Raw genomic sequence first — 55977 nt, forward strand, 5'->3', positions numbered from 1 at the left:
TCGCCAAACGCCGATCTTCGGTATCCAAAGCCGCCCTCCCAGGGCGGCTTTTTTGTTGCCCGCACCCCGCCGCCAGATCGATCATGCTCGCGATCTCGCTGATCAGCTCGATCTCGTAGCTGCACTCGATACGATCGATAACGACAGCCTCGATCAGCGATCGAAGAATGCCCAGCGCTTCCGTGCGTGTCTCGTCAGCCGCCAATGACTCTCGGAGGGTGTCGAATTTCCGACGGTGCAGCCGGCATATCGCGAGACAGCCTTGAGATGAGTGGCCAGCTTCGCGGCGTCGGCGCGGAGCATGCCCGACCATTTTTAATTTCATTGGCCTCCAACGTCACCAGCCATTCGCCGTTGCGCGGGACAAGCTGGCGGCTAAGCTCGAGGCTTGCGAGGTTGCCACGTCTGATCGGCATGTGGGCCAAGAAGTAGCGGATCCGGCCAAAAGGGACGCTCAATGGCCTGATGGTCGATGCGCCTTCATTTCCAGGCTGGGAAGGCATCGGAGCGCTCATCTCCCATCTGGAGTTCGCGAGGGGCCACCATCGCACAATCGAGCGCGTTGCGGTTGTTTCAGACGGTGAAGTTTTGAAGCTCGTTCCCCACATTGCGAAGCACTTCGTGGCGGACGAGATCAGGCTGTTTCCAGCAAACGAGAAAGCGCTCGCGCTGGCCTGGTTGGAGGCAAGCTCGACCAGGGGGCTTGGCAGGCGGTCGATGACCTCCGTGAGCGATGCGGCTTGACGGCTCTTTGTTCATGGCAAGCTGTCCCTAGGGACAATACGCTGAAACCGCCCGATGTGGTGGTGTGGGCGTCGTACGCAGTGGACATGCCCGATAGAGGCAGCACCACGCCGTCGGGGAAACGCGCGCTGGGCTACGAATGAACAGCGACGCGGCGTTGGGCCATGCTCAAGCATCGTGTTTGATGGATCGCAGTATCCCCCGTGGCGACGTCGAAGCCCTTTCAAGCGTGAAGCAGCCCCCGGAGTGCGGCCATGGCCAAAGACCCCGCTGACGCCTTCGCCGACGCGCTCTCCTATGCGACCGACGCTTCGCAGCGTCTCGTATTGTTCCTGGATGCCTTGAGACAGCGCGGCCTCCAGTATGAGGAGCATCTGGCGCAGCTCGCTCCCCATGTCCTCGACTATGACACCGAGTTGGTCTGCGACGGACGCAGCCTGCCCCGGCCCGTCAACTACGTCGTGGTGCGGATCGCTCCTCCTCCAGGCATGGTCGTCGACAAGGTCAAGCGCCCCTTCGTCATCGTCGATCCACGCGCGGGCCACGGACCGGGCATCGGCGGGTTCAAGGCCGACAGCGAGATCGGCGTCGCGATGAGGGCCGGGCATCCCTGCTACTTCGTCGGTTTCCTGCCTGACGCTGTTCCGGGGCAGACGATAGAAGACGTCGCGCTCGCCGAGGCGGTATTTCTCGAAGCGGTCATTGCGCGGCATCCGGAGGCCGACGGCAAACCATGTGTGGTCGGTAACTGCCAGGCGGGCTGGGCCGTCATGATCCTGGCCGCGCTGAGGCCGGAACTCTTCGGCCCCATCATCCTGGCCGGCTCGCCCCTGTCGTACTGGGCGGGTGTGAAAGGCCAGAACCCGATGCGATACGCCGGCGGCCTGCTGGGCGGGAGCTGGTTGACCGCCCTCACCAGCGATCTCGGTGCGGGTACCTTCGACGGCGCATGGCTCGTCCAGAACTTCGAGAGCCAGAACCCGGCCAATACGCTCTGGAGCAAGCAGTACAACCTGTATTCCAAGATCGACACGGAGGTGGAACGCTATCTCGGCTTCGAAAAGTGGTGGGGCGGCCACGTCACCCTGAATGCCGAGGAAATCCAGTTCATCGTCGACGAGCTCTTCATCGGTAACCGGCTGGCCTGCGGCGAAATCAGAACCTCCGACGGCACGGCCATCGACCTCCGCAACATCCGCTCGCCGATCGTCGTCTTCTGCTCGAAGGGCGACAATATCACTCCGCCTCAGCAGGCGCTCGACTGGATCCTCGATCTCTACGGCAGCGTCGACGAGATCCGTTCCTATGGGCAGACGATCGTCTACGCCATCCACGACAAGATCGGACATCTCGGTATCTTCGTGTCGGCCGGGGTCGCCCGGAAGGAGCATGACGAGTTCGCGTCCAACATCGACTTCATCGACGTCCTGCCGCCGGGTCTCTACGAAGCGATCTTCGAACCGAAGACCGGAACCGAGGCCAACCCGGATCTGGTGAGCGGCGAATGGGTGATGCGCTGCGAAGCGCGAACCCTCGACGACATCCGAGCGCTCGGGGGGAACGAGCTTGAGGACGAGCGCCGCTTCGCCACCGTCGCCCGCGTATCGGAGATAAATCTCTCGCTCTACCGCGCGCTGGTTCAGCCCTGGATCCAGATGAACGCCAATCCTGCCGTTGCCGGGGCAATGCGGGCGATGCACCCGCTGCGCCTGCAATATGAGATATTCGGCTCGCGGAACCCGTTTTTTTCCTGGCTCGACGTAGCGGCTCCCAAGATGCGCCAGGAGCGCCAGCAGGTTGCAGACGACAACGTCTTCCTCAAGGCACAGGAAGCCGCCTCGGCCCAGATCGTCGGCGCTCTCGACAATTGGCGCCAGATCGTGGAGCGGATATCTGAGCAGACCTTCCGTACCGTCTATGGCTCGCCGCTGCTCCAATCGGCGGCGGGCATCGACACGCATTCGCAACGCCGACCTCGAGACGCCCCCAAGAGCAAGTTGCACGCCGAGCTCCTCGCGAAGCGTATCGAGGAACTACGCGCGAGCATGGCATCCGGTGACATGCTCAACGCTTGCGTACGGGCGCTTCTCTATGTCGGCATGGCGCGGGAAAGCGCGGACGAACGCAGTTTCGAAGCGATCCGGCGATTGCGCAGGCAGGGCCAGCATCTCCGCCGCCTGACATTGAGCGAATTCAAAGCGCTGACGCGCGAACAGTTCTTCATGCTGCTGATCGATCAGGCCGAGGCGTTGCGGACACTGCCCGGCCTGTTGCCCCCTGATCACGAGGGCCGAACCGCTGCATTCAAGCTTATTGAGCAAGTGGCGACGGCGCGAGGTTCACTTTCGGGGGAGGCTGCAGACCGGCTCGAAGAGATCCGACGTCTTTTCGAGGTTGCTTCACCGATGGGTTCGAATCCTCCCGGCAAGCTGCACGTCGCCACCCGACAGAGGGCCTAGGCATGCGCGTCGACGACAGCACTTTGGATGCGGACACCGCGAAACCGGGCTCCAAATACGACAGGCTGATTGCGGCGGCGCGCAGCGACACGCCGGCGCTGACGGTCGTCGCCCACCCCTGCGACGCCACCTCCCTTCGAGGTGCGCTGGAAGCGCGCGACGAGGGTCTTATAGTGCCAATTCTGGTGGGGCCGCGGCCAAGAATCCTTGAAGTCGCCGAGGCCGAGGGGCTGGATCTCGATGGTATCGAGATCGTCGACGCGCCGCACAGTCACGCCTCAGCGGCCGAAGCCGTCAAGCTCATCCGGGAAGGGCGCGGCGAGCTGCTGATGAAGGGCAGCCTTCATACCGACGAGCTGATGCGGGAGGTTGCAGCCTCGGCCACCGGTCTGCGCACGGAGAGGCGCATCAGCCATGTCTTTATCATGGACGTGCCCGGCCATGCCGAGACGCTCTTCATCACCGACGCGGCGATCAATATCTTCCCCGATGTCGACGCAAAGCGCGATATCGTTCAGAACGCGGTCGATCTTTGGACCGGGATCGGCCTCGGCGTGCCGCGCGTCGCGATCCTGTCGGCCGTCGAAACCGTGACGACCAAGATCCCTTCCACAATGGAGGCCGCGGCGCTGTGCAAGATGGCCGATCGCGGCCAGATCACGGGCGCATTGGTCGACGGCCCGCTTGCCTTCGACAATGCCATTTCCCCGGAAGCCGCCAGCATCAAGGGCATCAAATCGCCGGTGGCCGGGCGCGCGCAGATCCTCGTCGTTCCCGATCTCGAGGCCGGCAACATGCTGGCCAAGAATCTGACCTTTCTCTCCCATGCCGATGCGGCCGGAATCGTCCTGGGCGCGCGCGTGCCGATCATTCTGACATCGCGGGCCGATACGGTCCGCACGCGATTGGCATCATGCGCCGTCGCCGCACTCTATGCCGTCGCCCGGCGGGGAGTCGCCTCCGTGGCGGCGGTCTGAGCCCATGGATGCGATCCTTGTGGTGAACGCCGGCTCGTCGAGCCTCAAATTCCAGATCTTCACGGTCTCCCAGGCGACGCTGACACGCCAGGTGCGGGGGCAGCTCGACGGCATCGGCCAGCGGCCACGCCTGCGCGCGTCCGATGCCGGGGGCATGCCTCTGATCGATCTGATCCTGCAGCGCGAGGAGGTGCCAGATCTTCCTGCGGCGATCGACAAGACCCGAACGTGGCTGCGCAGCCTGGAGGGGTACAGCCTCCTGGCGATCGGTCACCGTGTCGTGCACGGGGGACCCGACTACTCTGCTCCGACCATCATCGATCACGCGCTCCTCGACAAGCTCGCGACCTATGCCGAGCTGGCGCCGCTGCACCAGCCCAACAATCTGTTGCCGATCCGGCTCGCGATGGACATCAATCCGGACGTGCCGCAGATCGCCTGCTTCGACACCGCCTTCCATCGCAACCATCCGGATCTGGCCGATTTCTATGCTTTGCCCCTGGCGCTTCACCGCGAGGGAATCAGGCGCTACGGCTTCCACGGGCTGTCATACGAGTATATCGCCGGGCGCCTCCGCGAGATCATTCCGCAGCTTGCCGTCGGGCGGATCATTATCGCTCATCTGGGCAGCGGCGCCTCGATGTGCGCCTTGCTGGACGGGCGCAGCGTCGAGAGCACGATGGGGTTCACCGCGCTCGACGGGCTGCCGATGGGAACGCGTCCGGGGCAGCTCGACCCCGGTGTCGTGCTGCACCTGATCATGCAGAAGGGGATGGCGGCCGAGGCCGTTTCGAAACTGCTTTACCATGAAGCCGGACTCAAGGGATTGTCCGGCATCTCCAACGATATGCGCGATCTGCTCGCAAGCGAGGATCCGCGCGCCGCTTTCGCGATCGACCACTTCGTCTATCGCTGCGCTCTCAACATCGGCTCGCTGACAGCGGCGCTGGGCGGGCTCGATGCCTTCGTTTTCACAGCGGGCATCGGAGAAAATGCGCCCGAGCTGCGGGAACGCATCGTCAGCCGCATGGCGTGGCTGGGAGCAGAGCTCGATCCGGAGGCCAACCGAGCCGGTTCATCGCTGATCTCGACGCCCGCCAGCCGTATCGGGGTCTACGTCGTTCCGACCGATGAGGAACTGATGATCGCCGGCCATACCTTGAGACTGATCACTGCCACCCATTGAGTCGAGGCCGTCATGACCATTCCAACCGCGAAAGCAAAGCTGCTCGAGGGAAAGCGGGGCCTGATCGTCGGGATCGCCAATGAGAGCTCCATCGCCTGGGGTTGCGCCCGGGCCTTCCGTGCATTCGGAGCCGAACTGGCCGTGACCTATCTCAACGAGAAGGCGCGCCCCCATGTCGAACCACTTGCCCGGCAGTTGGAAGCTCCCATCGTCCTGCCGCTGGACGTGGCCGTGCCGGGGCAGATCGAGGCGGTCTTCGAACAGATCGCCGAAAGCTGGGGCGAGCTCGACTTCGTGGTCCATTCCATCGCCTTCGCGCCGCGCGATACGCTGGCCGGCCGGGTCACCGATGCCCCGCTCGACGGCTTCCTGAAAACGATGGAGATTTCCTGCTGGTCGTTCCTCCGCATGGCGCAGTTGGCGGAGCCGCTCATGAAGAATGGCGGCACGCTCTTCACCATGACCTATTACGGCTCGCAGATGGTCGTGGAGAACTACAATATCATGGGCGTGGCCAAGGCAGCCCTTGAATCCGCCGTCCGCTACATGGCCGCCGAACTGGGCCCGAAGGGAATTCGCGTGCACGCGATTTCGCCCGGCCCGCTGGCTACACGCGCCGCTTCCGGCATCCCCGAATTCGACACCCTGCTGGAAAAGGCCAAGCGAAAGTCGCCGGCCCGCGAGCTCGTTTCCATCGACGATGTCGGCGCCGCGACCGCATTTCTTGCGCATGACGCCGCCCGGCTCATGACCGGTCAGGTTCTCTATATCGACGGGGGTTATCACATTATCGATTGAGTTGGCGCAGGCAGCGCCACATTGCGCGCATGGCCGCTCAATGAGCCAAAAATAGAGGCACCGGGGTGTTTTGAAGTAGCGAGCTTGTCACGCCGCCTAGAATGGCCTGGCGGAACCGCGAGTGAACGAAGGCGCCCATGATGATCAACTCGGTCGCGCTATCACGAACGTGCTGTCGCAGAGCCTCGGCGACGTCGCCGCCGGCCGCATCGAGCCTCACGAACTCGCTCTTCACGCGATGGCGCTCGAGAAAGCTGATCAAGCCGCTGGCGGGGGCTGCGCGGCTCAGATCTTTTTCTCCGGAGACGACTACGACCGAGACGGATTGTGCACTCTGTAACAGCGGCATCGCATCGCCGACGGCGCGGGCTGAACGGGCGCTGCCATCCCAAGCGATAGCAAGCCGCTGCGGCGCAGGATTGCCTCCCAGCTTCGGCACGACGATTACCGGTCGTCCACTATTGAACAGCGCCTCCTCGACCGCATAGCGGTTGCTTTCGAAAAGATCGTTGTTCCCATCGAGAACAGCCACATCATGGAGACGTGACTGTTGGTTGAAGCGCTCAGTCAGATCGTCGAGGGCGAGATCGGGCAGGTCAAACACACAGCTCAGGCCGGCTTCGTCGACAATAGCGCGAGCCGCTGCGGCACACGTCTCGACCAAGGCTCGCCGGCGCTTGTTCTCCTCCGCGACGATTCCGGCGGCGAAACCGCCGATCGGGCTGTAAGGCAAGGATGCACGCGGGACGAAGGCCTGGAAGGTCAGGCTCGATCCGAAACGACGTGCGAGGCCGACGCCAAAGCGCACGGCGGAGGTTGCCCCGCCATCGCCATCGTCGGTTGGCACCAGGCAGACCAGGATGCTTTTGAACTCTTGCGCCATCTGCCTCGCCTCCGGCCGTGATATCGACGTTCCGATCCCGTATGTCCGGCGTCCGCATCGCGCCTGTCTGCCGTCCGGTCCGGGCAAGCCTGCAGCAGAACCGAATTGTGCGAAGTCCTGTTGGCCTGGATAATGTAGTCAGATGCGAGCAGGCCCCTTAACAAGGTGCCGTGCAAGCCCGTGGTGCGGCAGACCAGCGTCATGCGGGTGGGCTCCGGCAATTCATCCCCCACATGCCGCGTAAATGGTCGTCTCAGCGCGTGTCGCGATCAAGAGGATCGACGAAGCCGCTGCTCCCGTATCCTTTCGGCACCATCCCGCCGGCGCCGGCGACCCTGAAATATTTCGAGATGATGGGATGCGTGGCGACCTCGCGCCGGTTGTCGAGCGCGACATCGGTGGCGTTGATCTCGACGGCTTTATCGGAGGGATTTCATCACAAGCCGGGTCGGCAACGTATTGTCCTTGAGAACAGGTTCGCGCGAGCCACTTTCGTCTAAAATCGGAGGTCGGAAGGCCAATCCGGGCCGGGCAAATTGATCATGTATTCGAGCAGAAGCCTTCCGCGCGCTGCAGGCAGCGCAGCAAAATGGTTACGCCAGAAAGTGAGGGGGTTTTGCGCCGGAGCGCCCATCGCCCCGGACGTCTTTGTCGGGAGAATGCCATGCCTGTCCGGATCCTGCTGGCCTGCATCATCGCGGGCGGCCTTACCTCCCAGACATTCGCGCAGACGCCGCAGGTTCAGCCACCCGGGCAACCGCAGCCATCGGCAGGCACTCCCGTCCAAGCCGACCAACTCCTGAACAAGGCGCAACTCGACGCGCTCGTTGCGCCGATCGCGCTCTATCCGGATACGCTGCTGGCGCAGGTTCTGATGGCCTCGACCTATCCGCTCGAAGTCGTGCAGGCGGATCGTTGGCTCGCCACGAACAACAAGCTCAAGGGTGACGCCCTGAAGGTGGAGGCCGAAAAGCAGGCCTGGGACGTCAGCGTCAAGTCGCTCGTCGCCACGCCTTCGGTGCTGGAGATGATGAGCAAGAATCTCGACTGGACGCAAAAGCTCGGCGACGCGGTGCTGGCCCAGCAGCCCGACGTGATGGACGGCGTCCAGCGGATGCGGACGCGAGCCTATGACAACAAGAAGCTGTCCTCGGGCCCCCAGCAGGTGGTTGCGGTCCGGCAGGAGAGCGGGCGGCAGACGATCGCGATCGAGCCGGCCGTGGCCGACACCGTCTACGTGCCCTATTACGATCCAGGCGTGGTCTACGGCGCCTGGCCCGAACCCGCTTACCCGCCCTATTACTTCCCCTACACCGGCTATGTCGCCGCCGGCGTCGTGGCGACGGGTCTCGCTTTCGGAGCCGGCTATGCGCTCGGGCGCTGGAACAACGGCAATTACTGGGGCGGCAACGTCAACTGGAACAACAACAACATCAATATCAACCGCGACCGGGTAACGCATTGGCAGCACAACCCGCAGCATCGCCATGGCGTGCAGTATCGCAACAACGCGGTCCAGCAGCGTTTCGCGGGCAACAACAATATCCGGGCCGGGGCGGATGGACGGATGGATTTCCGCGGACGCGGCGGGGACCAGGTGCTGCGCCCCGAAGGCGGCCGCGGCGGGGCGGGAGCAGGTGCCCGCCCGGAACAAAGGCCGGGCGACCGCCCCGGCGCGGGCGCCAGGCCCGACCGCCCGGGCGGCGACCGCGCGCGGCCCGATGGTGGACGCGGCGGTCAGCCACGGGCGGCGACGCAGCAGCGGCGGCCGGAAGCCGGACGCGGCGGTCAGGCCCGGGCGTCCCAGCAGGCCCGGCGTCCGTCCAGCGGCGCGAACCGCGCCGCGGCATCGCGCGAGAGCGCATACAGGATGCAATCCGGTCGCAGCGCTAACCTTCAGTCGCAACGCGGGCATGCGAGCATGGGCGCCCGTCCGGGAGGAGGCCGCGCGATGCATGCCGGCGGCCCCGGGATGCGCGGCGGCTATGGCGGTGGAGGAGGCCGGGTCGGCGGCGGCGGCTTCGGAGGTGGCGGCGGCCGGGTTGGCGGAGGCGGAGGCCGCGGTGGAGGCGGCGGCGGACGTCGCTCCGATATCCAGCTCAAGCATGACATCATGTTGATCGGCCGGCTGGATAACGGCCTGGGTTTCTACCGCTTCGCCTATAACGGCTCGCAGCAAAGCTATGTCGGTGTGATCGCGCAGGAGGTCCAAGGCGTCGCGCCCTGGGCGGTGCGTCGCGGCTCGGATGGCTATCTGAGGGTCGATTACCGTCAACTGGGCGTGCCGTTCCAGACTTTTGAACAGTGGAAATCGTCGGGCGCGCGGGTTCCGGCCGGAGGCCAAGGCCACCGGGAAGGATCGCCGGCTCCCGCCCATGTCTCGCATGTCGAGGATGCAAGGCCATGACCATCGCATCGCCAATGGAGCGATCAGTATTTCGCCTGATCTGCGCGGCCGCATTCGGCATTCTCGCGGCGGCGACGGCCGCGAAAGCGCAGGAGCCCTTCAAGACGCCGTCGGATGCTGCGACGGCGCTGATCGAGGCGGCGCGCGGAAACGAGGAAAAGCGCTTGCGCGCCGTTCTCGGAATTGTCGGGCGGGATAGCCTGCATTCCGGGGACGACGTCGCCGATGCAGCGGATCGCAAGCGCTTCCTCGAAGCTTATGACAGCCGGCATTCGATCAACGAGCGGGGCGACAAGGCGACGCTGCTCGTCGGTCCGGATGATTTTCCCTTCCCGATCCCGATCGTGCGCCGGGGCGAGGGCTGGAAGTTCGATGGCGTATCCGGCCGCGACGAGATCCTCGCCAGGCGCATCGGTCGCAACGAGCTCGCGGCGATCCAGGCGAGCCTTGCATTCTTCGACGCGCAGCAGGAATACGCCGCCAAGGACCGAACCGGTCAGGGCGCGGGCGTCTATGCGCAGAGGATCGTCAGCCGGCCGGGCGCCAAGGATGGCCTCTACTGGAACAGCGCCGCTGGAGAGGAGCCGAGTCCCCTGGGCGAACTCGCCGCTGAAGCTGCGGCGGAAGGCTATAAGGCGGGTGAGACGCGCCGGCCCTTCCACGGCTACTACTACAAGGTCCTGAAGCGCCAGGGGTCCTCGGCGCCGGGCGGCGCGATCGACTATGTCGCCGGCGGCAAGATGCTCGGCGGCTTTGCCCTGCTGGCGTATCCGGCCGAGTATGGCCGCTCCGGTGTAACGAGTTTCATGCTCAATCACGCCGGGACGGTCTATCAGAAGGACCTTGGCTCCGGCACCAACCGCATCGCGGCGCGTATGCAGAGCTTCAATCCAGACAAGGGCTGGGAGAAGGTCTCAACGAACCGAGCAGATTAGCAGGACAGCCTGGAGCGCTCTCCAGGGAACATTCTCTGCCTGGCCCAATGGTTGTTCCCTGAAGATCGTTTCGATTGATCCCGGCATGGAGCCAGGCGCCTCCATCGCCTCGGCCCCAATGCACCGCCCTCAAAAAGGGCCGGGGCGCTCTGACTCGCCGCGGCTGCAACCGCCCGTTGTTCTTTCACGCGCAATGCGCCGCCCCGTGAAAGCAGGCGCATACAGATTCGATAAAAACAGGCTTGACTGTTTGTAAATGAAAGCACAACCTCCCCGCGATCCCGGCAGCGAGGTTGGCGTGAGCGAAACCGGCAAGAGACGATCGCAGAAGGAGCGCAGCGCCGAGACCTCGACGCGTCTCATGGCTGCGACCATCGACCTGCTTCACGACCGAGGCCTCTCCCGCACCACCACCCCGGAGATCGCCCTGCATGCGGGTGTCTCCCGCGGCGCGCTGACCCATCATTTCGCCGGCCGCGAGGCAATCATCAGCGCCTCCGTTGCCGACCTGCTGAGCAAGGCGGCCCGCGACCTGCACCGCTTCGCCGAGGACTTCATGGAGCGGGGCGGCTCCAGCGACGAGATCGTCGACTACATCTGGCGGATGATGGACGACCGGCTCTTCTACGTGACGATGGAGTATCTGCCGGAGGCCCGCCACAATCCCGATTTCCGCGCGGAGCTCATCCCGACCGTCCGCGAATTCCATGCCGGCCTCGACGCGGTCTGGACAGCGCTCGCGACCCGCGCCGGTACCGACCCCGACCATACCCGGATCGTGATGAACGCCACCATGTGTCTCGTGCGCGGCATGATCAGCCAGACCGTGCTGCGTCCCAACGACCCCGTCTACTACGAGAGCATGCTGAACTTCTGGAAGCAGCAGGTGCGCCAGCATTTCCCGATCAAGCCCGCAATCGTCGCCGCCAAAGCGCGCAAGGCTGCCACGGCATGACGGCTGCCCTGACCATCGAGGGCCTGAAGCTCGGCTTCTACGGCGTTCAGGTGCTGCGCGGCGTCGATTTCGCGGTGCCGCAAGGCTCCTTCACCGGGTTGATCGGGCCGAATGGCGCCGGCAAATCGACTCTGTTCAACGCCGTGTCGGGCCTTTACCGGCCGAGCGCAGGCTCTGTCCGGCTGGGCCAGACCGAGACGGCCGGCCTGCCGCCGGAGAAACTCGTTGCGGCAGGGCTGGTGCGCTCCTTCCAGCTCGCCCGCGGCTTTCCCAAGCTCAGCGTCTTCCAGCACCTGATGCTCTACGGCGCGGACCAGCCCGGCGAGCATCTGCTGGCGGCGCTGCTCGGCACTGGCCGTGCTCGCAGGCGGGAGGCGGAACTGGCCGAACGCGCCTTCGAGATCGCCCGGCGGCTCAAGCTCGACCATGTGCTCGACAATCCCGTCACCGCGCTTTCCGGCGGCCAGAAGAAGCTCGTCGAGATCGGCCGTGCCCTGATGGCCGCGCCCAAGCTTCTCCTGCTCGACGAGCCGATGGCCGGCGTGAATCCAAGCCTGACCGAACAGATCGCCGAGCACCTCGTCGCGCTCAACCGCAACGGGCTGACCATCTGCCTGATCGAGCACGACATGGGGCTGATCCGGAAGCTCTGCGCGCCCGTCATCGTCATGGCCGAGGGACGAACGCTGACGCAGGGCAGCTTCGAGGAGGTCGCCTCCGACAGCCGCGTGCAGGAAGCCTATCTCGGGAGGCGGCATTGAGCCCGGCACCCGGAGACTTGCTCACCGTCGACGGCATCGTCGCCGGCTACGGCGCGGCCGAACAGATCCTGAAGGGCGCATCGCTCAAGGTTGCTCCCGGCGAGATCGTCTCCATCATCGGTCCCAACGGGGCCGGCAAGTCGACGCTGCTCAAGGCCATCGCCGGCCTCGTCCCGGCGCGCGAAGGGGCGATCCGCCTCAACGGCGCTGACGTCACCCGCGCGAATGCGCTCGGCCGGGCGCGCGCCGGCATCGGCTTCGTGCCGCAGGAGCGCAACGTCTTCGGCGCGATGACGGTCGCCGAGAACCTGGAGATCAGCGGCTTCCAGGAGCCGGGCAAGGTCGGCAAGCGCAGCGAGGAGCTATATGCGCGCTATCCGATGCTGACGGAGAAGCGCAAGGCGCTGGCGCGCACGCTCTCGGGCGGCCAGCGCCAGATCCTCGCCATGGCGATGGGGCTGATGAACGCGCCCTCGCTGCTGCTGCTCGACGAGCCGACGGCCGGCCTGTCGCCAAGGGCGGCCGATGAATTGTTCGACGCGATCGTCAAGCTCAACCAGGGTGGGCTGCCGATCCTGATGGTCGAACAGCACGCGCTCGAGGCGCTCGAAATCTCGACGCGCGGCTATGTGCTGGTTTCCGGCCGCAACAGCCGCGAGGGCGCCGGGCCGGCGCTCGCCAACGATCCGGATATCCGCCGGCTTTTCCTCGGCGGCTAGGACGGAACCACGCCGTAACAATCAAGCAAAACAAGCAGGGGACCATCATGACGCCGTTCGCAACTGATCGCCGCAGGCTCCTGACCGGAGCCGCCGCCCTCGCCAGCCTCTCGGCCCTGTCCGGTCGCGCCCTCGCGCAGGGCGCCCCGATCAGGATCGGCACGCTGACGCCGCTCACCGGCTCCGGTGGCCCCTACGGCCCGGTCATGGTCAAGGCGGTCAAGGCCGTGATCGACGAGGTCAATGCGGCCGGCGGCGTGCTCGGCCGCAAGGTCGAGCTGGTTTCCGAAGACGACCAGACCAATCCGGAAGCCGGCGTGCGCGCCGCCCGCAAGCTGATCGACGTCGACAAGGTCTCGGCCATCCTTGGCACCTGGGCCTCTTCGGTGACGACCGCCGTCGCGCCGCTGTGCTGGGAATCGAAGACCTTCCTGGCGACGGTCTCCGGCGCGGATTCGATCACGCTGCTGCCGCATCAGGGCTATCTGGTCCGCACCCAGCCCAATACGACACTGCAGGGCAAGAAGTTCGGCGAGTTCTGCATCGACCAGAAGGCCAAGCGGGTCTTCTTCCTCTCGCCGCAGACGCCCTTCGCCAAGAGCCAGTTCGACAACATCACCGCCGCCGTCAAGGCGGCCGGCGGGGAGACCGGCTCGCTGATCTATGACGACAAGAAGCCGGCGTACCGCACCGAGATCGACGAGGCGCTGCGCTTCAAGCCGGACGCCATCATCTTCAGCGGCTACACCCCCGACACCGCCGTGATGCTTAAGGACATCTATCGCGCCGGCTTCTCGGGGCTGAAGGTCGCCTTCGCCTATTCGGTCAACCAGAAGCTGGTCGAGAGCGTGCCGGCCGAGGTGGTCGACAAGACCTTCACCATCGCGCCATCGCCGGCCGAGGGCTCCAAGGCCTATGAGCGGCTGGTGAAGATGATCGGCGTCGCCTCGCCCGATCCCTACACCACCCAGATCTACGACCAGATCAATCTCGTGCTGATGGCGATCGCGCTTGCGGGCGAGGCGTCAGGTCCTGCGATCAAGGACGCGATCCGCAAGGTCAGCCAGGCTCCCGGCGGGGTGAAAGTCGACAATGCGGTCGACGGCCTCAAGGCGATCGCCGCCAAGCAGCCGGTCGACTATGACGGCGCCAGCGGCCCCTGCGACTTCACCGAGACCGGCGACATCAGCGACTGCCGGTTCCGCTACGAACAGGTGCAATCAGGCAAGCTCGCGCTGGTGAAGATCGCGTGACCCAGCTTCTCCAGGCGCTCATCAACGGGGTGATGACGGGGACGCTGATCGCTGTCCCGGCCATCGGCTTCTCCGCCATCTTCGCGGTGTTGCGCTATCCGAACTTCGCCATTGCCGCTTACGCCACGATCGGCGCCTTCGCCGCCTGGTGGGCCAATGCGCAGATGGGGCTGCCGGTGGTGGCCGCGCTCGTCGTCGCCTTCGTGGTGACGGGTGCGGTCGGCGTCGTCGCCGAGGAGACTGCGCTCAAGCGCCTGCGCGACAACGGCGCGCTGATTGTCGCCATCGCCTCGATCGCGCTCAATCTCGTGCTCGAGAACATCGTGCGCTTCATCTTCGGCAACGATATGCGGGGCTACGATCTGCCGATCGCGCGCGACATGCGCTTCGGCGAATTGCGCATCGGTCCGCAGCAGCTCCAGAGCCTCCTGCTAGCGGTGCTGATCATGGCCGCGATGTTCGCCTTCCTGCGCTACACCCGCTTCGGCAAGGCGATGCGGGCCGTCGCCGACAATCCCGACCTCGCACGGCTCAAGGGCATCGATCCGGCTCGGATCGCGATCGTCACCATCTTCCTCGGCGCGGGGCTGACCGGGATGGGCGGCGTCCTGATCGGATTGGACACCTCGATCGACCCGCTGACCGGCTATCGCGTGCTCCTATCCGTCTTTGCCGCCTCCGTCCTCGGCGGGCTCGGCTCGATCCCCGGCGCCGTCCTCGGTGCGCTGATGCTCGGCGTTGCCGAGGAGCTCGCGCTGCTGGCCGTTCCCGCGACCTACCGCACCGCCGTCGGCTTCGTCGCCATCCTGCTGATGCTGACCTTCCGCCCGCGCGGCATCCTCGGTGAAAGGGCCGCCTGATGCTGTCCTATCTGATCTTCACCCTGACGCTCTGCGGCATCTATGGGCTTCTGGCGCTCAGCCTCAACCTGATCTGGGGCGGGGCCGGCCTCGTCAATCTCGGCCTCGCCGGCTTCTTCGCTGTCGGTGCCTATGCCTCGGCGCTCGCGACCGGCGCCGGTGCGCCCGTCCTGATCGGTTGGGGAGCGGCACTCGTCGTCGGCGCAGCGGTCGGGCTCATCGTCACCTTCGCGACGCTTAGGCTACGCGACGACTATCTCGCCATCGTCACGCTCGGCTTCGCCGAAGTGATCCGCCTTGTCGCGCTGAACGAACGCTGGCTGACCAATGGCTCGGACGGCATCTCCGGCATCAAGGCGCCGCTGAAGGCGGAGCTCGGCACGCAGAATTTCGCTTTCTTCTATCTCGGGGTGGTCACGCTGGTGCTGATCGTCGTCTGGGCGCTGCTGCGCCGGCTCGACCGCTCCCCCTATGGCCGCGCCATGAAGGCCATCCGCGAGGATCAGCAGCTCGCCGCCTTCGCCGGCAAGACCGTATTGCGCTTCAAGCTCCAGGCGTTCGCACTCTCGGCGGCGATCGCGGCGCTGGCAGGTGCGCTCTACGCGCATTTCCAATCCTATATCTCGCCCGATCACTTCCAGCCGCTGATCACGATCTACATCTTCCTCGCCGTCACGGCCGGCGGCGTCGGCCGCCCGAGCGGGGCGGTGCTCGGCGCCTATGGCGTCGTGATCTTCCTGGAGGCGACGCGCTTCCTCACCGAGTGGGTGCCCGGGCTGCAGCCGGTCCAGCTTGCCGCCACGCGCGAGATGCTGATCGGCCTGGCGCTCATCCTCGTCCTGCACCTCAAGCCGCAGGGCATCCTGCCCGAACGAATTCCGAAGGCGCCGGTCCCGCCGGCTGCCGCCTGAAACCGAAGGCCCGCCATGTCAGACGATCTCGCCATCCTCGCCGCATTGCTCAAGGAGCCGGGCCAGCCCGAGGCTGCCTTCAAGGCTTTCGAGGACATCGCCAGGCGGCTCGTCGGGCATGAGCTCTTGACCCTGCTCTATGTCGACGGGCAGGAGGTCGCGCGCATGTATTCCAACCGCCCGGACGAGTATCCGGTCTCCGGCCGCAAGACGATGGGCCCGACGCCCTGGGGCAAGCATGTGCTGGACGGCCGCCAGCCCTATCTCGGCAAGGACAAGGCCGGTATCCGCTGGGCCTTCTTCGATCATGAATTGATCGAGAGCATGGGGCTGGGCTCCGTCATCAACATCCCCGCGATCTACGATGGCAAGGTCGTCGGCACGATCAACCTGCTCGCTCCCGAACATCACTACCGCGAGGAGCATGTCGCGCCGGTCGAGCGGCTGGCGCCCATGCTGGTGCCGGCCTTCCTCGCCGCTCGCGCCGCCAACAAGGCCGCCTGATTCCATCCTCCTGAGCCTGCCCGAAGGAACATGCCCGTGGCTTCCACCCTCTTCACGAATGCCCGCATCGTCGACGGCTCCGCGCCGGAGGCAGGCGCGCCCGTCAGCGTCCTCGTCGAGGGCGGCACCATCCGCGAGGTCGGCAAGGCCGTGACCTCGGCCAAGGCCAAGGTCGTCGACCTCAAGGGCAAGACCTTGATGCCCGGCCTGATCGACGCCCATGTCCATGTCGTCGCCGGCGTCGCCGATCTCGGTGCGAATGCCCGCCTGCCGGATTCGCTCGTCACCGCCCGCTCCTTCGGCATTATGCGGGCGATGCTGATGCGCGGCTTCACCACGGTGCGCGATGTCGGCGGCGCCGATTTCGGCCTGAAGCAGGCGACGGAGGAAGGCCATTTCCCGACGCCGCGCCTCGTCATCTCCGGCAAGGCGCTGAGCCAGACCGGCGGCCATGCCGATTTCCGCGGCCGCTACGACGACCGCCCGAGCGTGATCGAGCGCCATCGGCTGGGCGCGCTCGGCCGCATCTGCGACGGCGTCGACCAGGTCCGCCGCGCCGCGCGTGAGGAGCTGAAGGGCGGCGCCGACTTCATCAAGATCATGGCCAATGGCGGCTGCGCCTCCCCGACCGACCCGATCCACTTCCTCGGCTTCTCCGTCAGCGAGCTCGAGGCCGTGGTCGAGGAAGCGCGGATGGCCGGCACCTATGTCTCGGCGCATGTCTATACGGACGACGCGATCCGCCGCTGCGTCGAGGCCGGCGTGCATTCGCTCGAGCATTGCAACCTGATCCAGGCCGAGACGGCGAAGCTCGCCGCCAGCAAGGGGGCCGTCGCCGTGCCGACGCTGGTGACCTACGACAAGCTGGTCTCGGACGGGCCGAAGCTCGGCTTCCCGCCGGATTCGGTTGCCAAGGTGGATGTCGTCCGCTCGGCCGGGATGGAGTCGCTCGCGATCATGAAGAAGGCGGGCCTCGCCATGGCCTATGGCAGCGACCTGCTCGGCGAGATGCACAAGTACCAGTCGGAGGAGTTCGTGATCCGCGGCCGCGCCCTGCCGGCGCATGAGGTCATCGCCTCGGCGACCCATGTCGCGGCGAAGCTGCTGCGGCTCGAGGGGCAGATCGGCACGGTCGCGCCCGGCGCCCATGCCGACCTGATCGTCGTCGATGGCGACCCGCTGAAGGACCTCTCGCTGCTGACCCGCCAGGGCAAGCACATGCCGCTGATCATGAAGAGTGGCGTCTTCCTCAAGCGCACGAGCCTGAATTGAGCCTGTCGTTCCATTCCTCGACGAGGCTGCTCTCCATGTTCCCCGACTTGTCGGAGCTGAAATTGTCGCCGGCTGGCGGGTTCGGCATGGACAAGCGGAAACACTCTTCTCACGATGGCAGGAGGCGCGGAAGAATTGTTCCACGCCGAGCTGGGAGGCATTGCCGATGACCATGCTGCATCTCAGGAACTTCGCCCTTCTGGAGCCGGAATTCGGCGAGCTGCGCCGAGGCTATGAACTGCTGATCGAAGGGGAGACGATCCGGGAACTCTCCGACAAGCCGCTGAAGATCGAAAAGGCCGCGGTACTGGACTGCGGGGGTCGCACGCTGATGCCCGGCCTGATCGACTCCCACGTCCATGTCTTCCTGTCGGAGGTCTATATCCGCCTGCTGGAATCCGTTCCGCTGACGCTGATGACGGCCCGCGCGGTCAGGCTGATGAAGGGCATGCTCGATCGCGGCTTTACCAGCGTCCGCGATACGGGCGGGGCCGATTGGGGCATCAAGGAGGCCGTCGAGAAGGGCGATGTCGCCGGTCCCCGCCTGTTCATCGCCGGCCAGGCGATCGGGCCGACGGGCGGCCACAGCGATCCGCGCCGGCGTACCGATTTCGGCGCGCGCTGCCATTGCTGCAACGCGATGGCCTATACGATGAACGTCTCGGACGGGGTTTCCTCGGTTCGCAAATCGGTGCGCGAGCAGATGCGGCTCGGCGCCGACCACATCAAGATCATGATGTCCGGCGGGGTCGCCTCGCCTTATGACCCGCTCGACTCGATGCAGTTCAGCGAGGACGAGGTGCGCACCGCGGTGGAGGAGGCGAAGGCCTTCGGCCGCTATGTCTGCGCCCATGCCTATACGCCCGAAGCGATCACGCGCGCGGCCAATTGCGGCGTCAGGGCGATCGAGCACGGCAATCTGATCGACGAGGCCAGTGCTGCGCTGATGGCCGAGAAGGACATGTTCCTGACGGCCAATCTGGTGGCGTATTATGCGATGAAGGAGCGTGCCGCCGATTTCGGCATGACAGGCGAGATGCTGGCCAAGAACGACCTCGTCATCGATGGCGGCCTGCGCTCCCTCGAGATCTGCAAGCGCGCCGGCGTGCCGGTGGCGTTCGGCAGCGATCTGCTCGGGCAGCTCCAGGTCGAGCAATCGCGGGAGTTCCTGCTGCGCCGGGAGGTGCTGTCGCCGATCGAGATCATTCGCTCCGCCACGACGATCGGCGCACAGCTCCTGCGCATGGAAGGCAAGCTTGGCACGCTTCGTGCCGGGGCCTTCGCCGACCTGATCCTGATCGACGGGGATCCGCTCAAGGACCTCGGCCTGTTTCAGGATCAGGGCCGCCATCTGGTGGCGATCATGAAGGGCGGCGTTTTTCACAAGAACACGCTGCACTGATCCGGATGCCGGCATGGCCGCTGCGGGCTTGAGGCGCGCGCGCAAACAGCGAGTTGGGGACGAAGGCGAATGAGCGACTGGGGCAGGGAAAGACGACGCCGGGCCGGGATTGCGGCCGGCCGCCGCCGCGGGAGGCGAGCATGAGCGCGTCCGGATCCAGCCTCGGGCGCTACGCTCTGAACGGCGCCGCCACACTCACCCTCGGCTTCATCCTGATGCCGTTGTTCTTCGTGACCTGGCTCGCCTTCTTTCGCCAGGAGATTCCCTCCTTTCCTCCCGAAGGCTATTCGCTGCGCTGGTTCGATGCGGCGATCGCCAACAAGTCGTTCCGGGAAGGCTTCGTGCTGAGCACGCAGGTCGCGGTGCTCTCGACCCTGATCGGGCTCCTGTTCGGGGTTCCGGCGAGCCTTGTGCTCGTCCGTCACCGCATCCCGCTCGGCCCCGGCATCAACACGCTGCTGCTTCTGCCGCTGGTGATGCCCGGCATCGTGCTGGGCACCTCGATCTACGTCTTCCAGATCGAGACGGAGATCGCGACAGGGTGGCCACTCCTCGGCTCGCTCGCCGGGTTGGTTGCGGCGCATTCACTGGTGGTGCTGCCTTGGGTGGTGCGGCTCGTCACCGCGAGCCTCGCCGGTTTCGACCGCAGCATCGAGGAGGCCGCCCAGAACCTTGGCGCCGGCCCCTGGACCACCTTCCGCCGGGTGACCCTCCCTGGTATCCGCCCCGGTATCGTCGCGGCGGCGCTGTTCGGCTTCGTGACCTCCTTCGGCAATCTGGAGATGAGCCTGTTCCTCGTCGGGCCGGGCCGGATCACCCTGCCGATCGCGATTCTCCAATATCTGGAATGGAAGATCGATCCGGCCGTCGCTGCGGCGTCGCTGATGCAGATCGTCCTGATCGCCGTGGCGATGATCGTCACCGACCGCTACGTCAAACTGAGCCGGGTCGTCTGATGGCACGCCTTTCGATCGATCATCTCAACAAACGCTATGGCGACCTCACCGTGGTGGACGACGTCACCATCGACGTCGCCGATGGCGAGTTCCTGGTCCTGCTCGGCCCGTCCGGCTGCGGCAAGACCACGACCCTGCGCATGATCGCCGGGTTCATGCCGCCTTCGGCGGGCTCGATTACGATCGGTGAGCGCAACGTGACTGGCTTGCCGCCGTGGAAGCGCAATTGCGGGCTGGTCTTCCAGAGCTACGCGCTCTTCCCGCATATGACAGTCGCCGAGAACGTCGCCTTCGGGCTGGAAATGCACAAGGTTTCGGCCGCCGAACGCACCCCGCGCGTCGCCGAGGCGCTGCGCCTCGTGCGCCTGACCGGCTTCGATACCCGGTACCCCCGGCAGCTTTCCGGCGGCCAGCAGCAGCGTGTGGCGCTGGCACGGGCGCTCGCCATGGAGCCGGACGTGCTTCTGCTCGACGAGCCGCTCTCCAATCTCGACGCCAAGCTCCGACAGGAGGTCCGGGTCGAGATCAGCGATCTCACCCGCAAGCTCGGCCTGACGACGATCATGGTGACGCATGATCAGGAAGAGGCGCTGACCATGGCCGATCGCCTCGTGGTCATGGAGAAGGGGCAGGTGCGCCAGATCGGCAGCCAACGCGAGCTCTACGAGAAGCCGGCCGACCGTTTCGTCGCGGGCTTCATCGGGCGCAGCGCCTTCCTGGAAGGGTCTGTCGCGGAGGCTGGCCGGTTCCGCAGCGCAGGAGGACTCGACATCGCCTGCATGGCCGCCGCCGTGCCGGGGCCGGCGACGCTTGCGCTCCGGCCCGAGCGGGTCGCGGTCGGCGCCGAGAGCGAAGCCCTGCCGAACGGCTTCCAGGCGCGCGTCGAGTACGTTTCCTATCTCGGCGCCTTGCTCGAGATCGATGTCGCGCTGTCGGAGCAGGACCGCATGCTTCTGCAGATCCCGAACCGCCGCGGCATGGTGGAGCCGAAGGCGGGCGACACCCTCACCATAGGCTGGGCCGCTGATGTCGGGCTCGTCTATCCGCGCGCGGTATGAGCCGCGCGTTTCCAGACATCCAATCAGGGGAGTCACAGAGATGACATTCACAATCGATCGCCGCAGCCTTCTGGCGGGTATGAGCCTGGCGGGCGGCCTTGCCGTATCGGGCCTGCCAGCACGGGCGCAATCCGGCGGCAGGGTCGTCGTCGGCACCTGGGGCGGCGACTATGCCCGCCTGCTGACCAAGAACATCGAAGACCCGCTGCTGAAGCCGAAGGGCGTCGAGGTGGTGCAGGACCAGGCCAGCGACGCGCCGCGCCGCGCCAAGATGATCGCGGAGAGGCGCCTGCCGCGCGGCACCGTCGATATTCACGGCCTCTCGGCTGCGAACATGTTCGAAATGAACGAGGCCGGCGTCGTCGAGCAGATCGACTATTCCAAGCTTCCGAACGCCAAAAGCCTGCTGCCGACCATGAAGTATCCGTATGGCGTCGGGCACATCTATTCGGGCAACGTCGTCATCTACAATCCGAAGATCATCAGCCCCGCGCCGACCGGCTTCAAGGACTGGCTTGACCCGAAATGGGGGTCGAAGATCGGCTTCATCGACATCCAATACCAGTCGATCATGATCGCCGCCTCGATGGCCGCCACCAACGGCGCCAGCATGAACGATCTCGACAAGGCCAAGGAGGTGCTGCTTGCGGTGAAGAAGGCCGGCGGGCGCGTCTATCCGACCAATGAGGCCTTCGCCCAGGCGATGAAGAACGAGGAGGTCGGCATCAGCGCGATCTGGAAGGCGCGCGTGGTGCAGTGGCAGAATGCCGGCATCCCCTGCGAGGCGATCGCGCCCATCGAGGGCATTCCGATCTACGTTTCGGGCTTCGTCATTCCGAAGAACGCTCCGAACAAGGACAACGCCTACGCCTACATGAACGCGATGCTCGAGAAGGCGCCGCAGGAGGCCTTCGCCGCCGATATGGGCTACAACGGCACCGTATCGGGGCTCGCGGTCCCTGCGGACCTGCAGAAGCGCATCGGCTTCACCCCTGAGGAGGAGAAGCGCCTCAAGGATCTCGACTACGCCTTCCTCGCCAAGAACGACGCGGCCATGAAGGAATGGTGGGACAAGGTCTTCAAGGCGTGAGGATGCGCCGCCTCGCCATTCCGATGCGAGCCGCAGGCCCGCAGCCGCTGACCATGATCGCTTCGGCATCCTGGACGGGCTCCGGGCGTCGGTCCGGCTCGCGCCTCGGGGAGGCAACGGCATTGCCTGGTTCCGTGTCGTGTTCAAGGGTTTGGGGGGCGCTCCGTAGGAGCGCCCCGGAAAGAACGGGGAGGCTGTCATGAGCGCCGCCGCGCCTGAGCCGGTCGCCGGCTCCCGGACGCATCTTGCCGGCCTGCTCGTCATCCCGGCGACGATCCTCGTCATGGTCGGCCTGATCGGGCCGATCGCGATCCTGTTCCGCTATTCGCTCAACCAGTTCATCCCGGGCCAGTTCATGGTCGACGGGCTGACGATCGAAAACTACGTCAAGTTCTTCACCGACCCGTATTATCTCAACGTGTTGCTGCGCACGGTGCGCGTCGCGGTGATCTGCACGCTGGCGTGCCTGATCCTCGGCTTTCCGCTGGCCTATGTGCTGGCGCGCACGCAAAGCCGCTTCAAGAACCTGCTGATCATCGCCGTGGTGCTGCCGCTCTTCGTCGGCAACGCGGTGCGGGCGGCCGGCTGGATGACTGCCTTCGGCAACAAGGGCGCCTTCAACGTCTCGCTGATGGGGCTCGGACTGATCGACCAGCCGATCGAGATCATGTTCACGGAGACCGCGGTGCTGATCGGCATCATTGCGGTCAACCTGCCCTTCATGGTGCTGACGTTGCAGAGCGTGATCGAAGGGATTCCGCGCAATGTCGAGGAGGCGGCGTTCAGCCTCGGTGCGGCGCCGGCCGCGATGGTGCGGCGCGTGCTCTGGCCGTTGGCCATGCCGGGCGTTCTCGCCGGCACGATCCTCACCTTCATCCTCGCCATGAATGCCTATGCGACGCCGGTCCTGCTCGGCGGGCCGAAATTCCAGATGATGGGGCCGCTGGTCTACGGGCAGTTCGCCCAGCAGAACAACTGGCCCTTCGGCGGGGCGATCTCCTTCATCCTGATGACGGCGACACTGCTGCTCACGGTCGTTGCCAATCTCGTCGTCCAGCGCCGCTATCGCTGAGGCCCGAAGACGGGGCGAGTCACGCGTTTCAGTGCCGATCTCGAATTCCACGCAGGCGATCCGATGAAGTCGACAGCAGCATGTGGGAATCCGCTCAATTGACGCGCGGTTCCGGTCCGAAGTGAGACTGCGAGACCGTGTGTACGGTAACGACTTTGGAGGACGGAAAATTCGTGCGGTGAAGACCCGAGCTTACCAATCGGGACGTGTGACTGCAGTCTCGGATCGGCAAAGACGTTCGACAGATTTATGCCGGAGTGCTATCTCGTCGGGCAACAGAGCATCGGAAACTCCAAAACCATGATCATGGACGGTGGTATGAACGAGATCGCATTGCTCGGGCGCCGGTCGGAGCTTCTCAACCGCCGGTCGTTTCTGGTCGGCTCAGCCGTTGGTATCGGCGCGCTGGGGCTGGGCGGCTGCGCGACCTCCGACGGGATGAGCTTCGCCGAGGCGCAGAGGGTCTACGGCCCGGTGCCCGAAGAGAAATTCCCGATCCCGGCGGTCGACGTCAGCAAGGTCGATCCGAAATATTTCCGCCGGACGGTCCGCTACGACTCCAAGGAAGCACCCGGCACGATCATCGTCGATCCCGGCAATTACTACGTCTACCGCATCGAGGGCGACGGAAACGCCACCCGCTATGGCGCCAATGTCGGCCGCGACGGCTTCCGCTGGAACGGCGACGCCTATGTCGGGCGCAAGTCCGAATGGGCGACCTGGACACCGCCCAGGGAGATGATCAAGCGCCAGCCCGAGGCGGCGAAATGGGCGCGCGGCATGCCCGGCGGGCTCGACAATCCGCTCGGCGCGCGCACGCTCCACCTTTACCAGAACGGCGCCTACACACTCTACACGATCTACGCCAGCAGCGATCCGGACTCGATCGGCTCCGGCGTCACGAGCGGCTGTGTCGGCCTGCTCAGCCAGGACATGATCGACCTGTATTCAAAGACGCCGGTCAAGACGAAGGTGGTCGTCCTGCCAGCCTAGGGCACGGTGTCGCCCGGTCCGGGCGTGCCGATGCGGGCAGCGCAACGAACGAGCCCGTTCGTGAAAGTCATGCGGCTGTCGGGCCGGAGACAGCCGCTCAGGCTCTCCGCGTCGGCCAATCTGCTCTTGGTGTCGGCAAAGCGGCGTTTCAGCTCGTTGATTCCGTTCAGGCGCTCGTGGATCGATGTACGGTACGGGCCCCGAAAACAGCGTCGGCGCGTATCAGGGACGCGCCTGACTTCGCCTCTCGCCTGAATTGCGCGGGAGCTACCCGGAGGTTGACGTCGCGGCGAATGCCGTTGCTCCGGCTTTATCGTCGGCGGTGCCTGCCCCGCTGCCCAGAGCCCCGACAACCCCCACTCAAAATAACTGTTTTACGGGATTCTATTGGCCGGAATCGAACCGCTAATCGGCCAGCCAGAGGAGGGAGTCCTGAGGCAAACTCAGCACGACCTTCGCATCGGTTTCGAAAAGCTCGCGCCCTGATCTGAAGGGCATGTCGACGGCTACTTCCGTTTCGTTGACGCGCACGAAATAGCGAACCGTCGAGCCGAGGAATTCGCGGGCGTTGACCACGGACGGCAGCGATACCCCGCTGTCCTGAAGGCCGTGAAGCGACAGTCTTGCGTGCTGCGGACGAAAGACCAGTTTCGCTCCGATGGGAACATGCGCATCGCCGATCGGAATTCCAATTCCGCCGTCGAGCACGAATTGCCGCCCTGCGCCGGCCTCGACAACCCGGCCATCTAAAATGTTCGCCGTGCCCAGAAAGTTCGCAACGAAGAGATTCGCCGGCCGCTCGTAAAGCTCCATCGGGGTTCCGACCTGCTGGACGATGCCGTCGTTCATCACCGCGATCCGGTCGCAGATCGTGTTCGCTTCCTCCTGGTCGTGGGTGACGAAGATCGTGGTCAGCCCGAGACGCTGCTGCATATCGCGCAGTTCGCGGCGGACCTGGACGCGCATCTTGGCGTCGAGGTTGGAGAGGGGCTCGTCGAGCAGCAGGACCTTCGGCTCGACGGCAACCGTACGGGCCACTGCGACGCGCTGCTGCTGGCCGCCGGAAAGCTGCGAAGGGCGCCTCTCGGCCAGGTGGGCGAGGCCGACGAGGCCGAGCGCCGCCTCCACGCGCCGGTCGATCTCGCTGCGCTTGATGCGCCGCTCTTCCAGGCCGAAGGCGACGTTGCGGCGAACCGTCATGTGGGGCCAGAGCGCGTAGGACTGAAAGACCATGCCGACATCGCGCTTCCAGGGCGGCAGCCCGGTGATCGCCTTGCCGCCGATCCGGACCTGCCCGGTATCGGCCTGGTTGAAACCCGCTATCAGCCGTAACAGCGTGGTCTTGCCGCAGCCGGAGGGTCCGAGGAAGGCGAAGAACTCGCCCGGCTCGATGGCGAGATTGATGCCCTTGAGGACGTGATTGGCGCCGTAGGAGAGGTTCACGTCTTCGATGTCGACGGCGACGGCGGGCGTGGTCAGGGGGGCGGTGGTCAATGGCCCATTCCCTTGGCCTTCTGGCTGCGTTCGATAATGAAATGGGAGAGAAAGGTGCAGGCGGCGACGAGAATGACGGCGATGACGCCGAGCGCCGCGCCGGGACCGCGCCCTGCGGCCGACTGCATGAAGACGTAGAGCCCGTAGGCGAGGGGCGCATCGGAGTTCGACTGCACCAGCATCAGCGTTGCCGAAAGCTCGACCGCGGCCGTCGAAAACGAGGTGACGAAGCCTGCGAGGATGCCGCCGGCCATCAGCGGCACGACGATGCGGCGCACCGTCCGGGCCTTGGTGGCGCCGAGGTTCTCCGCCGCCTCCTCGAGCGAGACCGAGATCTGCTGGAGCGCCGCATAGCAGGCCCGCAGCGCATAGGGCAGGCGCCGGATCGCAAGCGCCAGCACGATCGTGATCCAGAGCGAGGCCAATGGCGTCCCGTCCGGCAAGCTCACCCCGTAGAAGGTCCTGAGATAGCCGATGCCCAGCACGACTCCGGGGATGGCGAGCGCGGCCGTCGCCATCCAGTCGAGCCATTCGCGGCCGATCAGCCTGGTGCGCAGGACGAGATAGGCGATGGCGACGCCGAGCACGATGTCGATGCCGCCGGCGAGGCTGGCGTAGATCAGCGTGTTCTTGATGTAGATCGAGCTTTCACCGAAGACGCGGGCGTAATGCGCCAGCGTGAACGCGTCGGGCAGCGGCGAGAACGACCAGATCGTCGCAAAGGAAAGCAGCAACAGGGCGAGATGCGGCGCCAGCACCAGCGCCAGGATCAGAATGACGACGCCATAGCCGAAGAACGCCTCCCAGGGCGTCATGACCCGCTTGGCGAGGCCGCCGCCGCCACGTTGCGTGGTGGCATAGTCGCGCCCCCTGAGCGCCGCGGCCGAGAGCCACATCGCAATCACCGAGGCGATGATCAGCACGACCGAGATGACGTAACCCATTGGGTCGGCGATGCCGATCGAGGTGACGCGCAGATAGGCCTGCGGCGCCAGCATGTCCTTGACGTTGAGCAGCAGCGGCGTGGCGAGGTCGTCGAAAACCTTGACGAAGACGAGCGAGGCGCCGGCGAGATAGCCCGGCATGGCAAGGGGGAAGACGATGCGGCGGAACAGGCGGAAGCCCGAGGAACCGAGATTCTGCGCCGCTTCCTCCATGGCGCGGTCGATATTGCGCAGTGCGGCCGAGAGATTGATCAGGATGAACGGGAAATAATGGACCGACTGGACGAAGATGACGCCGTTCAGCCCCTCCATGAAGTCGATCTTGAAGCCGAACCAGTCGTCGAGCAGCAGATTGATCGAGCCGTTGCGACCAAAGAAGAGCTGCATGGCGACCGCGCCGACGAAGGGCGGCATGATCAGTGGCAGGAAGCCGAGCGTCTGGACTACGGCCGCACCGCGAAAGACAAAGCGCGTGGTCAGATAGGCCAACGGCAGGGCGAAGACCGAGGCCCAGATCACCGACATCGCCGAAACATAGAAGGAGTTCCACAGCGAGCGCATGAAGAGCTCGGTGCGGACAAAGTCGTAGAAATTGACCAGCGTGAAGGTCGAGGTACCCTTCTCGGTGAAGGCGACATAGATCACCGTCGCCACCGGCAGCGCCAGGAACGCCAGGAGGAAGACGGCGATCGCCAGCGCCAGTGCGATCTGGCCGGGTGTGCCGGCGATACGACGGGGGCGGTGAGCCGAGGTCGGGATGGCGGTCATGGGTGTGTGGCCGGGTGTCATCCCGCACGCGCTGCGGCACTTAGGTGCCGTTGGGCAGATGCGGGATCGTCTTCAGGAAAAGGCGCCTACTCGTCGCGCGGTCCCGTGTCCGCGCCGCAGCGTTTCAGGCTGCAGCGCGGACAGGATGACACGCGCGAGCTTACTTCGCCGCCTTGAGGGCCTCTTCCGCCTTGGCCTTCGCCTTGGCGTAATTGTCCCGGGCGAAGCTCGCCCACTGGCTCTCCACCTCGGCCTGGCGGGCGCCTTTTTCCTTGCCGCCGGTGAAGGCGCCGCGCAGCTCCGCGCTCGCGGCCTGCGCTTCCGTCACCGGCATGGCGGCGAGCAGCACGCGGGCCTCCTCGGCGAGCGCCTTGGCCTTGTCGCTGGGCTTCTTGGCCAGCGCCGCGTCGACCTCGTGCAGCACCTTGTTGACGCCTTTCAGCGCATCGAGCTGGAAGGAGATCAGCTGGTCGAACAGCGTGTCGACCACTGCCGTGCGGGCTTCCGACTTGTCGACGTCGAAGCCAATCATCTTCTGGAAGCGCGGATCGGTGAAGGGGTTGGGATAGTCCGCGCCGGCCTTGGCATAGACCGCCGGATTCACCGGCAGGCGCCGGATGCCGGGCTCGAGCAGCACTTCCTGTCCGGCCGGCGAGAGCAGGAATTCGACGAAGGCCTCGGCCGCCGCCTTGTTCGGCGGTTTGGCGACGATGCCGACATTGGCGGGAACCACGGTCGTCACAGTTGGATAGACGAACTTGACCGGGAAGCCCGAAGCCTGCGCGGAGAAGGCGAAGAAATCGATCACGATGCCGACGCCGACCTGGCCAGAATTCACCTGCTCGGGCACGCCGAAGGAGCGTTCGTTGATCGCGCGGAAATTGCCCGCCATCTCCTTGATGGTGCGCCAGCCCTTGTCCCAGCCCTCGCCCTGCAGGATGGTCTCGATCGTCAGATGCGTCGTTCCCGAGCGGGAGGGCGCCGCGATCGCGACATGGTCGTAGAAGACGGGCTTGGCGAGGTCCTGCCAGTCCTTGGGGTCGGGCAGCTTGTTCGCCTTGGCGTAGCGTTCGTTCCACATGATGCCATAGCCGGACGCCGCGAAACCGAAATAGAAGCCGGCCGGATCGTTGATCGGATAGGAGCCGATCTTGTCGGGAATGCCGGTCGCCTTCGGCTTGTAGGCGGAGAGCAGGTTCTTGCCCTTCAGCACCTCGAAGGCGTCGGGCGCCGAGGCCCAGAACAGGTCGACCTGGTTGTTGGCCTTGGTCTCCTCGAGATATTTGACGCCCGCATTGGTGTTGCGATTCTGGACTTCGAGCGAAACGCCCGGAACGGCCTTTTCGAACGCCTTCTTGATCGGATCGGTGACATCCTTGGAGAAGGAGGTGACGACCGTGACCTTTCCGGACGGCGATTGTGCCGCCGCGCCCGAGGCGGCAACGGCTAGGCCAACTGCGGTCGCAAGCGCGACCCTGCGGGTAAACATCCTGGTCCTCTCCCTGTGATTGAGCTCGGCGCGCACAAGGCGCGCCGATGAGCTGCTGTTTCGCAGCCTTCTGTCATGAAGCTGTCATAGAACCTCGCCGGCTGTCACCCTCGCAATTGGAAGAAATCGTCCAAGCCGGAACCAGGGGCACGATCCGACGATCGGCAGGCATGCCAGCAGCCGATCGGACTCAGCTTCCGGGCGCTGAAGGAGGTCAGTCTGACCGTCGCCAAGGCGAGAAGTTCGTCGTCTGCGGGCCTTCGGGCTCAGGCAAGTCGACGATGATCCGCTGCATCAACGGGCTGGAGGGCCATGACAGCGGCCACATCACCGTCAACGGCACTTTGCTCGCGGATGAGCGCAGCGCCATCGCCGTGCGCTGTGAGGTCGGCATGGTGTTCCAGAGCTTGAACCTCTTTCCACATCTGACGGTGGTGAAGAATTCGCTGCCGCCGGCGACCGCCAACTGCATGAACGGGCGCTGGAAAAGCTTGCATAGGTGAGCGGCGTTCGCCGCTGCCCACCCGCTTCGTCTCGACAGCTCACCGCGGCTATCGGAGGCCCCGAGCGTTAACTCGCGCGGCGCGCCGCTTCGTCGAGCGTCGCCTCGATGCCGTCGCGATAAAGACTGGCGAGCCAATATCCCACCGCATCGACGAGACGTGGATCATTCCGCAGTTCGCCGAAGAGCGAGTTTATCGACAGCAGCGGTCTCGGATCGGCATCACCCTCCAAGGCCTTCTCGCGCAAAAGCACGGCGAGAGGATGCGTCACCACAAGCGGGGCGCCTCTCTCGTCCACGCCGCGCACGCGCCGCAGCCAGGCTGCCAGCGCGAGCGCGAGAAAAGTGACGTCGCCGCCAGTCTTCAGCCGATCCCGGATAGGGTCGACGAGCACGTTGATGGGCGCGTCGGAGTTGACGCGCTGCACCGTGTCCCGGATCGCCGAATTGGCAAAGCGCTCGATCAGCCGGGCCTTGTATGCGGCGATGTCGACGCCGGGAATCGCAGGGAGCGTCGGCCCGGTCTCCCGGTCCATCAGCGCCCTCATCACCGCCTGAATCCGCGCGTCGGCCATGGATTCGTCGATCGTGACATAGCCCGCGAGCTGGCCGAGGCCGGAAACCGCGAGATGGCTGCCGTTGAGCAGCCGCAGCTTCATGAATTCGTAGGGCGCGACGTCCTCGACGAACTGCGCTCCGACATCCTCCCAGCTTGGCCGGCCCTGCGGGAAGCGGTCCTCGATGACCCATTGGCTGAAGGTTTCGGAAACGACGGGCCAGCGGTCGATGAGCCCATGGCGCGAGGCCAGCCCATCGATATCGGCTTGCGCCGTCACCGGAGTGATGCGGTCCACCATGGTCGACGGAAAGCTCACGGCGCTTTCGATCCAGGAAGAAAGCGTATCGTTCCTGAGGCTCGCCAAGTCGAGAACGGCTTGGCGCAGCACCTCGCCATTGTGCTGGATGTTGTCGCAGGACAGAACGGTTGGAGGCGGCAGGGCGCGCTCCCGGCGCCGGCGCAGCATCTCGACGATGACGCCGATCGCGCTTCGCGGGCGTTCCGGTGCGGCAAGATCCGCGCGGATCAGGCGATGCTCGGGATCGAGGCGCTTGGTTGCCGCATTGAGGCAGTAGCCGTTCTCCGTGACGGTCAGGCTGACGATCCGGATCGCCGGGTCGTCGAGCGCCGCCAGGAGTGGTTCGCTGGACTCGGTCGCATCCGCCACGCCTGCGAGCGAGCCGATGATCCGGGCGCGCTCCTGCGTGCCCTCGCGCTCGATCAGCGTGTAGAGCCCATCCTGGGGCACGAGGCTTTCGACCATACGCAGGTCGTTGGGCATGAGCACCGCGCCGAGAATGCCCCAGCCCAGCGCCTGGGCATCACGCTCCATCAGTTCATGGGTGTAGCGCGCCATGTGGGCGCGATGAAAGCCGCCGAGGCCTAGATGCACGATGCCGGGCCGAACCCCGGACGGATCGAAACCCGGCGCTTCTACCGATGACGCTAAATCCGCGAGGGAGCGGCGATTCAAAACTGTCGGTGCCATCGTGAGCCTGTCAGCCGATCGGTAGGGGTGAGGTTTGGGCCGGAATCCGGCGATGGAGAACGACGGGGTCAGGATTGCGCCGTATCACCCGCGCTGGTTTCCCGGAAGGATGAGATCGTTCCCGACATCATTTCTTCGAGTCTCGGCGGAGCGGAACCTCGCCGTGAGCAGGTGATGGCAGAGGCTGCGACGGCAAATGCGACCACGTCCGCGAGCGTCGCATCGCTCATGCCTGAAACCGCATGCGGGGACAGATGGCCGAGCTGGTCAAGGCGGGCCAGAAGTGCGGCATGAAAGCTGTCGCCGGCTCCGACGGTATCGACGGCATCGATCGTCACGCCGGCTACTGCGAGCGGTGACCGGCCGGGGCGTAGCGCCATGGCTCCATTCGCCCCGCGCGTCACCACGCACAGCTTCACGCCCTGCCGGAACCACGCTTCCGCCAGCTCGTCATGAGCTATCCCCGGAAACGCAACGGCGAGATCCTCCTCGCTCGCCTTGATGATCGTCGCGAAAGGCAGGAACTTCGCAAACTGCTCGCGCCAGAGCGCAAGATCGGGCGTCACGGTGGGGCGCAGATTCGGATCGATCGAGATGAGGCGCTTGCCGGCTTCCCGGCGCGCCAAAGCAAGATGCGAGGACGCGACCGGTTCGACCGCGAGCGTATAGGAGCCGAAGGCGATTGCGGCCACGTCCGGGCCGAGCGCTCCCGGCAGGTCCTCGACCCGGATCTGCCGATCGGCCTTGTTCTCACCGTGGAATGCATAGGCCGGATGACCCGCGGCATCGAGCGCGACCACGCTTATGGTGGTCAGCTGATCGGAGCTGACGACATGGTCGAGATCGACATGCTCGGCCGAGAGGCGGGCCCGGATCGCATCGCCAAAGGCATCGGAGGATATCCCGCCGAGGAACGACGCGCGCGCACCCAGCCGCGCCAGACCGATCGCGACATTGAAGGGCGAGCCGCCGAGAACGGCTTCGGTTGCAAGTCCCTCCGGAGCAGTTTGGACGAACAGATCGACGAGGGCCTCACCGCATACCAGAATCGTCATGTCTCAAGCCTCGTGGGAAATCTGCCGGCAGCGCCGATCACGGCGCGGAGCGGCATGGCGCACCCAACCATGCAGGGCGATCCGAGTACAGCTGCTGCGGAGGGCGCCAAAGCGTCACCCGAGCTCCGACAGGACGAATTCCGCCGTCCTGGAATCGGTGACGAGCGTCGTCGCGGCCTCGGCCTTGACGCAGGCGAGGACGGCCTGGGCGCGCGCGCTGCCGCCGACCGCGACACGGTCCGCGACGACGCTGAAATCGTCGAAGGGGATCGTGAGGCATCTGTCGGACAGTGATTGGCAAATGCGTCGTCCGCGGGCATCGAAAAGATGCCCGAGGATTTCCGCGACAGCGCCGGCATCCGCCGCCTTGTCGCGGCTCTTCTGATCCAGGCTTTCGAACAGGCCCGAACCGCCTTCCTTCCAGGCGCCGACCGAGAAGAGCACGCGCGTCAGCCTCGGAAACTGGGCGACGCTATCGGCGATGCCGATCTGCTCGCGCAGGGAAGCGACGAGCGCCGCATCGTCGAGGATGAGTGGTGCGTATATGGGGAAGGTCTGCCCGCGGAAACGCATCGCCATCGCGCGGATCGTCTCTGCGGGATTGTGCTCGAAATACGATGCCCTGCTGACACCGGACAATTGCACGATCGCCTGGGCCGTCAGTTCCTCGATCCGGTCGAGGATCAGGCTGGTCGTTCGACCCGCCACCAGGCCGAGGACATCCTCGGAAACCCCGACCTCGACGAGATACGAGGCGGCTGCGTCGGCCAGGAGGCCGAGTTCCGAGGCAGGATCGGCGGAGGGCAGAACGATGGCCCGCTTGAGGCTGGTTTTCTGCATCAGCGCCGACGACAAGGCGAAGTCCACGTCCGCCGGCGGCCGAATGTCGATCCGGACCAGCCCCGAACTCCGCGCCTGTTCGAGAAGGCGTGAGACCGTGAACCGGCTGATCCCGAGGCGCTTGGCGATGACCACCTTCGATTCCGTGTCGATATAGAAGCGGCGGGCGACCTCGAGAAGCTGGATCGTGCGCGCGGCCGACCGGCGGTCCGACTTTTTCCCCGAGCCGAGGTCTTCGCGCGGCGTCCTTGCCATGTCCAACTCCATCACCGCGCCGAGGCGGCGCTGGTGACTAGGTACATCATCGGATGTCGCGGGTTGAGCCTTTCCATCCACTCTTCCGACCCCGCGCTTCATTCCTTGAAGTCGGTTGCATCGCGGGCATCCGCAGCATGCCGCCATCAACGAAATTGACCATTATGCATCAGATGTGCATACATGCGCTCAAATGGGCGATCAAGCCCAGTCCAGGGAGTCGAACCATGGTGCTGTCTCGTCGGGAAATTTTGTTGTCGGGATTGGCTGTCGGGGCGGTGAGCCTCGGCTCAGGCCGTGTCGAAGCGGCGCCTTTCGCCGCGTGGGAAGCGGCGCTGAAAGAGAAGCCGGCCCGCGAGATCCGCATTCTCGCGATCTCGCATCCTGCATCGGATGCGATGAAGGCGCTGACGCCGGAATTCGAGGCGGCGACCGGCATCAAGGTGACGTGGGAGGTCGTGGGCAGCGGCGAGATCATGTCGAAGCAGCTGCTCGCGCAGACGGCGCGGGATACCTCATACGACGTCTACATGGTGCGCGGCACCGCGTTGGCCGAGTACGAGGCCAAGCGCATGCTGACGGACCTGCGCGACCTCGTCCAGAACGCTGCGGCAACGCCCGATGATTACGACTTCGAGGACATCCACGTTGCCTATCGCCAGGGCATTGGCAGCACGAAGGGCAAGGTGCTCGGCGTTCCCGTTGCCGGCGAAACATTCTTCCTGTCCTATCGCAAGGACCTGTTCGAGAAATACGGCCGGGCCGCCCCCAAGACGATGGACGAGTTGCTGGAGGCCGCGCGCTTCTTCCAGAACAAGGAGCCAGGGCTCTCCGGCATTTCCATGCGGGCCGAGACCGGGCGGACGCTCGCTCTGAGCTGGGAGCTTTTCACCCCGGCCTTCGGCGCCAACATCATCGATCAGAAGACCTGGGATGTCGCGGTCGACAGCCCCGAGGCGCTGCAGTCGCTGGAATATCTTCTCGCGCTCCTGTCGAACGCTCCGCCGGATGTCGAAACCTATAGCTGGGACGCCGCGGTCTCCGCCTTCGCTTCCGGCAAAACTGCGATGTGGTTCGACGCGACCTCGCTGCAACCATGGCTGACCGACCCGTCCAAGTCGAAGGTCGTCGGGAAGGTCGGCTACGTCGCGCCTCCCTCCGGCCCGAAGGGGCGTTTCGGTCCGGTCGGTGGCTGGAGCCTCGGCTTGCCCGCCAACAGCCGCAACAAGGAGGCCGGCTGGGCCTTCATCGCCTGGATGACGTCGAAAGCGAAGGCGAAGGACATCATCGCAAGGGGCGGCGTGCCGTCTCGGCTGTCGACGCTCAACGACCCCGATTTCATCGCCAAGGATCCGGACCTCGCCCGTGCGATCAAGGAGAGCCTGGATGCGGCGGGAAATCTGCTGGCGATCGGCCGCAACTGGGTGCCCCAGACTGCCGAGGCCAACAAGATCCAGCAGACCGCCGGCTTCTATGCCGGGCAGGCCTTGCTGAAGAAGATGTCGCCGAAGGAAGCGCTGGCCGCGGCGAAGCCCGAGCTGGAGCAGATCTCCGCGCGTATCAAGAAGAGCAATTGATCGCCGCCTCGATGATCGCATGCCGGCAGCCGACCCGATGAAACGCTTCGTTCCATGGCTCTGGTTGGGGCCAACGGCTCTGCCGCTGCTGCTGTTGAGCGCGGTGCCGGTCATGCTGCTGGCCTATATCAGCCTGACGTCCTTCGAGATCGGCTACACCTGGTCCGAGCGCGAATTCGTCGGGCTGGAAAACTACCGCCGGCTGCTTTCGGGGCGCGAGGTCGAATTCTGGCCGGCCGTGCGCCTCAGCTTGATCGTCACTCTCGTCAGCGTGGTGCTGAAGACCCTGCTGGGCCTCGGCGTCGCGACGCTTCTGAACAAGAGGATCCGTTTCGAATATGTCGCCACGACGCTGATCATCCTGCCGATGGCGGTCAATCCGGCCATCGCCGGACTGATGTGGAAGCTGATGCTCAGCTACGATTTCGGCATCGTCAACGCGGCGGCCGACAAACTCTTCGGCGTCAAGATCGTCTGGCTGGGTCAAAGCTATGCCCTGCTATCGGTCCTGATCGTGCTGGTCTGGATGCATTTCCCACTCTCGGCGCTGATGATCCTGGCCGGCTTCCGGAACATTGCCCCCGAGCCGCTCGAGGCGGCGCGGCTGGACGGGTGCAGCGATCGGCAGGTCTTCTGGTTGATCATCGTTCCGCAATTGCGGCCGGTCATCCTGAGCAGCAGCATCTTCCAGGCCATTCTCGCCTTTCAAGCCTTCGGGCCGATCTTCACGCTGACGGATGGCGGGCCGGGCAACGCCACCACCATCCTGCCGCTCTATGTCTACAAGACCGCCTTCACGCTGGGTTCGATCGGTCTTTCCGCGGCTGCGGCCGTCATATTGGTGCTCATCATCACCGCTCTCTCGGCCCTTATGGTGACGACCGGTCGCAGGGGCCAACCGACATGATGCCGGCTCGCTTGCGAGATTATGCGTGGCTGGCGCTGGCCTGCGCCTTTGCGGCCTTCCCGGTCCTCTACATGCTGGTGACGTCGTTCAAGACGCGGGCGATGCTGTATGAGCCCGCGCGCTTCATCTTCAGCCCGACGCTCGAGAACTACCGGGCCGCGATCATCAATCATGGCCTGTATGGCTACATCGTCGACAGCCTGATCGTGTCGCTCTGCAATGTCGCGGTGTGCCTGACGCTGGGCACGGCGGCAGCCTATGCGATCCACAAGTTCAGCTTCCCGCGCAAGGAAGCCGTCGTTTTTGCCATCCTCTCGTCGCGGATATTCCCTTCGATCGCACTGGTTCTGCCGTTCTACGTCATCGGCCTGACCTTCGAGATGCTCGACACCTACGCGATCCTCATCGTCACCTTCATGGTCTTCAACCTGCCCTTCGTCGTGCTGATGATGCGCAGTTACCTGGCTGCGCTGGCGCCCGAGGTCGAGGAGGCGGCGATGCTCGATGGATGCAGCCGTCTCGGGGTGCTCGTCAGGATCGTGCTGCCACAGGTGCGCATGGGATTGTTCGCCACGGCGATCATGTGTTTCCTCGCCGCCTGGAACGAATTCACCTACGCCCTGTTCCTGAGCTCCTCCAAGGTCAACATGGTCTCGACCGCGGTCGTCTTCTTCAAGACCGAGCGTGGAATCCTGTGGGGCGAGGTCTCCGCTCTCGGCGTCGTCGCCGTGCTCCCCGTCATCGTCCTCTGTTTCGTCGCCCAGAAATATCTCGTCAAAGGCATGTCGTGACCATCCATCATTCGAGCCGCGCCACCAGTCATCTCGACTTCGTCGAGCGCCTGTTCCGCGAATATGACGACATCACCCTGCCGCTCCATGGCAGGTTGAGTGCGCAGGACAAGAGCGACGGCTCGGCCGTGACCGAAGCGGACCAGGCTGCGTCCACGCATGTTCTCAAGCGTCTGGTGGCCCACACCCCCGACATCGGAGTGATATCGGAAGAGGAGGCGGAGTCGTATCTGCCCGGCGCCAGCCGCCAATGGGCGATCGACCCTCTCGACGGAACGGCGTCGTTCGCTCGGGGCTTGCCGGTCTGGGGGCTCGGCATGGGCTTGATCGACGGCACGGAACCCGTCAGCGGGTATCTGCATTTTCCCATCCCGCGCCAGAGCTTCGTCTTCGAGGGCGGCAAGGCTATCCTCAACGGCGAGCCGATGCCGGTCCGCCCGGCATCGGTCGCGGCCGATACCCGCAACGTCATGATCACCTCGATCCACGACGCGATCGATGTCCGCCGGGTCGAAGGCTACCGCCTGCATAACCTCGGTTCCAATCTCTACCACCTGATGATGCTGGCGGCGGGTCGCTGCGATGCCATCATCACCGGCCCATGCTATCTGTGGGATCTCGCTCCCGCCCTTCCGTTCACAAGGGCGCTCGGCCATGTGGAACGCTATCTCGATGGTTCCGCCCTGGAGCTCTCCGATCTTCTCAAGCCGGATTACGGCTTTCCGACGCGCCAGCCCATGCTGGTCGGCCCAGCCTCAGTCGTTGACGAACTGATATCCCGATTGAGTTGAGGTTGCCCGGTCGACACCTGATCGGAGAGCGACTGATCTGGCGAGGCTGCTCGGAGCGCATGGTCGATCCCGGCGATGTGGCGGGGAGAGCAGGCAGCTGGTATTTTGCAATTGAGATCGCGGTGGTGGTTCAGGCCCCCGCAACCGCTGAGTGTGAAAGCCCCGTCCGCTTCGCAGGCGGGGCTTTTGCGTAAGACGCCGCCCTCTCGAATGACGCGCGTCGCCGGAACGGCCTGTCAAAAGACACAGCCTCGGGGGAGGAGCTGGCGCATACTGCTGGCGCAGTTGTCTCCACAGCCTATTTGGACATGACCGCTCGCGGCACACATTGATGCCGCCAGGCGGAGACACATCGCCATGAAATTGGGACATGGAATCTTGATTACGCGCGACGGTCGCGAGCTCCCGCTCCGCTACCAGTTCGGCAACGCGTACGACGATACTCGCACCGGGTATTTGCTTTGCGATACGTCAGGGCTCGATCCGGCTGCCCTGATGACTTGCGTCAGGATTATCTGCGAAGACGGAACAGCCATTGTGGCTGCGGTCACCCACTCGAGTGACCGCTATCTGGCAGTCACAGGCCGCGTGTCGGAGGCCTCGATCTAGTGCCCATCGAGGGTCAGCTTCGCGATATAGATTTCTGCGCCCTGTGCGTTCAGGACCGTTACCGAAATGGCCATATGGTCGCCATTCGGAAGTTTCTCCGTGGTCATTGCGGATAGTAGCTCTTTGGCCGCATTTGTCGCGGCCTTGTCGTCGGGCAGATCAATACCTTCATCGTCGATGTCTGCTTTCTCGCCATCGCGAGTGTGGAAGAAATAACGAGCCATCACCGCAGAATGCGGTGCGCTCCCAAGTGTTCCGCAGTCCGCAGCATTAAGCCCGGTTTTCTCGCAAATGGAGATAACCCAGTTTCAAATTTCACGCTGTCCCAATTAGGCTATCGCGGGGGATGGGAGCATAACTATCGCGGCTGGCGGGCCAAAAGGGAGGAATGGCCATGCACGCGGTCGTAAGAACCTATTCCGGCAAAGGAGCGAAAGAGCTTTTCGACGTGCTAGAGAAGCGGAAGACGGACGTTGAGAGCCTCATCCGGTCGGTGAAGGGATTTGTGAGTTACTCGCTCATCCACACTGGAGATGGCGGCATTTCCGTCACGGTCTGCAGTGACAAGGCCGGCACGGATGAAAGCCTACAGAAAGCGCGAGACTGGATAAAGGAGAACGCGTCCAACATCGGTGTTGGTGCCCCCGCAGTCGCGGAGGGCGCAATCGTGCTTCAATTGAAGTAGCGCCACTAGCCGCTCAGTCCGAGAGGCCGCCTCAGTTGGCGGCCTCATCTTCTGTTGAATAGCTTTGCAGTCGTTCCAACTCCTGCCATCCGCTGTGGCCGCCTCGGGCGTCAGTCGCTTGATGGCGCGGACGGGCGCGATCATTGGCTTTGCGAGTTTGGGGTTGGCTGCTTGGCGCCCGGGACGGAATCACATCTTCGGATCGATCGTGTCCGCTAAGGCGTCTTTTTTCGCCTGCGGAAGCAAGGTCATCAGGAGAATAAACGCGGATAGTCCAAAGCAGACGCTATTCGTGACGATGAGCGGCCACTCGCCCAGGCCAAGGCCATAGGCTGTCCAAAGGGCAAAGCCTGTCACCGTCAGGCTGTAGGTCACGGGCGAAATGGAAGCTGTGTCGCGGCTGCGGACGATGCGCCAGGCTTGAGGCACAAAGCTGATCATCGAACACAAAGCGGCCAGGGAGCCTATGGCGACTATCCAGTTCATTGGCCCTCGCGATGATTTCGGTCTCTGATGCAGTGACGCCGAGCGGAACAATCCTTGCGATCGAGCCCCGCGCGGAGGCTGAACCTGGACCTCAGGTGTTCCCTAACTGCGCAAGCCGTCCGATCCGCGTAAGTCGTCATCAAGACGGGCATGGATAAATAACGGAAGGGCCTCCAGACGATATCTGGAGGCCCTCTTGCTACGTGTCAGGCGGCGACGTCAGTCGACCGGGAATTGGGCGCGCCCATTCGAGGGTGCAGGCCTGTTATAGGGGGCAGCGTTTTCGTCGAAGCTCGTCCAGCCTTCTTCTCGGTAGCTTGCAAGGCGCGTATCGCGATCGATCGGCGTCGCGTTGTCCATGATGGCCTCGACGGTCGCCGCGTGCTCGTCCGGAGCCTTCACGGATACCACGGTTCCGCCGCGGCGGACCGTTTCGGCATGATAGTTCGCTTCGTCCTCGTCGACGCCCGCCGAGGTCAGGGAGCCGACGAGACCCCCGGCAGCCGCGCCGGCGACAGCGCCGGCCGCCGTGGCGGCAAGCCAGCCCGCAGCCACGACCGGACCAATACCGGGGATGGCCAGGATGCCAAGACCAGCAAGCAAGCCGGCCGTGCCACCGACGCCTGCACCAATGCCGGCGCCTTCGGCGGCATTGCTTTCCTTGACGCGTTCATCCTTGCCGATGACGCTGATGCTGGAATCCGAGATGTCTGCCGCTTCGAGGTTTTCGACCACGGCGGCGGCGATCTCATAGGTGTCGTAAGAACGGGTAATTGTACGGGTCATAACCGTCTCCAGAAAATCCTGAGGGGAGAAATTTGATCAATGGCGGACGATGTTGCCGCGGTAATCGACGGAGACGTCGACTTTCGCGCCGGCATTCATGGCAGTGCCTTTCCAGACACCGTTCTCGTCCTTCTTCAGCCCCGTTACGTCCGAATAACCGTTGGCTTCGAGGCGGCTCTTGGCTTGCCCCTCGGTGAAACTGTTCGCCCCTGGCAGCGGGGCATTCGCGTCCACCGGAGAGTTAGGCGTCGGCGCGGTCGTGGACGTCTGGGCCACGGCGCCAAAAGAAATCGCCGAAGCGATCATCGTAACGAAAAGCAGCTTTTTCATTTTACTATCCCGATATCTGCATAATATTTTGTGGATTATGAGATAAACTTCTCAGTCGGGATATGGTTCCACAAATAATACTTCATGATTTCGGAGTGGGCGAGCGGTCGGAGCGTCTCGCCAGCGCTGTTCCAGGGTATGTGGCACAGCCGCTGTCCGGGGGGCCTGCTCAAGGCCGGCAAGCGCCTGAAACCGAACGATCCCGGCCTGCTCTGCGTGAGTTGCGTCGGCGGCGCGCAGCCATCCCGCACCGCCTCGGGCTTTATCGCTTCGACCGCTCGCCTACGGGACGTGGGCGTACGTCACCGGTCCTATCGGGCGAGATAGCGGTCGCCCGTGGCGATGATCGCCCAGTCCCGTTCGATCAAGCCGTCGAACAGCTCGCCGAGATAGACGGTCTGATGGGGCGGTGGAAATTGCCGACGTCGAAATGGACGATTCCGGCCGTCAAATCCCGCGGCTGGTCGCGCGGACGGCGATCGACGTCCCGACCTCGCCCGGCCGGGCACGCGACACTGTGACGGTCACGGCCTCATCTCGCCTTGGCGGCCAGCAGTTGCAAAGCGAGATCGGGACGATCGCTGGTGATCTGCGAGACCGGCTGGCCGAGCCAATGATCGAGTTCGGCCACCGTGTTGGGCACCCAGACGCCGAGCTTGTCGCGCCCGACAATGTCGAGGGCGCGATCGAGAGCGAGGCGCAGCATCGATTGCTCGACCGCGATGATGCAGCCCAGATCGACGAAGCGTCGCAGCGTCGCATCGATCCCGCCGAAGGCCTCGCAGGAGCGGCGGTCGACCGAGGCGAGGCGGCGCATGCCGGGCGCCTTGGCTCGGATCTCCTCGATCACCTCCGGCACGAAGCAGGTCAGCACCACGCGCGAGGCCAGCTTGCGCGCCTCGACCAGGGCGATGACCTTGTCCAGCAGGCCCGGATAGGGATTGCCGAAAGCATCCATCTTCAACTCGATTTCCAGCTCGATGCCCGTCGGCGCGAAGACATCGAGCACGGCGGCGAGCGTCGGGATCGTCTCGCCCAGCGTGTCGTTGAGCCGGACCTTGCCCAGCGCGGCGCTGGAGAGCTGCGCGACCGGGCCCTTGTGGTCGGTGGTGCGGTCGAGCAGCGGGTCGTGGATGACCATGATCTCGCCATCGCTCGACAGGTGCACGTCGAGCTCGACCGCGTCGACCTTCAGGCCGCAGACGTTGCGGAAGCCGCTGAGGCTGTTCTCCGCCCAGATGTTGCGCGCGCCGCGATGTCCGATGATCCGCATGATGGAAGCCCTGTTCGTATGTCTTGGTCGTTATTTGCCGCTGTCGACTAGCCCCTTCACGAACCAGCGCTGAAGGAGGAGGATGACGATGGCGGGCGGCAGCATGGTCAGGAGCGAGGCGTTCATCAGCAGGTGCCAGGAGGGCAGCCCATCGGCCTGGGGCAGAAGCTTCTTCAGGCCGATCACGGCCGTCGTCATGCCCTGCTCGGTCGTCATCAGCAGCGGCCAGAGATACTGGTTCCAGCCCATCAGGAAGAGAATGATCGCCAGCGCGACGATATTGGAGCGCGACAGCGGCAGCAGGATCAGGCGGAAGAATTGCCAGGGGCTGGCGCCGTCGATGCGCGCCGCCTCGCAGAGCTCATCGGGCACGGTGAGGAAGAACTGGCGGAAAAGGAATGTCGCCGTCGCGGAGGCGATCAGCGGCAGGATGAGGCCGGGATAGGTGTTGACCAGGTTCCAGTCGAGATCGACCAGCGTCTGCACGCCGAGCCAGGAACCGAGGATATTGAGCGGCAGGGCGACATTTGCTGCCGACTCATAGGTCGGCACGATGCGCACCTCGATCGGCAGCATCAGCGACATGAAGATCAGCCAGAAGGCCGTCATCCGGAAGGGGAAGCGGAAATAGGTCACGGCGAAGGCCGCGATCACGGAGATCGACAGCTTCCCGATCGTGATGCCGCAGGCGACGATGAAGGAGTTGAGCAGCAGCCGGCCGAAATTGGCACTTCTGAGCACGGTCTGCAGGTTCACGAAGAACTGGTCGCCGGGGAGCCAGGACATCGGCACCCGCATGATTTCCTGCTGGGAGAGCGTGCCGGTGACGAAGACGAAATAGATCGGCAGGCAGACGAGCGCGGCGCCCGCCAGCAGGATGAGATGGCAGACGACATCGAGGACGGGGGTGCGCTCGTTCATGCCCGGTCCCTCAGACGCTGTAGTTCACGCGCCGCTCGATGAAGCGGAACTGGGCGAAGGTGAGGAAGAGCGCGAGCGCCATCAGCACCACGGATTGCGCGGCGGAGGAGCCGAGATCGAGCGTGACGAAGCCGTCCTGATAGACCTTGTAGACGAGGATCGAGGTGGCGCCCGCAGGCCCGCCGCGGGTCGTCGCGTCGACGATGGCGAAGGTTTCGAACAGCCCGTAGACGAAGTTGATGACGATGAGGAAGAACAAGGTCGGCGCGATCATCGGCAGCGAGATACGCAGGAAGCGCTGGATCGGCCCGGCCCCGTCCAGATAGGCGGACTCCAGAATGGAGTGCGGAACGGAGAGCAGCGCGGCAACCAGGAAGATGTAGTTGTAGCAGATGTGCTTCCACGACGCGGCCATGACGATCAGCGCCAGCGCGTGCGACGAGTTGCGGTTGGGATCCCAGTCTAAGCCAAGCCCCTGCAGCATATGGGCGACCGGCCCGACGCGCGGGTTGAACAGGAAGGCCAGCATGATGCCGGCGATGGCGGGCGCAATCGCATAGGGCAGCAGCAGCACGGTCCGGTACGCGCCTCGGCCGCGCAGGATGTGGTTCGTGGCGAAGGCGAGCAGCAGCGCCGTCGACAGCGTCAGCACGTTCTGCGCGATGGTGAACAGCACCGTCACCTGCACCGACGACCAGTAGACGCCGCTGCGGAACAGCCGTTCGAAGTTCTGGAAGCCGACCCATTGCGTCGTGGCGCCGAAGGGGTCGGTGAGCTGGAACGCCTGGATCAGCGCCCGGATCGACGGGATGAAGAAGAAGAGCAGCAGGACGAAGAGCTGCGGTGCCAACAGCCAGAACGGCAGGCGCCAGTCCTTGAAATGGGCCCGCTTCAGCCCGCTCTCCGCCCGTCCGTCATCGGCCGGCTTTGCCGAAAGGCGCCGGAATGGCCAGCGCAGGCCCATTCCGCCGCCGCTGGCCACCACGGGGAGTTCCGCCGCGCTACTTCTTGCCCGCATTGAGCTGCTCGTAGCGGCGCAGCGCTTCGTTGCCACGGGAGACCGCGTCATCGAGCGCCTGTTGCGCCGGCTTGCGGCCGAGGAAGGCGGCCGAGACCTCCTCCATGATCGCGACGTTGATCTGGTTGCTGTTGCCGATGCGGAAGCCCAGCGAATTGTCGCTCGGCGTGCCGCGCATCAGCTGAAGCACCGCGATCTCGCGCGTCGGGTTCTTGGCGTAGTAGCCCTGCGCCTTGGCGGCCTCATAGGCGGCGGTCGTCACGGGGACGTAGCCGGTCGCCTGATGCCACCAGACCTGTGTGTCGGTTTGCGCGAGGAAATCGTAGAAGGCGGCGATCGCCTTGTACTTCTCCGGCGTATGGCCCTTGAGCGTCCAGAGCGCGGCGCCGCCGATGACGCTGTTCTTCGGCGTGACGCCCTGTTCGTAGGGCAGCTCGGCTGCGCTCCAGTCGAACTTCGCGGCGGCGACGACGGCGGCGTGCGAGGCCGTCGAGGCGATGATCGTCGAGCATTCGCCCGAGGTGAAGAGCTGGATCGGGATGATGCCCTGGCCGGCGATCTGCATCACGCCGGAGGTGATCAGCCGCTTCATCCGCTCGACCTGTCCGACGAGCTTGCCCTTGTTGAAGACGAAGCTGGTGTCGAGACCGTCCATGCCGTTGCGCTTGGTGGCGTAGGGGATGTCGTTCACGGCGCTGTAGTTTTCGAGGAAGCTCCACTCGTAGTCGCCGGGGAGCACCATCGCGCATTTCGAGACGCCCTTGGCCTTGATCGCATCGAGCTGGGGCTCGAGCTCCTGCCAGGTCGCACCGGGTTTGTCGAAGCCCGCGGCTTTGAAATGGTCGCGGTTGTAGAACAGGATCGGCGTCGAGGAGTTGAACGGCATCGCCTGCAGCTTGCCGTCGATGGCGTAGTAGCTGACGACCGGCGCAATGAATTTCGAGGTGTCGACCGGATGGCCCTGCTGCGCCATCAGCTCGCTGGTCGAGACGATCGCGCCCGAATTGACCATGGTCAGGAACGAGCGCTCGTTCGACTGCACGATCTCGGGCTGGCGCTTGGCGCGGTAGGCGGCGATCGTGCCGTTCAGGACCTCGTCATAGGTGCCCTTGCCGATCGCCTTGACCACGTAGTCCTTCTGCGAGTCGTTGAACTTCTTGACCAGCTCGTCGACGCGGTCGCCGAGCGCGCCGCTCATCGCATGCCAGAATTCGATCTCAGTCGCAGCCTGGGCGGAGGAAAGCCCCGCCAGGAGCAATGCGCCGGCGCCGGCGAGCGCACCAAATAAAGGTCGCATTCAAAACCTCCCTCGTGAATTTATATGAGCATATGCTCTTGCTTGAAGCATATGCTCGCACACTGGCTTCTTATGTCAACCGTCGGTGACGAACGGATGACAGCCGCCGTGTCGGTGCTTTCGAGAGGAGGCGCGGATTGCGAACGAGGAGCTGATCAGTTCGCGAGAAGCGCGCGGGCGGTTTCTTCGTCGGTGATCAGGCCGTTGATGATTCGGCCCTTCAAGGCGGCGCGCAGAGGCGCCACTTTCGCGGCGCCCTGGGCGATGCAGATGCGCAGCCGGTCGCTCCCCGGCTCCGGCGGCACGCTGGTCACGCGCCGGTTGGTGCCGCCGTCGATGATCCGGCCTTCGGCATCGAAGACCCAGCCCGTCACCTCGCCGACGCCGCCCAGCCGAACGAGTTCGAGCAGCTCGCTGCGGGTCATGAAGCCGTCGCGGTAGAGCACGGCGTCGTCGCCGATCTGGCTGATGCCCATCAGCCAGAGGTCGGCCTCGCCGGCGATGGCGCGGATGCGCCGTATCGACTCGATCTCGATGAGCTGCGCCCGTTCTTCCGGGCTCGAGACGTAGAGCGGCAGCGGCATCGGAAAATGCTGAGCCTTGGTGATCTCGGCCAGCTTCACCAGGGTGTCGAACGGGCTTGCAGAGCCGTCCGGAGAGATGGTTCCGACGAGGGAGACGAGCCGGTGCAGGGGGCAGGACATCGGCGAGACGCGCTCGATGCTGGCCCGCATCGAGCGGCCGGTGCCGAGCGCCATCACCAGCGATTTGCGCGAGCGCAGCCAGCGTTCGATCAAGACGCCGCCGAGCGCGGCAACGCCCGCGGCCGCCGTTTCCCCCGATCCGTCGGAAGGGGCGATGTCGCAATGCTGCAGCTCGAAACGATCGCGCAGGCGCGCGGCAAGCTCCATGCAATCGGCAATCGGATGGTTCATCCGGAAGCTGATGAGCCCTTCGCTGCGGCAGAGCGAGACGAGGCGCTGCGCGGCCGGGCGCGAGATGTTCAGGATCTGGGCGATATCGTCCTGCGTGCGGCCGGCAATGTAATAGAGCCAGCCGGCGCGGGCAGCGTCGTCGAGGCGGGCGTTGTCGCTGTCGGCCATGGGTTCAGCCGGCTGCTGCGGGGATGGCGAGCTCGCGCCATGAGCCGAGCAATCTGTCGGCACCGGCATCGAGCAGCGCGCGTCTTTGATCCAGGACGGCGAAATGGCTGCCCGCCGTCAGCCCGAAGGCGGTCATTCCGGCCGCCTTGGCCGCCAGCACGCCGCTGACGCTATCCTCGATCACCAGGCAGCGCTCGGGCGCGACGCCGCGTTCTGCCGCCGCGAGAAGGAACAGGTCGGGTGCCGGCTTGCCGTTTGCGACACGCGTGGTGCTGAAGATCCGCCCCTCGAACAGGTCCCATAGCTCGGCCTTGCGCAGGCAGTGCTCGATGCGCTCCTCGTCGCTGGAAGAGGCGACGCAGTAATCGGCGTCGAAGGCCTCCACGGCCTCGCGCACGCCTTCGACAGGTTTCAGCGTAGCGCTGAAGGCGGAGAAGAGGCGCGCGCGCCAGTCCCGCTTGAAGCTCTCCGGGGCCGGGCGGCCGGTCATTCGTTCATAGTCCTCGATGACGGCGCTCGCGGGACGCCCGAGATAGCGCCGCATCACCCCTTCGAGATCATAATCCGGATCCAGCGGAGAGAGAATGTCGACCAGGGTGCGGCAGCTGATCGTCTCGCTGTCGACGAGGACGCCGTCGCAATCGAGAATGATGAGGTCGAAATGGGGGAGCGGATGCATGAGACATAGACAACCGTGAACGGATGCTCAAATCAAGAGCATCCGCTCGATTTCCTGTCAAATGCCGCAGCCGGGGCCTATTGCAGTTCGCGGCTGAAGGCGGCCGCCCGCTGCCAGACAGGATAGCGGGCCGCATAGGCTGCCACGAGTGCCGGCTCGGGACGGAAGGTTTCGGGCGTGCCTTCCGGCTTCAGGCAGATTTCGCGCGGGTCTTCGCCGGTGCAGGCGAGGCGCGCGAGGCGCGCCGCGCCGAAGGCTGCGCCCGTCTCGGCGGCTGCATGGCGATGCAGCGGCATGTCCAACACATTGGCGAGAATGGAGAGCCAGAGATCGGAGCGGGAGCCGCCGCCGATGACGATGGCTTCTCCGATCGGCGAGCCGGCACTCTCCAACGCCGCCTTGCCATCGCGGAAGGTAAAGGCGACGCCCTCCATGACGGCCTGGGTCATGGTGTTCCGGTCGGTGTCGTGGCCAAGGCGGGCGAAACCGCCCCGCATCCGGGGATCGTTGTGAGGTGTGCGCTCGCCGGACAGATAAGGCGTGAACAGGGCGGGCGATGGAGCGTCGAGCCGTTCGCCGAGCGGCGCCAGCAGATCGGTCTCCGCGCAGCCCGTCACGCCTGCCCACCAGCTCAGGCTCGCAGCCGCGGAGAGGTGAACGGACATCTGATGCCAGAGGCCCGGCAAGGCATGACAGAAGGCATGAACCGCGCTGTCCGCCCGGGGCTCGAAGCGGCCGGTCGTGCGCCATAATACCCCGGAGGTGCCGAGCGACAGGAAGGTCGCTCCCGGCGTGATGGCGCCGAGGCCTACGGCCCCGGCCGCGTTGTCGCCCGCGCCTCCGGCAAAAAGCGGTGGGGTGTCGAAACCGAGTTCCCGACTCAGTTCCGCTCGCATCCTTCCGGCAGGTTGCGAGCCCTCGACGAGACCGGGCATGTGGCTGCGGTCGAGGCCGGTGGCGGCGAGCATGCGATCCGACCAGTCCCGGCCGGCGACATCGAGCCAGAGTGTTCCCGCCGCGTCGGACATCTCCTCGATGGCCTCTCCCGTCAGCGCGAGACGCAGATAGGCTTTCGGCAGCAGGGCTTTTCGAATCCGGCGAAAGATGTCCGGCTCATGCCTGCGGACCCAAAGGAGCTTCGGCGCGGTGAAGCCGGGCATGGCGATGTTGCCGGTGATATCGCGGGACGCCGGCTCGGCTGTCTCGATTTCCGCGCATTCCGCGGCCGAGCGGCCGTCGTTCCAGAGCATGCAGGGGCGTAGCGGCCTGCCGGCCTGATCCAGAAGGACGGCGCCGTGCATCTGTCCGGACAAGCCAATGCCCCGGCAGCCGCGAAAGGCGGCAGGGGCGATCTGCCTGAGTTCCCGCAGCGCTGACAGCGCAGCCTCGATCCAATCGGCGGGGTCCTGTTCCGCCCATAGCGGCTCGGGGCGGTGGACGTGGAGATCGCGCGTCGCCGCGGCCAGCAGGCGTTGGCGATCGTCGACCAGGATGGCCTTGAGCGACGAGGTGCCGAGATCGATGCCGATAAAGCTGCCGACACTGCTGGGCAGCGGACTCATCAGCCGCGGCTCACGGAACCGCGCGGATAGATCAGGCTCTTCACCATGCCCCCCTCATTGGCGGCGTGCCGGCGAAAAGCCTCCGGCCCTTCAGCCAATGCGAAGCGATGACTGACGACGGCGTCGACATCGACCCTGCCACGCGCGACGAGTTCGATGGCCCTGGGGTAGACATGGCCCATCCGCCGGGAGAACTTCAGGCTGAGGCCGCGACGGCGCGCCTCCGCCGCCGGCACCACATAGCTGTCGCCATCCGGGATGCCGACGAGCACCACGCGCCCGCCGATCCGCGCCGCGCGCACGGCATCGCGAAAGCCCTCCGGCGCGTTGGTGGCCTCGATCACGAGCGGCAGTCCCTCTCCGCGTGTCCATTCCGCAATGTCGGCCACGCTCGCGCCGGCTTTGTCCGCCCCAAGTTCAAGCGCAAGAGCTCGGCGATGCGGCTGCGGATCGCAGACCAGGATCTCGCCGGCGCCGGCCGCCCTGAGCACTTGCAGGATCAGGAGGCCGATCGGTCCGCAGCCGAGCAGAGCGATGCGCTCAAGCAGGCGCGGCTTGGCGAGGTCGACGGCGTGGATCGCCACGCCGAGCGGCTCGAGCATCACGGCGTCGCTGGGCGTGAAATGCTGGGGGACGGCGACGATCTGCGATTTCGGCACCCAGATGCGCTCCGTCATCGCGCCGTCATGCGGGGGCGCACCGATGAAGACGACGTCGGGGCAGAGATTGGGATGGCCCTCGCGACAATGCTCGCAATGGCCACAAGACTGGTTGGGGTCGACTGCGACCAGCTCGCCGCGTGCTAGCCCCAACTCAGGGAGATCCTCGGTCAGCCAGCCGCTGAACTCATGGCCGGGGACGAAGGGCGCGGCAATCACGGCGGAACCGATGCCGCCGTCCTTGTAGTAGTGCAGATCGCTGCCACACAGTCCGACGGCGGCGACATCGAGGAGCGTTTCCCCGGGCGCGCCCTCGCGCAGATTAAACGGGGCGAAGCGCGCGTCGCCCGCGGCGTGTAGAAAAATGGCGTGGGACATTCCGCATAAAGCTCCGGCTTCGCAAGCCCGCTCAACAAATGTATTTAGATATTTACATTGGTTACAGTCAAGGTTGAAGCCCGGCTGACGCATAGCTCGCATGGCGGCGGGCGGGGCGAGGCGATGCGCTCGACCCGGAAAACGAACTCATGATGCGGAGTCTGGCGGCAACGACGACTCGCCAAGCAGGCGGACCGATCGCACGCCTCGATGTCTCCGACCCCCGCCGAGACAGTGGACCCTTCTGCCGGGGAAGCCGCGGGCGCGCCAAGCTACCTCGACGCGCGCATTGGTACCTACTGCGCGAAGGATCGCTTCGATCAGGAGAGGCCGCCAGGATTGTCGGGAATACGGCACAGCCCGCGCGCGCCAGGCCGAGAGGCGCCGGCCTCCGCCCCCGCACACGCTGTGAGCTTAATTGCAAATAACTCGCACTTGCAAAGTTGACGGATATCGCGGTAACACAAAATGCTCTTGCAACCCATTATCAATAAGAGGCGTTCATGCTGGTTAATGCGCGACGATCGGTTCTGGCCGGACTGATGGGGGTCGGCCTGGCGGCCGCGCTGAGCACCATGCCGGCGGCCGCCCAGGAAAAGCTCAAGGCCGTCACGACCTTCACGGTGATCGCCGATATCGCAAGAAACGTGGCAGGCGACGCGGCGGTCGTCGAGTCGATCACCAAGCCCGGCGCCGAGATTCACAACTACCAGCCGACGCCGGGCGACATCCAGCGCGCGCAGGGCGCGCAACTCATCCTCTGGAACGGCCTCAATCTCGAACTCTGGTTCGAGAAATTCTTCCGGAACCTCAAGAATGTGCCGAGTGTCGTGGTCTCGCGGGGGATCGAGCCGATGGGCATCGCCGAAGGTCCGTACACCGGCAAGCCGAACCCGCATGCCTGGATGTCGCCAACCGCGGCACTGATCTATGTCGACAATATCCGCGATGCCTTCGCGAAGCATGATCCGAAGAACGCCGAGACCTACAAGGCCAATGCCGAGGCGTACAAGGCGAAGATCAGGGCCATCATCGACCCGATCAAGGCGGAGCTCGCCAAGGTCCCCAAGCAGAAGCGCTGGCTGGTATCGAGCGAGGGAGCGTTCTCCTATCTCGCCCGCGATTTCGACCTGAAGGAGCTCTATCTCTGGCCGATCAATGCCGATCAGCAGGGCACGCCCCAGCAGGTCCGCAAGGTCATCGACGCGGTGCGCAAGAACAAGATCACCGTTGTCTTTTCCGAAAGCACGATCTCTTCGGCGCCCGCCGAGCAGGTGGCGCGCGAGACCGGGGCGAAATATGGCGGCGTGCTCTATGTCGACTCGCTGACCGAGGCGGACGGGGCCGTGCCCACCTATATCGATCTGCTCCGGGTCACGTCGGACACCATCGCCAAGGGGCTCGCGCAGTGAACGCGCCCGTCAGAAATCCCGTCCACCCCGCATCTTCGGATGCGGGGCCGGGCATCGCGGTGAAGGAAGCGACCGTGACCTATCGCAATGGTCATACCGCGCTTCGGGATGCGAGCTTTCAGATCCCCACGGGCACGATCGCGGCCCTCGTCGGGGTCAACGGCTCCGGCAAGTCGACGCTGTTCAAGGCGATCATGGGCTTCGTGCGGCTGGCGAAGGGCGACATCCGCGTGCTCGGCCTTTCGGTCGCGGAAGCGCTGCGCCGGAACCTCGTCGCCTATGTGCCGCAGGCGGAAGAGGTCGACTGGAACTTCCCCGTCCTGGTCGAGGACGTCGTTATGATGGGCCGCTACGGCCATATGGGCATGATGCGCATCCCCCGCGCGGTCGATCGCGCGGCCGTCTCGGTCGCGCTCGCCCGCGTCAATATGGGCGAGTTCCGCAAGCGCCAGATCGGCGAGCTCTCCGGCGGACAGAAGAAGCGCGTCTTTCTCGCCCGCGCTCTCGCGCAGGACGGCCGCGTCATCCTGCTCGACGAACCCTTCACCGGCGTCGACGTCAACACCGAGGATCAGATCATCACGCTGCTGCGCGAACTGCGCGACGAAGGCCGCGTCATGTTGGTCTCGACCCATAATCTCGGCTCCGTGCCGGAATTCTGCGACCGCACCATCCTGATCAAGGGCACCGTGCTCGCCTACGGACCGACCGTCGAGACCTTCACGCAGGAGAACTTGGAGAAGGCTTTCGGCGGCGTGCTCAGGCATTTCGTCCTCAGCGAGGCGCAGAGCGGCAGGCCGGCGCCCGTCCGCGTCTTCAGCGATGACGAGCGGCCACTCGTCCTGCAGGACGGCAGGGCAACGGCGTGTGCGACGGAACAGGGCAATGAGGGGCCGAACCGATGGCCGGCCTGATCGAGCCCTTCACCTATGACTACATGCTGACCGCGATGTGGGTCTCCGCCCTCGTCGGCGGCGTCTGCGCGTTCCTGTCCTGCTATCTCATGCTCAAGGGCTGGTCGCTGATCGGCGATGCGCTGTCTCACGCGATCGTTCCCGGTGTGGCCGGCGCCTACATGCTGGGCCTGCCCTTCTCGATCGGCGCCTTCTTCTCGGGCGGGCTAGCCGCCGCCGCGATGCTCTTCCTCAATCAGCGCACCAAGCTGAAGGAAGACGCGATCATCGGGCTGATCTTCTCGGGCTTCTTCGGGCTAGGCCTGTTCATGGTCTCGATCTCGCCGACCTCGGTGAACATTCAGACCATCGTTCTCGGCAATATCCTGGCGATCACGCCGGGCGACACGATCCAGCTCGCCATCATCGGCTTCGTCTCGCTCGCGGTCCTGCTGGTCAAATGGAAGGACCTGATGGTGGTCTTCTTCGACGAGAGCCATGCGCGCTCCATCGGCCTCAACCCGACGGCGCTCAAGGTGATGTTCTTCACGCTCCTGTCGGCCTCGACGGTGGCGGCGCTCCAGACGGTCGGCGCCTTCCTCGTCATCTGCATGGTCGTCACGCCCGGCGCGACCGCCTATTTACTGACGGACCGCTTTCCGCGACTGCTCGTCATCGCCGTGGCGATCGGCGCGACCACCAGCTTCACCGGCGCCTATGCGAGCTATTTCCTCGACGGTGCGACCGGCGGCATCATCGTTTGCCTGCAGACGCTGGTCTTCCTGATCGCATTCCTGTTCGCCCCCAAGCACGGAATGCTGGCGGCCCGCCGCCGCGCCGCGCAGGCGCTGGAGGTAGGGCCATGAGCTTCCTCGACACGCTTCTGGCCCCCTTCCAGTTCGAGTTCATGATCAATGCCCTGATCATCTCGGTGCTGGTGGCGATCCCGATGGCCCTGCTCTCCTGCTTCCTCGTCCTCAAGGGCTGGTCGCTGATGGGCGACGCGATCTCGCACGCCGTGTTTCCGGGCGTGGTCATCGCCTACATCGTCGGGTTTCCTTACGCGATCGGCGCCTTCGTCGCCGGCATGTTCTGCGCCATCGCGACCGGCTTCCTGAAGGAGAACAGCCGCATCAAGCAGGACACGGTGATGGGCATCGTGTTCTCCGGCATGTTTGGCTTCGGGCTGGTTCTCTACGTCAAGATCCGGTCCGATGTGCATCTCGACCACATCCTTTTCGGCGACATGCTTGGCGTCTCCTTGGCCGATATCGGCCAGGCCGCGCTGATCGCCGCGCTCACGGCGGCCGTCATCGGCGTCAAATGGAAGGACTTCCTCCTGCATGCCTTCGATCCCGCGCAGGCGCGGGCCGTCGGCCTGCCGGTGAACCTGTTGCACTATGGCCTGCTCAGCCTGATCTCCCTGACCATCGTCGGCGCCCTGCAGGCCGTCGGCATCATCATGGCCATCGCCATGCTGATCGCGCCGGGTGCCATCGCCTTCCTGCTGACCCGCAGGTTCAGCACCATGCTGATCCTGTCGATGGCCATTGCCGCGGCTGGCTCGTTCCTCGGCGTCTACCTGTCCTTCTTCATCGACAGCGCCCCGGCACCGACCATCGTGCTTCTGCTCTCCATCGCTTTCGTCGCGGCGTTCATCCAGGCGAGTCGAAGGACGGCTCGGATTATGGCGTAAGCTCTGGGACAAGGCTCCGCGGACGCCGATGGAGCCTTCTCTCAAGAGCGATGGCGCGAACACCTCGTAACGCTCGGTTGCCAAGACCGATCGTGGGCACGCTACCTGACCCAAACCGGAGTTTGGTGCGGGGGTTTTTCGCGTGTCCTGAGGCCGCGCGATATCCAATTCCCAGTCAGCCAAGACCGATCTTGGCCGCACAGCCGGTTTAAGAACCGTCGATCGACCCTCTTGATATGCGGCGCACGCAATCCATATACCATCCACCCGGATGGTATATGGATGTGATTATGAAAGCGCCCGATAGCGAAAAGCTGACACTAAATCTCGGCTTCGTGGACCTCGGCCGCATCGACCTGCTGGTCAGGGACGGCTTCTATTCCAACCGGTCGGATTTCATTCGCACCGCAATCCGCAACCAGCTTTCGTCCCATTCCGAGATCGCGGCCAAGGCGACGACACGATTGGCGCTCGAATTGGGACTTCGGACATTCACGCGGCGGGACCTGGAGGCGGTGGTGGCCGCCGGTGAACAACTCGAAATCCGGGTCCTCGGCCTGGCCGTGATCGACAACGACGTCTCGCCGGAACTGGCGAGGACGGCCATCGCATCCCTCACGGTCCTCGGTGCCTTGCACGCATCCCCCGACATCAAGGCCGCCCTGGCCGACCGCCTGACATGACCCAAAGGACATCAGCCATGAACCCGCGCTTTCACGCCGCCATCGGCGAAGCCATGAGCCGCCTGCGAACAGCCGATGTGGCGGGCGCAACGGCTGCGGTCCAGCGCGCTCTTGCCGGACAGCAGCCTCTGCGGGGAGCAGATCCGGATAGCGGCGGCCAGGGCAGAGCCGGCCTCGAAGCGCCTCCGGCGCGGGGTCTCAGGGCGGTCCTGCAGAAGCTTCGCCATGAGCGGCCGAGCTTCGTTCACACCCCCAGCCATGGCCCAGCGGCCGCTGAAGGAGCCGGGGACAGTGAGAACTTTCGCGCGCGCCGCTTCCAATCGGCAGCCGGCTCGGTGGCATACAAGCTCTACATGCCCGCCGATCATGCCGGCCGGGAGCTCGCGCTGGTCCTGATGCTGCATGGCTGCACGCAAAATCCCGACGATTTCGCGCGCGGGACCAGGATGAACGTATTGGCCGACGAATTCGGCCTGATCGTCGCCTATCCTTTGCAGCCGAAATCGGCCAACGCCCAAGGCTGCTGGAACTGGTTCGACGCCCGACATCAGCAGCGCGGCGCCGGCGAGCCCGCCGTTCTGGCCGGGCTTGCTCAGGAACTGGCTTCGGAGTTCAAGATCGATCGCAGGCGCATCTTCGTTGCCGGCCTGTCGGCTGGCGGTGCCATGGCCGACATCCTGTCAGCGGCCTATCCCGACGTCTTTTCCGCAGCGGGCATCCATTCCGGCCTGCCCCATGGCGCGGCTTGCGATGTCATGTCGGCATTTGCCGCGATGAAAGGGACTGCGAAAGCAGCAGTGAAAGGTGGTTCGCCGGTCAGAAAGATCGTTTTCCACGGGGCTGCCGACGCCACCGTCCATCCGTCGAACGGCAAACAGATGTTCGATCTCACACGCTCCGCCCATGGCGAACCGGCGGAATTTCAGACCGATGCAGTGATCAATGGCAAAGGCGTGACCCGGACGCTTCTCGGAAACGGCGATGGGCCGGCGATTGCCGAGCACTGGCTCATCAAGGGCGGCGGCCACGCCTGGTCGGGAGGCGACCGTCTGGGAAGCTATGCGGATGCGACGGGCCCCGACGCCTCGCGGGAGATGATCCGCTTTTTCCTCGAGGCCTGAGAAAACGCCGGCGATTTCGGGGCGGAATCCGCATGGCTCAGCGGCATCCGCTCCGGCAAGGCCTGAAGGCCGGTCAACGATCCAGCCTTAACGCGATGCTCGGGAACGGGCATCGACGGGAACAAACGATGCTGCGGGTCGTTTGTCGTTCATGACGAATCCGATCAAATCACAGGACGACCCAATCCGGAGCGCAGCCCCTGCGCCCGTTCATGACATGGACCGGTCTCTTCCCGTCGATTCCCGCAAGAATGTCGTGCGCAAGAACCAGCAGCTGAAGGCGCGCGCCGTTGCGGGGCGGCATATCGACGAAGCACTCTCCGACCTGCCGATCTCCGACGACACCAAGGCTTCACGGAAGGCGAAGCTCATCGATGTGCCCGCAGGTACGCCGGACAAGCGGCGCGGCAAGCGGCCGACATAAGGCTCAGCTTCGATCCTTGGCGGCGAGGGAGGCGAGGCGGCTCATCACGATGCCGTTTCCTCGTCACTCTGGGAAGGCTGCGCCCGCCTGCAGGTCCCGCGGGTAAAGCGTTCGATCTCGGCAAGGGCTTCGTCGAGTGTCCGGTAGGGTTCGAGCTTCATGGTCGCCATCGTCTGCATCGCATGACCGGCGGGATGAATCCGAAACACGCCGGAGGTCTCTTCCACTACACGCCCCATCTCCCGGCCGAGCAGGTCGGTCAGCAGCCAGGCTGCCTCGTCCGGTTTTGAAGTCACGTCGATGTCCAAGGCAGATTCCTTCGGTTAGCAGCTCGCAAGCGTCGGCTTTTTTGGGCTCACTTCGAGGTCTTGCCGGCCTTCGCCTCGGGCGGAGCCGCGGCGCGGTCGAGAGCCTCCTTGCGCAGCCTTTGTTCCTTCAGCCGCGCGGTATTGGCGTCGCGGGTCTGATTGACGCTTTCGACTTCCGACAGGATACGATTCCGCGACAGGGATTGGGTTTGCGTCTTGAGGAACGCGGCTTCAGCCTGCGTGCGCGATTTGGAATGTGCGGTCATCTGCTTTCTCCTGATTGGCGGCTCCCCGAGCCTTCACAGCAGCTGCGGCTGCTGCGGGGAGTCGGCCGCCGCCGATTTCGAAACCACGATCTGGTTGTGCTCGATCGCTCGCTCGCGACCGTCGGCGCCGCGCACCCGGTACTGACGCTCGCCGCTTTGCTGCACGGGCATCAAGCGAACGATCTCATATTCGCCCGTTCCGGACCGGTCGGCGAAGCCGAATGAAAGGCGGA

Annotated in this window: 59 protein-coding genes (1 of these 59 only partly in view); 35 read left to right on the forward strand and 24 right to left on the reverse strand. The window is 64.8% G+C overall.

Translation table 11 applies throughout. The annotated features are described in order from the left end of the window. The coding region (locus AC2FAN_RS13295; protein ID WP_485174594.1) for a hypothetical protein at positions 1-205 on the reverse strand (205 nt) is incomplete at its 3' end. Between the two features lie 260 nt (positions 206-465). On the opposite strand from AC2FAN_RS13295, the gene AC2FAN_RS13300 reads away from it, so the two are divergent. The 5 genes from AC2FAN_RS13300 to fabI all read left to right on the forward strand — a co-directional run bounded on the left by AC2FAN_RS13300 (position 466) and on the right by fabI (position 6164). Continuing rightward, positions 466-744: a SpoIIAA family protein gene (locus AC2FAN_RS13300; RefSeq protein ID WP_265050855.1), complete on the forward strand. Its 279-nt coding sequence runs from the start codon at positions 466-468 to the stop codon at positions 742-744. Between the two features lie 254 nt (positions 745-998). Beyond that, positions 999-3203: a DUF3141 domain-containing protein gene (locus AC2FAN_RS13305; RefSeq protein ID WP_485174596.1), complete on the forward strand. Its 2205-nt coding sequence runs from the start codon at positions 999-1001 to the stop codon at positions 3201-3203. Positions 3204-3205: 2 nt separating this feature from the next. Beyond that, entirely contained in the window at positions 3206-4180 is a 975-nt protein-coding gene (locus AC2FAN_RS13310; RefSeq protein ID WP_476807382.1) for a phosphate acetyltransferase, read from the forward strand. Between the two features lie 4 nt (positions 4181-4184). Continuing rightward, a complete protein-coding gene (locus tag AC2FAN_RS13315; protein ID WP_265050852.1) occupies positions 4185-5366 on the forward strand; it encodes an acetate/propionate family kinase in 1182 nt (393 codons plus the stop codon). A 12-nt stretch (positions 5367-5378) separates the two neighbouring features. Further along, positions 5379-6164, forward strand: coding sequence for an enoyl-ACP reductase FabI (gene fabI, locus AC2FAN_RS13320; RefSeq protein ID WP_265050851.1), 786 nt, complete (start codon positions 5379-5381; stop codon positions 6162-6164). Between the two features lie 37 nt (positions 6165-6201). Here the strand turns inward: fabI and AC2FAN_RS13325 are convergent, their stop codons facing one another. Beyond that, positions 6202-7047 carry a universal stress protein gene (locus AC2FAN_RS13325; protein ID WP_485174599.1) on the reverse strand — a complete coding sequence of 282 codons (846 nt, stop codon included), beginning with the start codon at positions 7045-7047 and terminating at the stop codon, positions 6202-6204. Between the two features lie 664 nt (positions 7048-7711). Between AC2FAN_RS13325 and AC2FAN_RS13330 the strand changes: the two genes are divergently transcribed. The 16 genes from AC2FAN_RS13330 to AC2FAN_RS13405 all read left to right on the forward strand — a co-directional run bounded on the left by AC2FAN_RS13330 (position 7712) and on the right by AC2FAN_RS13405 (position 24195). Beyond that, a complete protein-coding gene (locus tag AC2FAN_RS13330) occupies positions 7712-9454 on the forward strand; it encodes a DUF3300 domain-containing protein (protein WP_485174601.1) in 1743 nt (580 codons plus the stop codon). Continuing rightward, entirely contained in the window at positions 9451-10389 is a 939-nt protein-coding gene (locus AC2FAN_RS13335) for a DUF2950 domain-containing protein (protein ID WP_485174602.1), read from the forward strand. Before AC2FAN_RS13330 ends, AC2FAN_RS13335 begins: the two co-directional genes overlap by 4 nt. A 298-nt stretch (positions 10390-10687) precedes the next feature. After that, the gene (locus tag AC2FAN_RS13340) at positions 10688-11344 is read left to right on the forward strand and encodes a TetR/AcrR family transcriptional regulator (protein ID WP_265050847.1); all 657 of its coding nucleotides are present in this window, start codon (positions 10688-10690) and stop codon (positions 11342-11344) included. Further along, positions 11341-12105 (forward strand): ABC transporter ATP-binding protein, encoded by a 765-nt coding sequence (locus tag AC2FAN_RS13345; protein ID WP_485174605.1) that lies wholly within the window; start codon positions 11341-11343, stop codon positions 12103-12105. Before AC2FAN_RS13340 ends, AC2FAN_RS13345 begins: the two co-directional genes overlap by 4 nt. After that, on the forward strand, positions 12102-12824 hold the full coding sequence (locus tag AC2FAN_RS13350; RefSeq protein WP_485174606.1) for an ABC transporter ATP-binding protein: 723 nt from the start codon (positions 12102-12104) through the stop codon (positions 12822-12824). Before AC2FAN_RS13345 ends, AC2FAN_RS13350 begins: the two co-directional genes overlap by 4 nt. 47 nt (positions 12825-12871) lie before the next feature. Next, positions 12872-14077 (forward strand): ABC transporter substrate-binding protein, encoded by a 1206-nt coding sequence (locus AC2FAN_RS13355; RefSeq protein ID WP_485174608.1) that lies wholly within the window; start codon positions 12872-12874, stop codon positions 14075-14077. Further along, the gene (locus AC2FAN_RS13360; RefSeq protein WP_485174610.1) at positions 14074-14937 is read left to right on the forward strand and encodes a branched-chain amino acid ABC transporter permease; all 864 of its coding nucleotides are present in this window, start codon (positions 14074-14076) and stop codon (positions 14935-14937) included. Before AC2FAN_RS13355 ends, AC2FAN_RS13360 begins: the two co-directional genes overlap by 4 nt. Continuing rightward, complete coding sequence (locus tag AC2FAN_RS13365) at positions 14937-15848, forward strand: branched-chain amino acid ABC transporter permease (RefSeq protein ID WP_485174612.1); 912 nt, start codon at positions 14937-14939, stop codon at positions 15846-15848. Before AC2FAN_RS13360 ends, AC2FAN_RS13365 begins: the two co-directional genes overlap by 1 nt. 15 nt (positions 15849-15863) lie before the next feature. Then, positions 15864-16352 (forward strand): GAF domain-containing protein, encoded by a 489-nt coding sequence (locus AC2FAN_RS13370; protein ID WP_485174614.1) that lies wholly within the window; start codon positions 15864-15866, stop codon positions 16350-16352. A 36-nt stretch (positions 16353-16388) separates the two neighbouring features. Next, positions 16389-17624 carry a metal-dependent hydrolase family protein gene (locus AC2FAN_RS13375; protein WP_485174616.1) on the forward strand — a complete coding sequence of 412 codons (1236 nt, stop codon included), beginning with the start codon at positions 16389-16391 and terminating at the stop codon, positions 17622-17624. Between the two features lie 166 nt (positions 17625-17790). Further along, complete coding sequence (locus tag AC2FAN_RS13380; RefSeq protein ID WP_485174618.1) at positions 17791-19026, forward strand: metal-dependent hydrolase family protein; 1236 nt, start codon at positions 17791-17793, stop codon at positions 19024-19026. A gap of 140 nt (positions 19027-19166) precedes the next feature. Continuing rightward, on the forward strand, positions 19167-19982 hold the full coding sequence (locus AC2FAN_RS13385) for an ABC transporter permease (RefSeq protein WP_265050838.1): 816 nt from the start codon (positions 19167-19169) through the stop codon (positions 19980-19982). Next, the gene (locus tag AC2FAN_RS13390; protein ID WP_485174620.1) at positions 19982-21040 is read left to right on the forward strand and encodes an ABC transporter ATP-binding protein; all 1059 of its coding nucleotides are present in this window, start codon (positions 19982-19984) and stop codon (positions 21038-21040) included. The genes AC2FAN_RS13385 and AC2FAN_RS13390 overlap by 1 nt, the downstream gene beginning before the upstream one ends. 40 nt (positions 21041-21080) lie before the next feature. Next, complete coding sequence (locus AC2FAN_RS13395; RefSeq protein ID WP_265050836.1) at positions 21081-22130, forward strand: ABC transporter substrate-binding protein; 1050 nt, start codon at positions 21081-21083, stop codon at positions 22128-22130. 199 nt (positions 22131-22329) lie between these two features. Beyond that, a complete protein-coding gene (locus tag AC2FAN_RS13400) occupies positions 22330-23202 on the forward strand; it encodes an ABC transporter permease (RefSeq protein WP_485174623.1) in 873 nt (290 codons plus the stop codon). 300 nt (positions 23203-23502) lie between these two features. Further along, the gene (locus AC2FAN_RS13405; RefSeq protein ID WP_485174625.1) at positions 23503-24195 is read left to right on the forward strand and encodes a L,D-transpeptidase family protein; all 693 of its coding nucleotides are present in this window, start codon (positions 23503-23505) and stop codon (positions 24193-24195) included. 405 nt (positions 24196-24600) lie between these two features. On the opposite strand, the gene AC2FAN_RS13410 is transcribed toward AC2FAN_RS13405, so the two are convergent. The 3 genes from AC2FAN_RS13410 to AC2FAN_RS13420 form a co-directional block, all read right to left on the reverse strand. Next, entirely contained in the window at positions 24601-25689 is a 1089-nt protein-coding gene (locus AC2FAN_RS13410) for an ABC transporter ATP-binding protein (RefSeq protein WP_485174626.1), read from the reverse strand. After that, positions 25686-27401 (reverse strand): ABC transporter permease, encoded by a 1716-nt coding sequence (locus AC2FAN_RS13415; RefSeq protein ID WP_485174628.1) that lies wholly within the window; start codon positions 27399-27401, stop codon positions 25686-25688. The genes AC2FAN_RS13410 and AC2FAN_RS13415 overlap by 4 nt, the downstream gene beginning before the upstream one ends. Positions 27402-27561: 160 nt before the next feature. Continuing rightward, positions 27562-28890, reverse strand: coding sequence for an ABC transporter substrate-binding protein (locus AC2FAN_RS13420; RefSeq protein WP_485174630.1), 1329 nt, complete (start codon positions 28888-28890; stop codon positions 27562-27564). A 170-nt stretch (positions 28891-29060) separates the two neighbouring features. Here AC2FAN_RS13420 and AC2FAN_RS13425 point away from each other — a divergent pair, with 170 nt between their 5' ends. Beyond that, the gene (locus AC2FAN_RS13425; RefSeq protein WP_485174632.1) at positions 29061-29393 is read left to right on the forward strand and encodes an ATP-binding cassette domain-containing protein; all 333 of its coding nucleotides are present in this window, start codon (positions 29061-29063) and stop codon (positions 29391-29393) included. Positions 29394-29460: 67 nt separating this feature from the next. Here AC2FAN_RS13425 and AC2FAN_RS13430 read toward each other — a convergent pair whose 3' ends face one another. From AC2FAN_RS13430 to AC2FAN_RS13440, 3 genes are all read right to left on the reverse strand, one after another. After that, positions 29461-30843, reverse strand: coding sequence for a mannitol dehydrogenase family protein (locus AC2FAN_RS13430; RefSeq protein ID WP_485174634.1), 1383 nt, complete (start codon positions 30841-30843; stop codon positions 29461-29463). A 164-nt stretch (positions 30844-31007) separates the two neighbouring features. After that, the gene (locus AC2FAN_RS13435) at positions 31008-31994 is read right to left on the reverse strand and encodes a carbohydrate kinase family protein (RefSeq protein WP_485174635.1); all 987 of its coding nucleotides are present in this window, start codon (positions 31992-31994) and stop codon (positions 31008-31010) included. A 114-nt stretch (positions 31995-32108) separates the two neighbouring features. Next, the gene (locus AC2FAN_RS13440) at positions 32109-33089 is read right to left on the reverse strand and encodes a sugar-binding transcriptional regulator (protein ID WP_485174637.1); all 981 of its coding nucleotides are present in this window, start codon (positions 33087-33089) and stop codon (positions 32109-32111) included. A 254-nt stretch (positions 33090-33343) separates the two neighbouring features. On the opposite strand from AC2FAN_RS13440, the gene AC2FAN_RS13445 reads away from it, so the two are divergent. The 5 genes from AC2FAN_RS13445 (at position 33344) to AC2FAN_RS13465 (ending at position 37764) form a co-directional block, all read left to right on the forward strand. Continuing rightward, the gene (locus AC2FAN_RS13445; protein WP_485174639.1) at positions 33344-34666 is read left to right on the forward strand and encodes an ABC transporter substrate-binding protein; all 1323 of its coding nucleotides are present in this window, start codon (positions 33344-33346) and stop codon (positions 34664-34666) included. A 19-nt stretch (positions 34667-34685) separates the two neighbouring features. After that, the gene (locus AC2FAN_RS13450) at positions 34686-35573 is read left to right on the forward strand and encodes a carbohydrate ABC transporter permease (RefSeq protein ID WP_485174640.1); all 888 of its coding nucleotides are present in this window, start codon (positions 34686-34688) and stop codon (positions 35571-35573) included. Beyond that, positions 35570-36364 (forward strand): carbohydrate ABC transporter permease, encoded by a 795-nt coding sequence (locus AC2FAN_RS13455; protein ID WP_485174643.1) that lies wholly within the window; start codon positions 35570-35572, stop codon positions 36362-36364. The genes AC2FAN_RS13450 and AC2FAN_RS13455 overlap by 4 nt, the downstream gene beginning before the upstream one ends. Then, complete coding sequence (locus AC2FAN_RS13460; protein WP_485174645.1) at positions 36361-37155, forward strand: inositol monophosphatase family protein; 795 nt, start codon at positions 36361-36363, stop codon at positions 37153-37155. Before AC2FAN_RS13455 ends, AC2FAN_RS13460 begins: the two co-directional genes overlap by 4 nt. Positions 37156-37512: 357 nt before the next feature. Continuing rightward, a complete protein-coding gene (locus AC2FAN_RS13465; protein ID WP_265050826.1) occupies positions 37513-37764 on the forward strand; it encodes a hypothetical protein in 252 nt (83 codons plus the stop codon). Here AC2FAN_RS13465 and AC2FAN_RS13470 read toward each other — a convergent pair. Further along, positions 37761-37988: a DUF6894 family protein gene (locus AC2FAN_RS13470; RefSeq protein WP_265050825.1), complete on the reverse strand. Its 228-nt coding sequence runs from the start codon at positions 37986-37988 to the stop codon at positions 37761-37763. The genes AC2FAN_RS13465 and AC2FAN_RS13470 overlap by 4 nt on opposite strands. Positions 37989-38158: 170 nt before the next feature. Here AC2FAN_RS13470 and AC2FAN_RS13475 point away from each other — a divergent pair, with 170 nt between their 5' ends. After that, positions 38159-38449 (forward strand): hypothetical protein, encoded by a 291-nt coding sequence (locus AC2FAN_RS13475; protein ID WP_265050824.1) that lies wholly within the window; start codon positions 38159-38161, stop codon positions 38447-38449. 189 nt (positions 38450-38638) lie between these two features. On the opposite strand, the gene AC2FAN_RS13480 is transcribed toward AC2FAN_RS13475, so the two are convergent. The 11 genes from AC2FAN_RS13480 to AC2FAN_RS13530 form a co-directional block, all read right to left on the reverse strand. After that, entirely contained in the window at positions 38639-38935 is a 297-nt protein-coding gene (locus AC2FAN_RS13480; protein ID WP_265050823.1) for a SemiSWEET family sugar transporter, read from the reverse strand. A 219-nt stretch (positions 38936-39154) separates the two neighbouring features. Beyond that, positions 39155-39721 (reverse strand): hypothetical protein, encoded by a 567-nt coding sequence (locus AC2FAN_RS13485; protein WP_485174648.1) that lies wholly within the window; start codon positions 39719-39721, stop codon positions 39155-39157. 36 nt (positions 39722-39757) lie between these two features. Beyond that, a complete protein-coding gene (locus tag AC2FAN_RS13490) occupies positions 39758-40051 on the reverse strand; it encodes a PepSY domain-containing protein (RefSeq protein WP_265050821.1) in 294 nt (97 codons plus the stop codon). A gap of 532 nt (positions 40052-40583) precedes the next feature. Beyond that, positions 40584-41324 (reverse strand): glycerophosphodiester phosphodiesterase family protein, encoded by a 741-nt coding sequence (locus AC2FAN_RS13495; protein ID WP_485174650.1) that lies wholly within the window; start codon positions 41322-41324, stop codon positions 40584-40586. 30 nt (positions 41325-41354) lie between these two features. Further along, positions 41355-42245, reverse strand: coding sequence for an ABC transporter permease subunit (locus AC2FAN_RS13500; protein ID WP_476805457.1), 891 nt, complete (start codon positions 42243-42245; stop codon positions 41355-41357). A 10-nt stretch (positions 42246-42255) separates the two neighbouring features. Further along, positions 42256-43209, reverse strand: a complete 954-nt coding sequence (locus AC2FAN_RS13505) for an ABC transporter permease subunit (RefSeq protein ID WP_476805547.1) — start codon at positions 43207-43209, stop codon at positions 42256-42258. A gap of 37 nt (positions 43210-43246) precedes the next feature. Continuing rightward, positions 43247-44560 (reverse strand): extracellular solute-binding protein, encoded by a 1314-nt coding sequence (locus AC2FAN_RS13510; protein ID WP_476805458.1) that lies wholly within the window; start codon positions 44558-44560, stop codon positions 43247-43249. A gap of 155 nt (positions 44561-44715) precedes the next feature. Next, a complete protein-coding gene (locus AC2FAN_RS13515) occupies positions 44716-45663 on the reverse strand; it encodes a sugar-binding transcriptional regulator (RefSeq protein ID WP_476805459.1) in 948 nt (315 codons plus the stop codon). Between the two features lie 4 nt (positions 45664-45667). Next, positions 45668-46342 (reverse strand): HAD family hydrolase, encoded by a 675-nt coding sequence (locus AC2FAN_RS13520; protein ID WP_485174652.1) that lies wholly within the window; start codon positions 46340-46342, stop codon positions 45668-45670. Between the two features lie 77 nt (positions 46343-46419). Then, positions 46420-47904 (reverse strand): xylulokinase, encoded by a 1485-nt coding sequence (gene xylB / locus AC2FAN_RS13525; RefSeq protein WP_485174654.1) that lies wholly within the window; start codon positions 47902-47904, stop codon positions 46420-46422. Beyond that, the gene (locus AC2FAN_RS13530) at positions 47904-48941 is read right to left on the reverse strand and encodes a zinc-dependent alcohol dehydrogenase (RefSeq protein ID WP_485174656.1); all 1038 of its coding nucleotides are present in this window, start codon (positions 48939-48941) and stop codon (positions 47904-47906) included. Before AC2FAN_RS13530 ends, xylB begins: the two co-directional genes overlap by 1 nt. A 503-nt stretch (positions 48942-49444) precedes the next feature. On the opposite strand from AC2FAN_RS13530, the gene AC2FAN_RS13535 reads away from it, so the two are divergent. The 5 genes from AC2FAN_RS13535 (at position 49445) to AC2FAN_RS13555 (ending at position 53625) form a co-directional block, all read left to right on the forward strand. Next, entirely contained in the window at positions 49445-50353 is a 909-nt protein-coding gene (locus AC2FAN_RS13535) for a metal ABC transporter substrate-binding protein (protein WP_485174658.1), read from the forward strand. Then, positions 50350-51267, forward strand: a complete 918-nt coding sequence (locus tag AC2FAN_RS13540; RefSeq protein WP_485174660.1) for a manganese/iron ABC transporter ATP-binding protein — start codon at positions 50350-50352, stop codon at positions 51265-51267. Before AC2FAN_RS13535 ends, AC2FAN_RS13540 begins: the two co-directional genes overlap by 4 nt. Next, the gene (locus tag AC2FAN_RS13545) at positions 51255-52112 is read left to right on the forward strand and encodes a metal ABC transporter permease (protein WP_485174662.1); all 858 of its coding nucleotides are present in this window, start codon (positions 51255-51257) and stop codon (positions 52110-52112) included. The genes AC2FAN_RS13540 and AC2FAN_RS13545 overlap by 13 nt, the downstream gene beginning before the upstream one ends. Next, positions 52109-52942 (forward strand): metal ABC transporter permease, encoded by an 834-nt coding sequence (locus tag AC2FAN_RS13550; protein ID WP_485174664.1) that lies wholly within the window; start codon positions 52109-52111, stop codon positions 52940-52942. Before AC2FAN_RS13545 ends, AC2FAN_RS13550 begins: the two co-directional genes overlap by 4 nt. 290 nt (positions 52943-53232) lie before the next feature. Then, on the forward strand, positions 53233-53625 hold the full coding sequence (locus AC2FAN_RS13555) for a CopG family transcriptional regulator (protein ID WP_265050811.1): 393 nt from the start codon (positions 53233-53235) through the stop codon (positions 53623-53625). Positions 53626-53636: 11 nt separating this feature from the next. On the opposite strand, the gene AC2FAN_RS13560 is transcribed toward AC2FAN_RS13555, so the two are convergent. Then, positions 53637-54029 carry a hypothetical protein gene (locus AC2FAN_RS13560; RefSeq protein WP_485175260.1) on the reverse strand — a complete coding sequence of 131 codons (393 nt, stop codon included), beginning with the start codon at positions 54027-54029 and terminating at the stop codon, positions 53637-53639. Here AC2FAN_RS13560 and AC2FAN_RS13565 point away from each other — a divergent pair. Both AC2FAN_RS13565 and AC2FAN_RS13570 read left to right on the forward strand, forming a co-directional pair. Beyond that, on the forward strand, positions 53979-54746 hold the full coding sequence (locus AC2FAN_RS13565) for an extracellular catalytic domain type 1 short-chain-length polyhydroxyalkanoate depolymerase (protein WP_485174666.1): 768 nt from the start codon (positions 53979-53981) through the stop codon (positions 54744-54746). The genes AC2FAN_RS13560 and AC2FAN_RS13565 overlap by 51 nt on opposite strands. A gap of 217 nt (positions 54747-54963) precedes the next feature. After that, entirely contained in the window at positions 54964-55170 is a 207-nt protein-coding gene (locus AC2FAN_RS13570; RefSeq protein WP_265050808.1) for a hypothetical protein, read from the forward strand. A gap of 44 nt (positions 55171-55214) precedes the next feature. Here the strand turns inward: AC2FAN_RS13570 and AC2FAN_RS13575 are convergent, their stop codons facing one another. The 3 genes in view from AC2FAN_RS13575 to AC2FAN_RS13585 are tightly spaced (at most 47 nt apart) and all read right to left on the reverse strand, a layout consistent with a single transcriptional unit that may run on beyond the window. Then, entirely contained in the window at positions 55215-55478 is a 264-nt protein-coding gene (locus AC2FAN_RS13575) for a hypothetical protein (RefSeq protein WP_485174668.1), read from the reverse strand. Between the two features lie 47 nt (positions 55479-55525). After that, entirely contained in the window at positions 55526-55744 is a 219-nt protein-coding gene (locus AC2FAN_RS13580) for a hypothetical protein (protein WP_485174670.1), read from the reverse strand. A 33-nt stretch (positions 55745-55777) separates the two neighbouring features. Then, positions 55778-55977, reverse strand: the 3' portion of a protein-coding gene (locus AC2FAN_RS13585; RefSeq protein WP_265050805.1) for a hypothetical protein. 34 nt of this gene lie beyond the right edge of the window; 200 of the gene's 234 nt are visible here — the last part of the coding sequence; its start codon lies off the right edge, out of view; it ends in the stop codon at positions 55778-55780.

This window comes from Allobosea sp. RIT-PG3_2, from assembly GCF_057321085.1.

Coding starts and splice junctions, on each gene's coding strand:
- AC2FAN_RS13300 (WP_265050855.1), top strand. CDS start 466: ATGGTCGATGCGCCTTCATTTCCAGGCTGGGAAGGCATCGGAGCGCTC.
- AC2FAN_RS13305 (WP_485174596.1), top strand. CDS start 999: ATGGCCAAAGACCCCGCTGACGCCTTCGCCGACGCGCTCTCCTATGCG.
- AC2FAN_RS13310 (WP_476807382.1), top strand. CDS start 3,206: ATGCGCGTCGACGACAGCACTTTGGATGCGGACACCGCGAAACCGGGC.
- AC2FAN_RS13315 (WP_265050852.1), top strand. CDS start 4,185: ATGGATGCGATCCTTGTGGTGAACGCCGGCTCGTCGAGCCTCAAATTC.
- fabI (WP_265050851.1), top strand. CDS start 5,379: ATGACCATTCCAACCGCGAAAGCAAAGCTGCTCGAGGGAAAGCGGGGC.
- AC2FAN_RS13325 (WP_485174599.1), bottom strand. CDS start 7,047: ATGGCGCAAGAGTTCAAAAGCATCCTGGTCTGCCTGGTGCCAACCGAC.
- AC2FAN_RS13330 (WP_485174601.1), top strand. CDS start 7,712: ATGCCTGTCCGGATCCTGCTGGCCTGCATCATCGCGGGCGGCCTTACC.
- AC2FAN_RS13335 (WP_485174602.1), top strand. CDS start 9,451: ATGACCATCGCATCGCCAATGGAGCGATCAGTATTTCGCCTGATCTGC.
- AC2FAN_RS13345 (WP_485174605.1), top strand. CDS start 11,341: ATGACGGCTGCCCTGACCATCGAGGGCCTGAAGCTCGGCTTCTACGGC.
- AC2FAN_RS13355 (WP_485174608.1), top strand. CDS start 12,872: ATGACGCCGTTCGCAACTGATCGCCGCAGGCTCCTGACCGGAGCCGCC.
- AC2FAN_RS13365 (WP_485174612.1), top strand. CDS start 14,937: ATGCTGTCCTATCTGATCTTCACCCTGACGCTCTGCGGCATCTATGGG.
- AC2FAN_RS13370 (WP_485174614.1), top strand. CDS start 15,864: ATGTCAGACGATCTCGCCATCCTCGCCGCATTGCTCAAGGAGCCGGGC.
- AC2FAN_RS13380 (WP_485174618.1), top strand. CDS start 17,791: ATGACCATGCTGCATCTCAGGAACTTCGCCCTTCTGGAGCCGGAATTC.
- AC2FAN_RS13385 (WP_265050838.1), top strand. CDS start 19,167: ATGAGCGCGTCCGGATCCAGCCTCGGGCGCTACGCTCTGAACGGCGCC.
- AC2FAN_RS13390 (WP_485174620.1), top strand. CDS start 19,982: ATGGCACGCCTTTCGATCGATCATCTCAACAAACGCTATGGCGACCTC.
- AC2FAN_RS13395 (WP_265050836.1), top strand. CDS start 21,081: ATGACATTCACAATCGATCGCCGCAGCCTTCTGGCGGGTATGAGCCTG.
- AC2FAN_RS13400 (WP_485174623.1), top strand. CDS start 22,330: ATGAGCGCCGCCGCGCCTGAGCCGGTCGCCGGCTCCCGGACGCATCTT.
- AC2FAN_RS13405 (WP_485174625.1), top strand. CDS start 23,503: ATGATCATGGACGGTGGTATGAACGAGATCGCATTGCTCGGGCGCCGG.
- AC2FAN_RS13415 (WP_485174628.1), bottom strand. CDS start 27,401: ATGACCGCCATCCCGACCTCGGCTCACCGCCCCCGTCGTATCGCCGGC.
- AC2FAN_RS13420 (WP_485174630.1), bottom strand. CDS start 28,890: ATGTTTACCCGCAGGGTCGCGCTTGCGACCGCAGTTGGCCTAGCCGTT.
- AC2FAN_RS13425 (WP_485174632.1), top strand. CDS start 29,061: ATGCCAGCAGCCGATCGGACTCAGCTTCCGGGCGCTGAAGGAGGTCAG.
- AC2FAN_RS13435 (WP_485174635.1), bottom strand. CDS start 31,994: ATGACGATTCTGGTATGCGGTGAGGCCCTCGTCGATCTGTTCGTCCAA.
- AC2FAN_RS13440 (WP_485174637.1), bottom strand. CDS start 33,089: ATGGCAAGGACGCCGCGCGAAGACCTCGGCTCGGGGAAAAAGTCGGAC.
- AC2FAN_RS13450 (WP_485174640.1), top strand. CDS start 34,686: ATGCCGGCAGCCGACCCGATGAAACGCTTCGTTCCATGGCTCTGGTTG.
- AC2FAN_RS13455 (WP_485174643.1), top strand. CDS start 35,570: ATGATGCCGGCTCGCTTGCGAGATTATGCGTGGCTGGCGCTGGCCTGC.
- AC2FAN_RS13465 (WP_265050826.1), top strand. CDS start 37,513: ATGAAATTGGGACATGGAATCTTGATTACGCGCGACGGTCGCGAGCTC.
- AC2FAN_RS13470 (WP_265050825.1), bottom strand. CDS start 37,988: ATGGCTCGTTATTTCTTCCACACTCGCGATGGCGAGAAAGCAGACATC.
- AC2FAN_RS13475 (WP_265050824.1), top strand. CDS start 38,159: ATGCACGCGGTCGTAAGAACCTATTCCGGCAAAGGAGCGAAAGAGCTT.
- AC2FAN_RS13480 (WP_265050823.1), bottom strand. CDS start 38,935: ATGAACTGGATAGTCGCCATAGGCTCCCTGGCCGCTTTGTGTTCGATG.
- AC2FAN_RS13485 (WP_485174648.1), bottom strand. CDS start 39,721: ATGACCCGTACAATTACCCGTTCTTACGACACCTATGAGATCGCCGCC.
- AC2FAN_RS13490 (WP_265050821.1), bottom strand. CDS start 40,051: ATGAAAAAGCTGCTTTTCGTTACGATGATCGCTTCGGCGATTTCTTTT.
- AC2FAN_RS13495 (WP_485174650.1), bottom strand. CDS start 41,324: ATGCGGATCATCGGACATCGCGGCGCGCGCAACATCTGGGCGGAGAAC.
- AC2FAN_RS13500 (WP_476805457.1), bottom strand. CDS start 42,245: ATGAACGAGCGCACCCCCGTCCTCGATGTCGTCTGCCATCTCATCCTG.
- AC2FAN_RS13505 (WP_476805547.1), bottom strand. CDS start 43,209: ATGGGCCTGCGCTGGCCATTCCGGCGCCTTTCGGCAAAGCCGGCCGAT.
- AC2FAN_RS13510 (WP_476805458.1), bottom strand. CDS start 44,560: ATGCGACCTTTATTTGGTGCGCTCGCCGGCGCCGGCGCATTGCTCCTG.
- AC2FAN_RS13515 (WP_476805459.1), bottom strand. CDS start 45,663: ATGGCCGACAGCGACAACGCCCGCCTCGACGACGCTGCCCGCGCCGGC.
- AC2FAN_RS13520 (WP_485174652.1), bottom strand. CDS start 46,342: ATGCATCCGCTCCCCCATTTCGACCTCATCATTCTCGATTGCGACGGC.
- xylB (WP_485174654.1), bottom strand. CDS start 47,904: ATGAGTCCGCTGCCCAGCAGTGTCGGCAGCTTTATCGGCATCGATCTC.
- AC2FAN_RS13530 (WP_485174656.1), bottom strand. CDS start 48,941: ATGTCCCACGCCATTTTTCTACACGCCGCGGGCGACGCGCGCTTCGCC.
- AC2FAN_RS13535 (WP_485174658.1), top strand. CDS start 49,445: ATGCTGGTTAATGCGCGACGATCGGTTCTGGCCGGACTGATGGGGGTC.
- AC2FAN_RS13545 (WP_485174662.1), top strand. CDS start 51,255: ATGGCCGGCCTGATCGAGCCCTTCACCTATGACTACATGCTGACCGCG.
- AC2FAN_RS13550 (WP_485174664.1), top strand. CDS start 52,109: ATGAGCTTCCTCGACACGCTTCTGGCCCCCTTCCAGTTCGAGTTCATG.
- AC2FAN_RS13555 (WP_265050811.1), top strand. CDS start 53,233: ATGAAAGCGCCCGATAGCGAAAAGCTGACACTAAATCTCGGCTTCGTG.
- AC2FAN_RS13565 (WP_485174666.1), top strand. CDS start 53,979: ATGCCCGCCGATCATGCCGGCCGGGAGCTCGCGCTGGTCCTGATGCTG.
- AC2FAN_RS13560 (WP_485175260.1), bottom strand. CDS start 54,029: ATGCAGCATCAGGACCAGCGCGAGCTCCCGGCCGGCATGATCGGCGGG.
- AC2FAN_RS13570 (WP_265050808.1), top strand. CDS start 54,964: ATGGACCGGTCTCTTCCCGTCGATTCCCGCAAGAATGTCGTGCGCAAG.
- AC2FAN_RS13580 (WP_485174670.1), bottom strand. CDS start 55,744: ATGACCGCACATTCCAAATCGCGCACGCAGGCTGAAGCCGCGTTCCTC.